Here is a 57671-nt window from a genome sequence, read left to right as displayed (position 1 = left end):
CTCCCCAATTGGAGAGCGTGTTTTTTTTACTGGTTTTCTTCTTTTTCGAGGCGTTCCAGTTCAGCATGTGTTTGCGGAAACCCATTGGCTTGCCAATCCGCACGATGAATGGAATCGAGTTGTGTTAATCCGACTTCCGTTTCATCTTTCTTTGCGTCGACGCTTTGCTGACGGTCGAGTTCAGTCGGATCACTGAATCCTTGCGACGAATTCCCTGCTTGCTTATAACGTTTGATGGCTAACGCAGATAAGGCTGCGAGTCCACCAATAACCAAACCTTGTTTAAATGACTTTTTCATGACGGCACCTCTGTTCGCTGAATTTTTAGACTTTATTGGTTTTCCCTGAAAAAGACTATTGTAATCAAATTTCCGCCGTCTTCAAAAAATTTTTCGAACTTTTTTTCCTGTTTTTCTGCCGTGTTCCTACATATTTAATAATTTATTCAAAAACCGCTTTCCTGCACTACCTCAAGAAGGTTCGGGTCATGCAGAGAGCCGAAATCTACGTTATACTTTTAACAGATGCTTCATGAGAATCGAATGATTGGATAAAAAGGACTCGTCACAAGCACGACTGCTCGCTTGCGTACTGCGTCCTTCTTTCATTTTTTCGATGAAATGAACGATATGAAAAGGAGGGAATCATGTGTCATTGCTTCATTTGGCAATCTTGTTGCCGCTACTCGTCAGTCTCTTCATTCCATTGCTGTATAAAAAAATTCGTTCGGTGCACACAGGCTGGTTCGTCCTGCTTGTTCCACTGACGCTCGTCGCTTACTTCAGTCAATTTCTCAGCCAGACGATGGCCGGAAAAACAGTCGTTGCGACGATGAAATGGATTCCTTCGCTCGATATCAATTTCGTGGCTTACGTCGACGGTCTTGGTTTACTGTTCGCGTTATTGATTACCGGAATCGGTTCGCTCGTCGTGCTGTATTCCATCTATTATCTCGATGCCAAAAAAGAAGCTCTTCATAATTTTTATGTGTACCTGCTCCTGTTCATGACGGCGATGCTCGGAATCGTCTTGTCCGACAATATGATCGTCATGTATCTGTTCTGGGAATTAACATCGATTTCGTCCTTCCTCTTAATCGGTTATTGGTACGAACGGGAACGCTCCCGTTACGGCGCCCAAAAGTCGATGCTCATCACCGTTTTCGGTGGTTTGTCGATGCTTGGCGGGATTTCCCTGCTGTCACTCCTGTCCGGATCATTCAGCATCCGCGAATCACTTGCGACGGTCGGAAGCTATTCCGGTGATCCGCTCTTCACCGTGTCGCTTGTTCTGTTTTTACTGGCGGCTTTTACGAAATCTGCTCAGTTTCCGTTTCATATCTGGTTACCGGATGCGATGGAAGCGCCGACCCCCGTCAGTGCCTATCTGCACTCGGCCACGATGGTCAAGGCCGGTCTCTACCTAGTAGCCCGGATGAGTCCGATCTTTGCGGAAACACCGCTCTGGTTTTACCTGGTGTCGTCTGTCGGAATGTTCACACTCTTCTGGGGATCATTGAACGCCGTCAAACAGGTTGATTTAAAAGCGATTTTAGCCTATTCAACGATTTCACAACTCGGTCTGATCATGTCATTGCTCGGACTTGGAGCAGCTGCATTGCAGGTCGACATCATACCGGACAGCCTCTATACGGTTGCGACCGTCGCTGCCGTCTTCCACTTGATTAACCATGCCACCTTCAAAGGAAGTCTGTTCATGATGGCAGGAATCGTCGATCATGAGACCGGCACACGGGATATTCGGAAACTCGGCGGTTTATCACAACTGATGCCGGTGACGTTCACAATTGCGACGATCGGTACGTTATCGATGGCGGGTGTACCGCCATTCAACGGCTTCTTAAGTAAGGAAATGTTTTTGACCGGTGTCCTTCAAGTATCAGAGTCCGGCTTATTTCATCTCGATACATTCGGTCTGTTGTTCCCGTTCTTTGCTGTCATCGGCAGTATCTTTACGTTTGTCTACAGCATCCTGATTGTTTATCGGACGTTCCTTGGACCAAAACAATTGGATCAACTTCCAAAAAAACCGCATGAAGCACCGATTGGCATGTTGATTCCGCCACTCTTCCTTGTTTCCTTGGTCGTTTTGATTGGTCTGTTCCCGAACATACTGTCAAACACCTTGATTCGTCCGGCGGCGGAAGCGATTTTACCGAAAGTCATCGCAAATGGCGGGACAATTCCGGTCGAGATCAAACTCTGGCACGGATTTAATCTGGAATTGTTCTTAACTGTCCTGATCATCTCAGCCGGAACCATTTTATTCCTGACCTTGCCGAAATGGCGGTCTTTGTACCACCGGATGCCGAAACAGGTTTCACTTAATCACCAATATGATGCCCTGTTGCGCCGTGGTGAACGGACCTCGACTGCTATCCATGATACGGTCATGACCGGCTATATGCGTTCATACCTCGTGTATATCTTTGGTTTTATCGTCATTCTGGTATTATCGAGTCTTTATTTCCTCGATGCCTTCCGGTTTGATGTGAACCCGCTCAGTACGGTTCATGCCTATGAAGTCGTCTTGGTCCTTGTCCTTGTCGGAAGTGCCTTATCAATTACCTTTGCCCGGTCGCGTTTGACATCGATCATCCTACTCGGTGTCGTCGGTTATACGGTCGCTCTGTTCTTCGTCTTATTCCGGGCACCTGACTTGGCGTTGACCCAGCTCGTCATCGAGACCGTCTCCGTCGCTTTGTTCCTGCTTGTGTTTTATCACATGCCGGAAATCAGCCGGAAAGAGGAACGGATTAAATTTAAACTCGGAAACGCGGCGATTTCCGCACTAGTCGGCCTAAGTGTCACACTGGTTGCGCTCGCTTCGCTCAGCCAACGGTCATTTGCTTCGATTGCCCAGTATTACATCGACAACGTGGCGGACCTTGCTGCCGGCGGAAACATGGTCAATGTCATTCTCGTCGACTTCCGTGGTTTTGATACGTTGTTTGAAATCAGTGTGCTTGCGATTGCCGGGCTCGGAATTTACGCGATGATTAATTTCCGAAAGACAGGAGGAATCGACAAATGAAAAATCCAATCAAAAAGCATACGAATGACGTCATATTGGAATCTTCGACGACATTCATCACCTTTATCATCTTTTTGTTTGCTGTCTACCTGTTTTTCGCCGGTCACTACACACCGGGCGGCGGATTTATCGGCGGTCTTGTGACCGCATCGGCACTGGTTCTCGTCCTATTGGCTTTTGACATCAAGACACTTCGGCAGATTCTTCCGATTGATTACAAACAGATGACGGCAGTCGGCATGTTGATTTCCGTGCTGACAGCGTCTGGTGCCCTGCTGTTCAACAAACCGTTTTTCACACATGCCCACGGTTACTTCAATTTACCGCTGTTTGGAAAAACATCTTTGCATACAGCGATGTTATTCGATTTAGGTGTTTATCTTGTGGTCGTTGGTGTGACAATGACAATTATTCAAACGATTGGGGAGAGTGATTAACGCATGGAAATCATCATGGCGATTGCAGCAGGCATCTTGACGATGTGTGCCGTCTATCTCATTCTTTCAAAAAGTGTCTTACGAATCATCATCGGAACCGGTTTACTCAGTCATGCTGCTCATCTGCTCGTCATGACGATGGGTGGTCTGAAGACCGGTGCCGCTCCTGTCATCAAGGACGGCATCACCCAGTATACGGATCCGCTGCCACAAGCCTTAGTCTTGACAGCGATCGTCATCAGCTTTGGTGTGACTGCATTTTTCCTTGTACTTGCTTATCGGGCTTATCAGGAACTGGGAACAGATAATCTGGAGGAAATGAAAGGAACCGATACGCATGATTAATTTACCATTACTACCGCTGTTAATTCCGCTGATTACCGGAGTCATCTTGATGCTGTTTCCAAACCGACTCCGCCTGCAACGATCGGTGTCGCTTGTTTCGACTTTCTTGACGATCGTTGCAACAATCTATCTCGTGTACAGTGTCCGAAAAGACGGCATTCTGACCGTGACACTCGGCAGCTGGCCGGCTCCGTTTGGTATTACGCTCGTGTCGGACATGTTGTCCGCCCTGCTTGTCTTAACGACCAGTCTGCTCGTCTTTTTTGTCATCTGGTATTCAATGTATTATTTGTCCGACTTGCACCAACGGTTTTATTATTACATCGCCGTCCAATTTTTATTGCTCGGTGTCAACGGTGCCTTCACGACAGGTGATATTTTCAACATGTTCGTCTTTTTCGAAGTATTTCTGATCTCGTCTTACGTCCTGATTGTTCTCGGCGGCAAGCCGGCTCAACTTCGGGAGTCGTTGAAGTATTTGTTGATTAACGTCATTTCGTCCGCCTTGTTCGTCATGACCGTCGCCTTTTTATACGGGGTCATCGGTTCACTCAGCATGGCTGATATTTCACAAAAGATCACTGAAATCAATCAACCCGGTATCCTAAGCGTCATCGCGGTTCTGTTTTTAATTGTCTTTGGCTTAAAGGGCGCCATCTTCCCGTTGTACTTTTGGCTTCCCGGTTCGTATCAAGTGCCGCCGACACCTGTTCTTGCCCTGTTTGGTGCCTTGCTGACAAAAGTTGGTGTCTACGGTATCTTACGGACATACAGTCTGTTCTTCTCACACCAGCAACAGTTCACGCATCAACTGCTCGGTTGGCTGGCGCTCGCAACGATCGTCATCGGTGTCATCGGGGCACTTGCGACACGTGATGTGAAACAGATTCTGATTTACAACATCATCGTTGCGGTGGGTGTCATCTTGTACGGCGTCTCTGTCATGACCCGGCAGTCGCTTGAAGGTGCCGTCTTCTACCTGATTCACGACATGCTGATCAAAGCTGCGTTATTCCTGTTGATTGGTGTGATGATTGGTATTGCCGGATCCAGCCGCTTAAAAGATATGGGTGGTATGATCAAGGACTATCCGTTGCTTGGCTGGACGTATTTCATTGCGGCATTATCACTTGCCGGCATTCCACCGCTCAGCGGATTCATCGGGAAACTGTTGATCGTCCGCGGTGGTTTTGAAGCCGGCGATCTCGTTGGTCCGTTCGTCGTCTTGATTTCGAGTCTGCTTGTGCTTTATTCCGTGATGCAGATTTTCATCCGCGGCTTCTGGGGGACACCGAAAACTTACAGCGGTCCAAAACGCCATCTGACCAAACAGTTGCTGGCTCCTGCACTCGCTTTAGTCGCAATGACCGTTTTATATGGAATCGGAACGGAAGCCGTCCGTCCGCTCATCTCGCAAGCTGTCGATCCGCTAGTTGATCCGACACTCTATATCCAAGCTGTACTGAAGGAGGATTAACCTATGCCGTTTCAGTTATTACTCAATATCTTGCTTGCATTCCTCTGGATGTTTCTTGCTAACTCCTTCTCCGCCTCATCGTTCATCATCGGCTACTTACTCGGTTTGATTGCGATGTTCGCGATGCGGCGAGGGTTCAGCACCCGGTTTTATATTGGACCGTTCATCGCCTTGATCCGATTGTTCATTCGGTTTTTGTATGAACTGGTCGTCGCGAATTTGGAAGTGTTGTCCATCATTTTAAAGCCACGCCTCGACATTAAACCGGGGATTTTCGCCTATGAGACAGAACTCGAACACAATTGGCAGATTACATTGCTGTCACTGTTGATTACGTTGACCCCCGGAACGTTGGTCGTCGATATCTCGGACGATAACAAGACATTGTACATCCATGCTCTGCACATGCCGGAAGCGGATGATGCAGTGGCCTCGATCCGAAACAGTTTTGAGAAATCCATCCTGGAGGTGAGCCGCTGATGTTAGAGACGATTTTATTCATTGCCTTAGGAGGCGTCTTCCTATCCATGCTCGGTTTATTTTACCGGGTCATTAAAGGACCGTCCGTAGCCGACCGGGTCATCGCCCTTGACTCGATCGGAATCAGCCTGATTTCCGTCGTCGGTCTCGTCTCAATTATTCTTCGGACGAGTAACTACCTCGAAGTCATTTTGTTGATCGGGATTTTAGCCTTTATCGGGACGGTCGCCTTCTCGAAATTCATCGAGAAAGGAGAGATCATCGAACGTGACCGCAATCAGTGATTTTTTTGTAGCTGCCTTTGCATTGATCGGAGCATTTTTTAGCCTCGTGACGGCACTTGGCCTTATCCGGTTACCTGACCTCTATACACGTGCGCATGCCGCCTCCAAGAGTGCAACACTCGGCGTCATGAGTATTCTTATCAGCGTCATCATCTATTTCGTCGCTGAAGACGGATTTTTCTCGTCCCGAGTCGTACTCGGCATCCTGTTTGTCTTAATCACAGCACCGATTGGCGGACATTTAATTGCCCGTGCCGCCTATTACAGTGATGTTCCGCTTTGGAAAGGTTCGGTTCAGGATGACCTTGCCAAAAATCCGGAGCATGTCACCCCTAAAAAACGACCTGCTCCTAAATTAAAATGAGCCAGTTCTTTTTCTCTACGAGCACAAAAAACGGATGCGACCGTTCACTTAACGTGAAGGGTTCGCATCCGTTTTTGCGAATAACAAATTCAGTTCATATGGATTTTTGAGTAATTCGGCTAATGTATGTTGTTCCAGTTCCCGAATGAAAGCACGCAAGGCACGGGCAAGAATCCCTTTGAGCTGACACTGGGGTTCAATGACACAATGACCATCTGCCGCAAAACATTCGACGATATCCATCGGCTCCATCTCGCGAACGACTTTTCCGATATTGATTTCTTTCGGATCACGGATCAGCCGAAGTCCCCCGGTCCGCCCGCGTGTCGACTCCACGTATCCGAGTTTCGTCAATTGTTGTGTCACTTTCATCAAGTGATTGGAAGAAATACCGTAGTGATTGGCAATCGCCGGCATCGGTGTTACTTCATCTCGGTGAAGACCTAAATAAATCAGGACGCGAAGTCCATAGTCTGTATATTGAGTGATTCGCATGTTTTTCCTCTCTTTCTGTTCATGGAACCCATTTAAATCCCACTTCACACTGCTGTTTCATCGTATCATGTTCGATCCTAATCGAAAATAAAGGATGTGCTTTTAACAGTATACGTAACGGAAAGAGATTTGGATGCCATCCGAACAAAAAAAGTCAGTTTCCGGATCCGGAAACTGACTTTTTAAGGAATCATTTCTTTTTTGTATGTTTCAGAACTTCATTGAACCGGTCGGCGAAGTTCGTAAAGACGCCGGTCACACCGTAATCGAGCATCCGTTGCATATCTACTTTTTCATTGACTGTATACGGATGAAGCAACAATCCAGCATTCCGGATTTGTTTCGTATTTTGTCGTGTCAACGATTTAAATGATGGTCCGACACCGACAGCATACGATTTAATCGTCTTTAATTCCTGGTTCGTAACATCCGTCATTTGCGGTGCCTCAAGAAGTTGAACGAGCGGAAGTTTCGGATCTAACTGCTTGACCTTCAGTAAACTGTCCCGGCTGAACGATTGAATCATGACTTGTCCCGGTTTAATCCGGTTGCTCGATAATCCGTGACGTCGTAACGTATCCAACAGTTTTTTCTCCATCCCCGGGTAAACTTCCGGAGATTTCGTTTCGATATAGTAGTTTGCCTGTTTGCCGTACCGGTCGAAAATTTCATTTAATGTCGGTACTTTCAGTCCTTTGTACTTCGCGTTGGCATATGCCGGATAGGTTTCGTTAAACCAGCTGCCCGCATCGAGACGCTTGATTTGCGCAAGCGTTTTATCCTTGACGGCTCCGGTACCATTCGTCGTCCGGTCAACCGTCTCGTCGTGCATCGCAATCAGTTGACCGTCCTTCGTCATTTGTAAATCAATTTCAATATAATCCGCTTTAAACTTTTTATGGCTCATATCGTAGGCAAGCATCGTATGTTCCGGTGCATAACCGGATGCTCCGCGGTGAGCGATGTTGACAACTCGATTTGGATCAAGCAACCCTTTCGCTTTCCCCGCTGCTTCAATACTCGTTGTACCGCTTGCGACGATCATTCCTGCGACTACCGTGACACCGATTTGTTTCAACATTTCTAGTTCCCCCTTCGAAGTAACGTACAGATGTATCTTATAGGCTGTTGATGAAGGATTTATGAACTCCATGTAATCTTCCGTATAGATTCCGTGACAAAGTTGTCACATCCACTTGAACAGATGCATAAAAACTCCCTGCTTCCGCGACGGAAACAGGGAGTAAAAATGATTGAATCAAGCTTCAAAAATCAATGACTCCGGATCTTCAAGCAAGTCTTTGATGTGCTTCAGGAACGTGACGGCTTCTTTCCCGTCAACGATTCGGTGGTCATAGGAAAGTGCAACGTACATCATTGGACGATTTTCCATCCGCTCGGCGTCGATGGCGACCGGACGCAGGTTAATCGCATGCATCCCGAGAATCGCGACTTGCGGTCCGTTCAGGATTGGTGTCGACATCAATGATCCAAACGTTCCGCCGTTTGTGATCGTAAATGTCCCACCTGTCAAATCAGATAAGCCGAGTTTGTTGTCCCGGGCTTTGACAGCCAGATTGATGATATCTTTTTCAATTTCACCGAAGTTCTTTTTGTCGGCGTCACGAACGACTGGTACAACCAAGCCGTCTGGAGCAGAAACTGCGATTCCGATATCGTAGAATTTCTTGAGAACGATTTCGTCCCCTTGAATTTCTGCGTTCAAATACGGCATTTTTTTCAATGCGGCAACAGCTGCTTTCGTGAAGAATGACATGAAGCCGAGCTTAACTTCATTGTCCTTGACGAACTTTTCCTGGCGGCGCTTCCGTAATGACATGACAGCCGACATATCGATTTCGTTGAACGTCGTCAACATCGCTGCCGTTTGTTGAACCTCTACTAAACGGTTGGCAATCGTTTTACGGCGACGTGACATTTTAATCCGTTCTTCCGGTTTACCCGGAGCTGCAGACGGTGCTGCTTGTGGTGCCGGCGCTTGCGGTGCTTTTGCTTGTTCACGTGGCGCGACTTCAAACGTCGCGACATCCTGTACACGAATCCGTCCGAGTGGATCTTGTGTCGCGACTTGTGCTAAATCGATTCCTTTTTCACGAGCCATTTTCCGAGCAGCCGGTGATGCGATCGGACGATCGGCAACCGACGTCGCTTCTGTCGCAGCAACTGGTGCCGGCTGTTCTTTTTTCGCTTCCTGTGCAACCGGTGCTTCTTTTTGCTCCGGTGCCGGCGTTGTTGCTGCCGGTTGTGCCGCTTCTCCGCCTGCCGTGATGACGGCAATCGTCTCTCCGACACGGACTGTATCCCCTTCGGCTGCCATTACTTCGGACAGGATGCCCGCTTCATCAGATGGGACTTCGATGTTAACTTTATCTGTCTCCAGCTCGACGATGGCTTCCCCTTTTTCTACCTGATCGCCGGGTTGTTTTAACCACGATGCGACCGTACCTTCTGTAATCGATTCTGCAAGTTCTGGCACTTTGATTTCCATGTTAATTCGTCCCCCTAAGACTTTTCGTGTTTGACCCCACTTAATTCTAGCTTAGACATTTGTTTCGGAAGTAGCTGATGTGCTCGGTTGATCGACTGTCGTCCGTGTTAAGGCATCTGTCAGAATCCGCGCCTGTTCGACTTTATGTCCTGTCGGATCACCTTCCGCCGTACTCGAACGTCGACGACGGCCGATATAACGGACCGTTGTAATGCCATTAACGGCAACCGATTCAAGACGCGGCTCGATGTATGTCCAAGCCCCCATGTTTTTCGGTTCTTCCTGAACCCAGACAAACTCACTGACATTCGGATAACGTTCAAGCAAAGCATTTAACTGTTTGGCCGGGAATGGATAAATTTCTTCAATCCGGACAATGTGCAACCAGTTGAAATCATCATCTGATTTCGAAACGGCTTCCGCCAAATCAATGGCCACTTTTCCGCTACAGAAGACGATTCGTTCCACTTGTTCCGGTGATTGCCCGAGACCGTCCTGTTCGACAATCCGTTTAAATGAACCGTCTGTCAGTTCCGACAAATCGGACGTCGCCAGTGGATGGCGGAGTAAACTTTTTGGTGTCATGACGACAAGCGGACGTACTTCTTCTTTTCCAAGAATCGCAGCTTGACGGCGTAGCAGATGGAAATACTGGGCCGCACTCGATACATTGGCGACCGTCCAGTTCTTTTCGCCTGACAGGGTCAGAAAACGTTCCAGGCGGGCACTCGAGTGCTCCGGTCCTTGTCCTTCATATCCGTGAGGTAACAGCATGACAAGTCCGGACGTCTGCCCCCATTTAGCACGGCTTGCCGAAATGAACTGGTCAAAGATGACTTGACCCGAGTTGGCAAAGTCGCCGTATTGGGCTTCCCACAGCACCAGTGTTTCCGGTGCGAAAACATTATAGCCGTATTCGAATCCGAGAACGCCTGCTTCCGACAACGGACTGTTGTAGACAGCAAATGATGCTGTTGCTGACTTCAAGCTGTGCATCGGTGAAAACGCTTTGCCTGTCTTCACGTCATTTAAATTGATGTTCCGCTGGGCAAATGTTCCCCGTTCTGAATCCTGACCACTGAGTCGAATCGGTGTACCGTCGGAAAGAATCGAGGCGAATGCCAACGTTTCCGCATGTCCCCAGTCGATGCCGTTTTTAGTCGTCAACGCGTCGGTCCGGCGTTTCAACACTTTTTCAAGTTTGTGGAAGACATTGAATCCGCTTGGCCATTCGAGCAACTGCTCATTGTAAGCCGTCAATTTTTCAACTGCGACACCGGTCTCGATGTGCGGGACACCTTTGAAGACAACATCCGGCATGATGCCGCCGTATTCTTTTTCGACATTCGGAACTTTCTCGCGAGCCGCTTTCATCATGTCATTGATGTCCGTTTCAATCGTCGTGACATCTTCTTTCGTGACATCATTTTGTTCCACCAGTTGCTTCGCATATAAGACACGGGCTGAGTCATGTTTATGGATCAAATCGTAAAGGACAGGATTCGTATTCATCGGCTCGTCCATCTCGTTATGTCCGAAACGACGGTATCCGATCAAATCAATCAAGACGTCTTTGTTGAATGTCGCGCGGTATTCGCTGGCAAGCAAGGCGACTGCCAAACAACTTTCCGGCTCATCTGCATTGACGTGGAAAATCGGAATCTCATACCCTTTTGCCAAGTCACTTGAATAACGGGTCGAACGGGAATCCGTCGGTTCCGTCGTAAAGCCGATTGTGTTATTGGCAATGATATGAATCGTTCCGCCTGTGTTATAACCTTTCAAATTCGTCAGGTTCAACGTTTCAGCAACAATTCCTTGTCCAGGGAAAGCAGCATCTCCATGAATGAGGATAGCGGCAGCCTTCCCTTGTTCCTGACGTGGTGCCCCTTTTTGTGAACGGTCATCTTGCGCTGCCCGTGTGAATCCTTCGACAACAGGATCGACGAACTCGAGGTGAGACGGATTGTTGGCAAGCGTCATCCGGACGTTACTTGACTGTTGTTCCATTTTTCGGTTTAACCCTAAATGATACTTCACATCACCCGTCCAACCGTACGTGATGCCGATTGATCCTTCGGAAGGGACAAGATCATGGTTCGGTGCATGCTGGAATTCCGCGAAAATCATTTCATACGGTTTGCCTAATACATGTGCCAAGACGTTTAATCGTCCCCGGTGCGCCATTCCGATATTGATTGTTTCCGACCCATTGGCAATCAGATGTCCAACGATCGTGTCGAGCAATGGAACCATCGCGTCAAGACCTTCAATCGAGAACCGCTTCTGTCCGACGTACGTTTTATGAAGATATTTTTCGAATAACTCCGTCTCGGCGAGCCGTTTGAATAACTGCTTTTTCTGTTCGACTGATAAACGTGCCGTCAATGCACCTTGTTCAATTTTTTGGCGTAACCATTTCTTTTCTTCCAAATCATCGACGTGTTGGAATTCAACGGCTGCGGCACCTGTATACTGTGCTTTTAAATGTTCGATCCCTTCATAGGCATCCTTCAGATGTCCCGGCGGTTCCGGACAAACAAGCGTGACCGGCATGCCGCGTAAATCGGCTTCCGTCAATCCGAACTGACGAAGCTCCAGCAATTCCGTTTCCCGCGGATGATCTTTCAGCGGATAGATGTCAGCCGCAAGGTGACCTTTCGCTCGAATTTGATCCGCTAAGCGACTCGCTGCCAAGTACTTTTCGAAATCTCCCGTTTCGATCGGTTGCTGAGTTACTGATTCTGCGACCGGAGCACCATTTTGTTCGAAATAGGCCCGTGTTTCTTCATCAACAGAAGAAGCATCTTCTAAAAAGCGTTCATACAATTCAATGATGTATCCAAGGTTTGGTCCATAAAATGTTTGCTGTTCCTGTTCCCGGCTTGCCATGTACGGTTCCCCCCGTTTCATTCATTCCACTCATTGTACTGAAAATCAGTACATTTCCAGCTCTCTACCTGTTAGCGCTTTCAAATCATATGACATAAAAATTCGATAATCGTCATGTTCCTTGCAACGAGGCCGAACATAACCCTTAACGATGGCCTGTATGTCAAAAGTGTTTGCCTTAGTTATTATATTACTACTTCTTTTAGGTCAGTGCGTTTCGAATTCCCAATTTCTCAGTCATAAATGTATAAGTTTTTCTTATGACTGTACCCTGTGTTGTTTATGAATGAAACCTCTCTAGGGGAAAACAGCTGTATTCGTCAAAAAAAGAGCAGAAACGACCTCCCTGAAGGCCATTCCTGCTCAATGTCTTGTGTTATAACACTTTACTTAAAAACGATTGTGTCCGTTCGTGTTGTGGAGAATCAAACAATAGACTCGGAATGTTTTCTTCGACGATGAAACCACCATCCATAAAAAGAACCCGATCCCCGACTTCACGCGCAAATCCCATCTCGTGCGTGACGACAATCATCGTCATCCCTTCAAGTGCCAACTGTTTCATGACAGCAAGCACATCGCCGACCATTTCCGGGTCGAGCGCGGATGTCGGCTCGTCGAACAACATGATTTTCGGATTCATGGCCAGGGCACGGGCAATGGCAACCCGTTGTTTTTGACCGCCGGACAGTTCCCCCGGATAGTTATCGGCTTTCTCCCGCAATCCGACTTTATCCAACAATTCGAGCGCCCGCTGTTTCGCTTGCGTTTTGTCCGTTTTCCGGACTTTCATCGGTGCAAGTGTGACGTTCTCAAGCACGGTCTTGTGGGGAAACAAGTTGAAATGTTGAAACACCATTCCGACTTCTTCACGGACTTTATTGATATCGACTTTCGGATCTGTGATGTCATGGGTATCGACGATTACTGTACCGCCCGTGATATCTTCGAGCCGGTTCAAGCAACGGAGAAACGTACTTTTCCCCGATCCCGAAGGTCCAATGACACACACGACTTCTTTTTCTTCAATCTCGACCGAAATATCCTTTAAGACTTCGTTCGAACCAAATGATTTTTTTAATTGTTTGACTTCAATGATACTCATCGCAGTGTAAACCTCCGCTCCAAGAATTTCCCTAATAGTGAAAGGAGATAGATGACGACGAAGTACATCAGACCGACGACCGTCCAGACGATGAACGGTTCAAATGTCGTTGCTTGTTGCACTTGTCCCTGTTGCGTCAAATCCGCGATACCGATGATCGATAGCAACGACGTATCTTTTAAACTGATGATCGATTGGTTCGTAATCGTCGGCAGCATACGGCGGAAGGCTTGCGGTAAAACGATTTGTGTCATCGTTTGACGCCCCGTCATACCGAGAGAACGTGCCGCTTCTGTCTGCCCTTTATCAATCGATTGAATCCCGGCCCGGATGATCTCGGCGAAATAGGCTCCGGCATTGATGGCGACAGTGAGAATCCCGGCATACATCCGGTCCATCGACAGCCACTCAAGTGAATTGAGTCCAAAATAAATGAAGAACAATTGGACGATAAAGGGCGTTCCCCGGATGACATCGATGTAGACGATGGCAATCCCGTTTAAAATCTTAAGTGGTGATAAACGCATCAAGGCGACGATCAAGCCGATTAAAAATCCGACGATGACCGCGATGATAAAGATATAGAGGGTGATCTGTAACCCTTCTAGAAAAAACGGAAACGCCGTTTTTGCGACTTCCATCAGTGACTCAACTCCCTTGTCATTCGTTCAAATGGCTTATTTTAAATACGTATCGACGATTTTGTCGTACTCCCCGTTTTCTTTCAGGTTTGCGAGTCCTTTGTTGATTTTTTTCATCAACTCTTCGTTTTCACCTTTGAGGACGGCAATTCCGTAATTATCACCATTCAAACGGTCTCCGACAAGTTTCAGACCAAGGTTTTGCTGTTTGTTTGCATAGGAGATGACCGGATAATCTTCAATCAATGCGGCAGCATTTCCGTTTTTGACTTCCTGGAACATGGCCGGGCTGTCATTGAATTGAGTGACGGTGATTCCGAGTTTGTCTGCATTGTCAGTTGCATATTTTGCACCTGTTGTTCCCTTTTTAACCGCAACTTTCTTGCCTTTCAAATCATCGACTGATTTGATTTTGTTTTCATCTTCTTTGACGACCAGGATCAGCCCGGCTTTAAAGTACGGGTCTGAGAACGTAACAACCTTTTTCCGTTCCGGTGTGATACTCATTCCGGCAATCGCTACATCCAGTTGGTTCGCTTGAAGAGCGGGAATGATTCCGCTGAAATCCATCGCTTCAAACTTGATTTTAAATCCTTGATCTTTGGCAATCGCTTTGATGAGGTCGATATCGATTCCCTTGTATGTGTCCCCGTCTTTATATTCGAACGGCGGATACGTAACATCGATGCCAACCTTGTACGTCTTGTCTTTTGAGACCTCGTCCTGTGAACCGATACTACATGCGCTTAATACCACGAGACAGCTGAGCAATAAAAATAATACCGATAAATGCTTTTTCATGTTGTTACTCCTCTCTTGAAGACAAATGCCTTCTTTCATGTATTTTCCTCAAAAACTTTTCCTTAACACATATTTTATCAGAAAAATTCAAATTTTACGAACAAACTTGTTAAGAGCATGAATCAAAATTTTTCAAAATAAAAAAAATAGGAGCACCCTTCTGACGAAGAGTACTCCTATTTTCACTTTAAAATGCCGCCGAGAGGACTTGAACCTCCACGGTGTTGCCACCACTAGATTCTGAGTCTAGCGCGTCTACCAGTTCCGCCACGACGACTTCTATTTATGTTATTAGAATACTAAATAGTTTTTTTCGTGTCAACGGTTTCATGCATTTTTTTATACTTTTTCTGTCGGTTCGTCTAAAATCCGCCGGACGAATCGTTCCACGACCGTATCGTATGTGTCCGGATCCTCGAAATAAGCCATCGCGTGGGCTGCATTCGGAATGACCACCAATTCTTTTTCCGTCGGACAGGCTTGATACAATTCATAGACCATTGAAGTCGGAACAAATGTATCGGCTCCGCCGTGAATAAACAGAATCGGAACCGTCGCCCGCTGGACTTGCTTAATGGCCGAGGCTTCACTGAAAAAATAGCCCGCTTTTAATTTCGTCAAGATACTTGTCATCGTCAGGAACGGGAAATGCGGCAGACGATACATCCGCTTCATTTGATAGGCGAGAACGGCGTTGACCGACGTATACGCACAATCGGAAATGATGCCTTTGATTTGCGGCGGCAACAGTTCCCCACTGGTCATCAGAACGGTTGCTCCTCCCATCGAAACACCGTGCAAAAAGATTGCACTTTCTGGGCCAAGACGAGCTACCAGATATTCGGTCCACCGGAGACAATCTTCCCGGTCATGCCATCCGAAACCAATATAGTTCCCGTCACTTTTTCCGTGTCCACGGTTATCCGGCATCATGACGTGGAAACCGGCTTGGTGATACAGATACGCAAATCCGGCCAAATCCGTTCCGACACCGCCGTATCCATGCACTAAAATCACAATCCGATCCGATGGTACAAGCGGCGGCAAGTAATGCCCGCGTAACATTAATCCGTCATGCGCCTTGACTTCAATCAATTCCAGCGGCTGTTCTTTAATCCACGTCTGCCCCGGTTGCATCAGACGGACCATTTCGTCACTTAAATCACGGTTATTGGATAAAAAGGGTTTCGGATTGGTTGCGATCGCCATTTCATAAAAGTAATAACTCGCTGCAAGCATCCCGGAACCGATTACACCTAAACCGATTTTCGTTCGTGTTCGCATTGCTCCCACTCCTCATCTGCTCTTAAAGATCAATTTGTAGTTGTGCTGAGGACTCGGCATCCTCTTCTTGTAAAATTTGTTGCCGCAGACGATGTTCGTGTTGTGCCTTTCGGTAAGCAAATTCCTGAACCAATTCTTGTCCCGTGAACCCTTCTTCGACGATGTCCGACAGCAAATCCGTTTCCGTCGTGACGATTTCCTGTGGGTTCCGAATAATCAGCACTTGACCGACCTGTGCTAACATCAGTTCATCTTTTACCTGTAACGCATCATAAAACGGTTCAGGCAGGGTCATCCGCCGTGTTTCCGGATTGATGTGCACCCGCTTGTACGCTGCTAACGATTGAAACTTCCGACTCGCCATATCTGTCCTCCTCTTCTAGATTACTGAAATGTCATGTCTAATCTAGAGTCTTTTCCTTGAATCATGATAGTTGCTGATGCTCCGTTGACGAGTGTCATTTGCGGCGGTTGGTGACCGATATCGAGATCGTAAAACACCGGAATGTCCAGCAGTTCATTAAACGTCTCATACACGTCGAGGATGGTATACTCCTCAACTGTCCGCCCGCCGGCTGTTCGTCCGAACACGATGCCCGATGCCCGCTCGAACCACCCCGCGAGATACATCTGCATCAGCGAACGGTGAACGTCGGTGGCACTCGCTTCCGATACTTCAAAGTACCAAAGAATCGGTTCTTCATTCAGCTGATCCGTCTGAAACGTGACCACATCTCCGTACGGTGTTCCGATGAGATGACGAATCGTTTCAAGACATCCGCCAAGCAACCGGCCGGATACCTGTTTTTGGGCCGGATCGATTGTTTTCCACTCTGTTGCCGCGTCGAGGTGGTACATATAACGTTCGGGCCGTTCCGCATGATTCCAATTCGTCTGATACAAATCAGATGTCCACTGCGTCACGGTTGCTCCGGCAGGCGTCGCGAGAACTCGTCGCCAAGCTGTCGTCGTTTCATCCCATTCTTCACTGCGCATGTCGACGAAGTTTGGTCCGTGCGCCGTCGCAATGCCGGTCTTGAGCGTAATCGCAAACAGTAATGTACTGATATCCGAATACCCGAGCAACCACTTTGCCGGAATTCGTTCAAAATCCAGGAATGGTAACACATCAATCGCCCGTTCCCCTCCAAATGGTGGAATGATTGCATCAATTTCCGGATTTTGCAGCATTGCATTCAGCTCGTCCGCCCGCGTTTGAACCGGCGCACTTGCCGCCTGCTGTTGTGTCCAAACGGTTTGTCCGACTTGAACAGTCATTTGCCGATCCCGTAATCGATTCGTCGCCTCTTCAATCATCGGATGCAGTTCTTCCGATAATCCGGAAGACGGAGCCGTCACACCGATTGTTTGTCCGGTCCAACCTAAATAAGGATAACGCATGTCTGTTTCCTCCTGACGATGTGATATTGTTAATCGAGTGATGCCACCAATCGGCTGAGCTGTTCGACTTTTTTAGTAAACGGTTCAATGGGAACGATTCGTACTTCCCGGTGAATTTCTTTCCCGTTCGCAAAAAACAGCAAAGCCGGAGCAGTAAACACGGAAAATTCTCCGGCAATTTCCGGGACGCTTCCTAAATCGACATGTCCCGACCGAAATTCGGGATGACTTGCTAATATCGGCTCAATCTGCGGAAACAACGAAGCGCAGACACCGCAGCCCGGACTAGAAACATAAATAAAACTCGCCCGCTGCACGAGATAAAAATCCCTTACGGCTTCAATGGACGTCAACTCTTGAAAAGTCGCCATGTTTCGTCCTCCTCTTTTTGTAAAATATCTTTTAATTATAACGTGATGCCACAAAAAAAACACCTTCCACCCGGTGTATCTAAGTCACAAGCACTTAAATACTCGGGCGAGGTATCTTCTTTTGATTGTTCTATGGTTTGGCAGTAGCTGCGAGCTCCGCATATTCTTCAGACGTAAAAGCACGAGAACGTGTTAAAAACCGTTTCCCCTCGACGCCTTCCAAGGAAAACATTCCGCCTCGACCATCAACGACATCAATGATCAGTTGCGTATGTTTCCAGTAGGCGTATTGATCCTCATGAATATAAAACGGACAGCCGCCGATTGTACCGATCAATAAATCTTGATCGCCTAAAAATAAATCGCCTTCCGCAAAACACATCGGGGAACTTCCGTCACAGCATCCACCTGATTGATGAAACATTAACGGTCCGTGTTTTGCTTTTAGCAGTTCAATCAATTCCAAGCCGGCATCGGTCGCAAGTACACGTTCAACCATGTCGCCACATCCTTTCTTCGATTAGAAGAAACCAAGTTTATCCGGGCTGTAGCTGACGAGAAGATTTTTTGTCCGCTGGTAATGGTTGAGCATCATTTTATGATTTTCACGGCCGATTCCCGACATTTTGTAACCGCCGAACGCAGCATGGGCCGGATATTGGTGGTAACAGTTTGTCCAGACGCGTCCTGCTTCAATCGCGCGTCCGAAGCGGTATGCCCGATTCATGTCACGCGTCCAGACACCGGCACCTAAGCCGTACAGCGTGTCATTGGCAATTTGCAGTGCTTCTTCTTCTGTTTTAAATGTCGTGACGGACAGGACTGGCCCAAAAATCTCTTCTTGGAAAATCCGCATCTTGTTGTTTCCTTTAAAAATCGTTGGTTGAATGTAATAACCACCCGCGAGGTCACCGTCAAGATGGTTCCGTTCGCCACCAATCAGACACTCCGCCCCTTCCGATTTTCCGATTTCGAGATACGACAAAATTTTCTCCATTTGTTCACTCGATGCTTGAGCACCCATCATGACATCAGCATCTAGCGGATTACCGAGTTTGATCGCTTTGACACGTTCGAGGACCCGTTCCATGAATGGCTCGTAGATGGATTCTTCAATCAAGGCACGTGATGGACACGTACAGACTTCCCCTTGGTTCAAGGCAAACATCAATAATCCTTCGATTGCTTTATCGAAAAAGGCATCATCGGCATCCATGATATCAGCAAAGAAGATGTTTGGTGATTTCCCGCCGAGCTCGAGTGTAACCGGAATGATGTTTTGCGACGCATACTGCATGATGAGTCGTCCCGTCGTTGTTTCACCCGTAAATGCGATTTTCGCAATCCGCTTGCTTGAGGCGAGCGGTTTTCCGGCTTCCAGTCCGAAACCGTTGACGATATTCAGGACACCAGGAGGTAATAAGTCTTCAATCAGTTCCGTCATCAGTAAAATACTTGCCGGTGTTTGTTCCGCCGGTTTCAAGACGACACAGTTTCCTGCCGCGAGTGCCGGTGCGAGTTTCCAGACAGCCATTAAAATCGGGAAGTTCCACGGGATGATCTGACCGACGACTCCAAGTGGCTCATGGAAATGATAAGCGACTGTATCGTTGTCGAGTTCCCCGATTGAACCTTCTTGGGCCCGGATGACACCTGCAAAGTACCGGAAGTGATCGATGGCAAGCGGAAGATCGGCATTCAGTGTCTCACGGACCGCCTTCCCGTTTTCGAGCGTTTCCGCATAGGCAAGCATCTCAAGATTTTCTTCCATCCGATTCGCAATTTTATTTAAGATGTTTGACCGCTCTGCGACTGACGTCTTGCCCCAGGCATCTTTTGCCGCATGTGCCGCGTCAAGGGCGAGTTCAATATCTTCTTTCCCTGAACGGGCGACTTGACATAATACTTTCCCAGTAATCGGCGTCACGTTATCAAAATATTCTCCACCGACCGGTGCCGTCCATTTTCCGTTAATGAAATTTTCATAACGATCCTTGTATTGTACCTTTGACCCTTGCGTGTTTGGAATCTCATAACTCATCTGATTGTTCCTCCCTCAAATAAAATGGTCAACCGACGAGAAGGTATCTCATGTATGCGCTTTCATTTTACCCCTATCGAAATGTCTTCTCGTTTCTATCGTACCAAATGTTTTATAAAAGTCAAAATTTTCCGATATTTTTTTTACGATTTTTTTCACAAAAAAAACACGTCATCTCCAAAAAATGGATTGACGTGTGGATTGGTCGAATTAGCGTGTCGGATCGATGCCGTCTTCTTTATCTGAAGGTGTATCCGAGTTCCCGAACTCACCGACTTTACTGAATCCGTCAGTTGCCCCGTCGATGTCTTTACCGGTTGCCGTAACGGATGGATCAAGGACCGCCTCTTCACTCGGGCGCGACATCGGATCGTTTCCAAGCTGCTCTTCTTCTTTTTTCGCGTCTTCAATACATAATAACGTTTCCGGAATGATGTCAAGACGTTCGATTTCAATCTCTTTGCCGCAGACTTTACAGATTCCGTACGTGCCATCTTCAATCGCTTTTAACGCGACATCGACATCCGATAACATTTCTTCCTGCATATCTGTCATTGCTTGATCGCGTTCCCGTAAAAACAATTCGTCTCCCGAATCGCCCGGGTGGTTGTCGTAGCTCGACAGTTCCCCTGTATCATAGTCGACTTCGCGATTTTCAATATTTGTTTCCGTTTTATCTTTTTCCTTTAACAAACGTGTTTTGAATGTCTCGATTTGCTTTTCTGATAACATAGCCTTCATCTCCAATTCTTTAGCTTCAGCTTCTTCTCTAAAGGATTTAACCGAAATGAAACCATGTTAAACGTCAAAGACTGTCTTAAGAGCATTTATAGGAGCGGATCGAGCCGTGTAAATCACAGATGACCGTCATGAATTCCTGACCATCCTTGAAGCAGATTTGATGACTTCTGCCATTTTTAGAAGTCGTAATATCATCGATCCACAGCCGGGTAGCGTCAGCGGAGGATAACATCGCTACTTTGTCACGAATCAAGAACAGATCAAACGGCAACAGATTTAAGGACTGGATGACTAAACCGTATTTCCGGAACAGCGGATCCAGCTGGTAATGCGAGAGGCTGTATAAACTCTTCTCCATCCCGCCGATCAACAATTGAATCGAGTGACACGGTTCCCGGCTGTCGATCCGCTCTTTTTGCAGGATGATTTGTCCTTGAACGCCGGATCCATCAAAGACATGTTGCATTTTCTCTTGATCGACGCGAAGAGCTCCCGGTTTGACATGTAAGACCAGATGCGCAAATTCGGCGTAATCCGGTTTTCCGATTTCAAGTGCCTGAATATGTCTCACTTCTTCCCGTTCAATCAATTCGATCAATCCGCGTTCCACTGTGTCCGACACGTTCCCTTCAGAGGAAAGACGGACATCAATCACGTATTGGTCGACGACAGTATTGACTTCGAGTGTATACATCAAGTGCGGGTTCTGTTCTTGTTCGAGGGTCAGGCGGTTCAACAGCAATTGATGAATCAGTTCGACCGGTGTATGAGATGAAAATTGACTCGTGTAAATCAAGTGTTTTGCTGCCATCGAATGGTTTGATTTTAATCGTGTTCCTTTAGCCATATATACGTTCACTTTATAATTCAGCATAATTCCACCTTCTCTTAACTAAGAATCGGATCGGAGAATAGTTCCGTTTCTATAGCGTACATTGCAAAAACCGTTAAAAATATTCGATAACGAATATTCTAAATCTGTTATACACAAGACTATGAATTTATGTTAAAGATTTGGAAATTAGAAAACTTGGGTGCTTTTCCTAAAATAATTGGATTTAAAGACAAAAAAACCAGTCTCCGGCAAACACCGGAACTGGTTCAGGTCAAACGGGATCAGGCAATGGAATCACTCATCGGGTGCATCTGTTCATACTGACTGACAATCAGTTGACTGAGACGTTCGTCTGCTTCCAGTCCCAGATAAGTCGCGACGGTTTTTCGGATGCCGTTTTGTTCAATAAAGGTATTTAATTCAGAAGATTCTGAATCATTTGGATCGGAGTAGGTTAAAGCCGCAGCAATCCCCAGAGCTAATCCATTCGCCTCGATACCACGGTCCATTAATTCGCGGGCCGGTTTGACCAACCGGTCGCGTGGCCCGAGCTTCCGGATCGGTGAACGGGCAACACGGACGATTTCATCATGGATCCGCGGATTTTCAAATCGTTTAATGTTTTTTTGAATATAGGCGCTGTGATCTTTCGGATCAAAGCCGTATTTTTCAAGCAGTAACCATCCGGTTTCATACAAGGCACTTTGTACGCCGCGCCGGACACGGACATCCTGCAGACTTTCAGCAATCGTCTCTTTTCCAAACAATGCACCGAGGTAAGAGGCGATCGCATGTCCGGTGTTGACGGTGAATAATTTCCGTTCGATGAACGGTGTGATGTCTGCCACGTATGTCACACCTTCGAACACCGGATAATCATCCGGTAACGCCTTTGTCTCAATAACCCACTCGAAAAACGGTTCGACTTCGACGTATAACGGATCGTCATGGTGTTGCAACGGGACAATCCGGTCGACGGCGGCATTCGGGAAAAAGACATTGCCTGGCGTTGACTCAAGATAATGCATCACTTCTTGCTGCAAATGACTGGATCCTTCGATCATGTTTTCACATGCGATCACAAAGACGTTTTGGGTTGTCGTCCGTTGTTTGAGTCCTTCCGCAAGCAAGGGAGCAATTCTCGCAAGCAACGTCGGTCCGACAGCTGTCGTCACGACATCGGCTGTCGCGATGGCTTCGACTACCCGCTCGGCTTCAGTCTGACTGTTCAATGCTGTGACGCGCGACACCTCTTCCACCGCTGCTTCTTCCGCCGCATAACCGACCGTATACGCCCCGCGCGTTTTCAACGCTTCGACGACTTCGGCATTCACGTCAATGAAACAGACATCATAACCTGATTTAACCAATTGTAAGCCGATGAAGCCCCGACCGATATTTCCTGCACCAAAATGAACGGCTTTCATAGCTTACACCTCCACAGATAACAGCTGAATAATGTCTTCGGCTGTTTGCGCTTTGACCAACTGCTCGACATTCTCTTCATCCGAACAAATAATGGCAATGTGCGACAGCAGTTCCAGGTGTTCGTCACCGATGCCGGCAATCCCGATGATCAGCTTTGCCTGTTCGGTTCCGAACGACACACCGTTCGGAACCTGTAGAATGGATAATCCTGTTTTTAAGACTTCTTCTTTTGACTCTTCCGTCCCATGAGGAATCGCGACATGGTTTCCGATGTAGACCGTCGATAACCGGTGACGGGTTTTCATCGATTCGATATAGTTCGGACGGACATATCCATGATCGACGAGCAATGTTCCTGCTGCTTCAATCGCTTCCTCGTCCGTATTAAACTGTTGATTCAGTAACACCATTTCTTTTTCCAGTTTCATCGCAGTTGCCATCCTTCATTCACTCCTGTCTATTTTTTAAGAAATTTTATTGCGTGCTGTTTCGATTTCGTGAACCAGTTGATCATAGTAACCTGCATTCAAGAAGTTTTCGACGGACCGATGTTCAGCTTGCGGTACTCGTTCCTTCGCCCGTTGCGTCAAATCCTGGTGCGTGATGATGAATTCGGCATCTGTCGGGAGTTGACTGATCGACGTGTTCGTTACTTTAATCGGCAGTCCGGCTTTATTAATTTTGTTGCGTAAGACGGATGCGCCCATTGCACTCGATCCCATTCCGGCGTCGCAGGCAAAAATGATGTGTTCGACTTCTGCTAATGAAGTTGCAGATTCCGCTGAAACAAGCGAGGAAGCAATCGAATTTTTACCTTTCATCGCGCTGACATTAGCCGTTGCTTCTTCAAGCGATGTCTCTTTTGCTTTACTCGTTTTGAGCAAGACAGACGAAACAACAAACGTAACGGATGCAGAAATCAGGATACCGGCAACAAGACCGACATATGAACCGCGAGATGCCATCGCAAGGACAGCAATGATACTTCCTGGTGAAGCCGGTGCGACCAGACCGACATCAAATAAGACGAAAGTGAGGATACCGCTCATACCGCCGGCAATCATGGCGAGCAAGAGAACCGGTTTCATCAGCACATACGGGAAGTAGATTTCATGAATCCCGCCGATGAACTGGATAAAGGCTGCCCCTGGTGCTGTCTTTTTCGCTGCACCTGAACCGAAGACCGAATAAGCGAGTAACAAGCCGAGACCCGGTCCCGGATTCGCTTCGAGTAAAAACAGAACCGATTTTCCGGCTTCACTAACTTGGTCCAAACCGAGCGGACTTAAGATGCCGTGGTTAATGGCATTGTTGAGGAACAAGATTTTAGCCGGTTCGATGAACAGACTCGCAAGTGGCAGCAAATGAGCACTGACGATCGCTCCAACAGCCGCTGCCATGATATCGTCCAGTCCCGTCATCAGCGGACCAAACAGTTTAAAGCCACCGATCATCAACAAACCACCGATAATCCCGACCGAGAAATTGTTAACGAGCATCTCAAGACCCGGTTTAACTTTGCCTTCAATTAGTTGATCAAATTTCTTGATGGTAAATCCGCCGAGTGGTCCCATGACCATTGCGCCGAGGAACATCGGAATTTCTGTTCCGACGATGACCCCCATCGTCGCCAGTGCCCCGACGACTCCCCCGCGAACGTCATGCATCAATTTCCCGCCGGTAAACCCAATCAGTAGCGGCAACAGATACGTAATCGTCGGACCGACTAACTCCGCCAGACTTTTATTCGGTGCCCACCCGGTCGGAATGAATAACGCCGTGATGATCCCCCAGGCGATGAATGCACCGATGTTCGGCATGACCATCCCGCTGAGGAAACTTCCAAACCGTTGTACCTGGACACGGAGTCCACGTTTTCCTTCTTGTGTTGTTGTCATTGGTGTACCCTCCATTTCGTTTGCATTGTATGATAAGTGCTTTGCTATGCCCTTATTGTATGCGCTATGGAAACGCTTACTCAACCTTTCCTAGTTCACGTTTTGTCAGATTACTTGGACAAGACCAAAAGAACCATCCGTATCAACGAATGGTTCTTTTGATTTGTTGTCCTCATGAGAAATTAATCGGTTGCTCGACCGCCTCGAGCTCTCTTTCGATGACCTTCCGGAATGTCCGGTTCAAAATCTGTTGCAGTTGATGAACATCCCCGTATTCAAATTGATGGGTTTGTTCATCATTTTCGATGATCGCACCACTGATTGAGCTGAGCAGTTGCAGCAGTTGATCCGTCGCTTCTTCTGGTGCCGCGAGTACTAAAATCCGTTCGACCGGTTGAATGAGCTGATCCATCCCCAAAAGATCAATCGGTTGATCCAGCTCATAGATGAAGAACCCTCCACGATGAATCGATTCGTCGCGACCATGGAATAAAGCCAACCGTGTCCCGGGAATGCCGAGTCCAGACATCTCGTGACGCCGTAACAATTGCGCCGATAATTGGACGGCCGACGAGGTGACGTTTTTTTCGACCAGTCCATTGCTGATTTCAAGAAGGATTTCTTCCAACCCTTCCGTTTGCGAAGCAATCGTTTCAATGGAAAACGCGTCACTCAATTGGCGGGCCGTCTTGACCAATTCTTCCAATCGAACTAAATCCAGCCATCCCGATGACTCCTGACGGACGGGAGATTGGAACGATTTCGGTAGGGAGACAAGTAATTTCCGGATTCGGTCAACTTCTTCTTTCGGCAGTAACGGATTGACGAGCAGATGCGGTTGACTAATGTCCGGCAACGGCACCGTCGATAACACAAAGTCATAATCCTTCAGTTGGAGACGTCCAATGCCAAAGAGAGACGAACTTTCGACTTGCTCGAGTTCGGTAAATTCCTGCCGTAACCGGTTCATCAGTAATTTCGACGATCCGAGTCCCGCCGAACAGACGACGAGTACACGGTAGGGTGTTTTCGGCAACGGTTTACTTAAAACAGCGCCAAAGTGCATCACCCAAAAGGCTAAGTCATAATCCGCAAACGTTTGATCGTTGAAGACGAATTCAGCGGCTTGTTTAACAGCGTCAAACAAACGCGGGTACTCCCGTTCGATCTGTTTAATGACATAAGACGGATTCACGATGTTTTGTTTCGTATACGACATGATGTGACTGACCAACCCGTGTTCGAGCGCCCGGTCCTCTGTGAAACCTTCTCCGTACAATAAGGAGACCTGTTCGATCAGTCGTTTGACACGCAGACGAATAACCAGTTCTTCGCCGGTCTCCAGCTGATCTTGTTGAAAATTCCGCAACTCTTCAGAAATCCATTGCCGCTCGGCAATCGATAAGGGGTACGGCAACCGTTGCTGTAGCGTATCGACGTGATGCAAGACTTCGAGCGGATATGCTTTTAATTCATAGACCATCGGAAACTGGTCCATCCGAATCGCTTGAACGGCTAAACTCAGCGTCGCCCGCATGAGAAGTCGATCACTGATATCCTGCTGTTTCGTCAAAGGAGCAATCACGGCATACGATTGGTTAATCGCTTCAATCCACTCCCGCTGCTGAATCTGAAGCAGATGCGGCAGTTGATCGACATGACCTTGCAGGAACCGGTAAAAGGACAAGACATCCCATTGCGTAAAAATCAACGAGACCAGCAACCGTCGTTTGTTGATTTCTTCGCCGATGACTTCAGCCCCTAACCCCTTTTTACGTTTTAATTCCAGTGCATACTGACAGAACCATTCATCAATCCGTTCTAAATCTTGACTGATCGTACTTGGCGCGATGTACATGGCATGTGCCAAAGCCTGCAGTTTGATCATTCCTTGTTCCTGCAAAAGGCGGTATGCGAGTTCGACTTGCCGGTCTTCCGCTGAGGGTAACTGACGATGGGATAACAATAGCGCTTCACGCAGTTCCCGCTTCTGTCCCTCATCCCCATTCAGCTGTAAACCGCGCCCCCGTACATAAACCAGTTCCAACTGAAACGGTGCTACGGTTTGCCCAAGCCGGTCTCGTTCCCGTTGAATCGTCCGTTCCGAAGTTTCGAGTGCTTCTGCGATTTCCTGAATCTGAACCGGTTCTGATTTCGTCAGTAAATAAAACAAGATTTCTCGCTCACGGGCCGTAAAATCAGTCACTTTGCATCAACTCATTTCTAATGGTCTCAATTAAAAAATCATAGGATGCCGTTGCCAACAAATGATCAATGGCAAATACCCGACACGAGGCATTAACCGGAAGATTTACAACGATTTGCCGGGGACCGACCAGAAAGCTGACATCTGCCGGAATTTCTTTGGCCCGGCACGTTTCAACCGTGACAGATAATCGCTCTTTTTGTAATCGATCCCGTAAGACTTTTGCCCCCATGACACTGCTGACTAGGCCCGAGTCGCAGACAAAGATAATGGTCATCATATCCATCCTATTCACCCCTTCCCTTTTATCCTATCTGAAAGCGCTTAAAAACGGGGCGATGATAAACCGGTTTATTTAATTTCTTTTTTTAATCTTGTCCAAAATTCCTGACAGATCAAAAAAACGTTCGAATCTCCCGCCTGAGGAGGTTCGAACGTTTTCCATGTCTAATCCGGGTCACCCGGTTTGTTTATGCACGGTTAAAAGATGTTGTTCGACTTTTTCAGCGACTTCCCGTCCTTCGCGGATCGCCCAAACAATCAAGGACTGACCACGACGGGCGTCGCCGGCGGCAAAGACCCCCGGTCGGTCGGTCGCATATGCCATCGTTTTAATCTTACCGTTTTGTGACGCAACCGGTAGGTGCCGCAGAACATCCTGCTCGACGCCGCTGAAGCCGATGGCAATCAACATTGTATCAACCGGATAATATTTTTCGGTTCCGGGAAGCTTCTGAAACTCCACCCGTCCGTCGGCATGACGGATTTTGTCATTATAAATCGTCCAGACACCGGTCAATCGGCCTGCTTCATCCGTCGTATAACGCTCGATCGCAATCAAGTATTCCCGGGGATCGCGACCAAACTGCACGTGTGCTTCCTCATACCCGTAATCGAGAGTGAACAGGTTCGGTGTATCCGGCCACATATTGTCCGCTGTCCGTGTTGAGCCCGGCATCTCGTGTTTGCCGAACTGAACGACGGAGCGGCAACCTTGCCGCAGTGCCGTCGCCACACAGTCGGCGCCTGTATCTCCGCCTCCGATGACAAGGACATCTTTCCCCCGTGTATCATGCAGGTCAATCAAAGATTGTCCGGTCAGGAGTTGCCGTGTCACACTCGTCAAATAGTCCATCGCGTATCCGACGCCCTGACCCGGTGCGTCCGGTATTTTGCGGGGCTCGGTTGCACCGACACAGAGGATGACGGCATCGTAATCGGCTTCCAGTTGATCCAGTGAGACGTCGAGACCAATCGTGACGCCGGTTTTAAATGTGATGCCTTCCGTTTCAAGCAACCGGACACGGCGGGCGACGATATCTTTTGAAAGCTTCATCGCCGGAATCCCGTACGTCAACAGACCGCCGACTTGATCTTCCCGTTCAAAGACGGTCACGTGATGCCCTGCTTGATTCAATTGATCGGCTGCCGCTAAGCCTGCCGGACCAGAACCGACAATCGCAATCCGGTGCTGGCTTCTGACTGACGGAATACGCGGTTGGACCCACCCGTTCTCAAAACCGATATCGATAATGGTCCGTTCGATCTGTTTAATGGTGACAGCAGGTTCATTGATGGACAGCGTACACGATCCTTCACAGGGCGCGGGACAGACCCGGCCCGTGAATTCAGGAAAATTATTCGTTTCCTGCAGCCGTTCAAGGGCTTCCTGGAAGTTGCCCTGTTCGACCAGTACGTTCCACTCGGGAATTAAGTTGTAGACCGGACAACCGATTTTGACTTGACCATACGTCTCACCGACATGGCAAAACGGTGTCCCGCAATCCATACAACGGCTCGCCTGTTCCGAAGCTTCCGTTTCAGAAAAACGTTCTTTATACTCGTTAAAATCACCAATTCGTTCACTGCTGTCACGTTCCTTGCCTGCCTGGCGGGGAACGTTCATGAATTGATCCCGTCTCTTCATTGTTTCCCTCCTGTTCCGCGTCCGATATGCGTTTCAAATGCCAACAGCATCGCTTCTTCCGTATTGTGTCCCTGTTGCGCATATCCCGCCATTAAAGTCGTCACCGCTTGATATGTCGACGGAATGACACGAATGAATGAGCTGAGGACATGATCCCAGTTTGCTAAAATCGCATGACCTTGTTCACTGTTCGTCCGGGCGACATGCCGCTCGATGAATGTTTTTAAGCGGGTTGCCTCTTCAGGGTCCGAAACGGCTCCCGTTACGACAAGCTCCCGGTTGATCCGGGCCTCAAAACGGGTGACATCTTTCGGTAAGACGTACGCGACGCCGCCGGACATTCCGGCGGCAAAGTTCAGTCCGACATCTCCTAATATGACGACACTTCCGCCCGTCATATACTCGAGACCGTGGTTGCCGATTCCTTCGACGACTGCCGTCGCTCCGCTGTTCCGGACAGCGAATCGTTCCCCGGCCTGACCGTTGACGTAAAGCTCTCCACTCGTTGCCCCGTACAGTGCCACATTTCCGATGATGACCTGATCCGAGGAGACGAAACTGGATTTTGCCTGCGGGCGCACGGCAATGACCCCGCCGGATAATCCTTTACCGACATAATCGTTGGCATCTCCCGACACATTTAATGTCATACCACGCGGGATATATGCACCAAGACTTTGACCGGCTGAACCCGTCAGATTGAGCGTTAACCGATCCGTCGGAAGCCCCATCGCTCCATACAGCCGTGTCAAACGGGATCCGGTATTCGTTCCGATTGCCCGGTCCGTATTGGTGACCGGGAAGGTAAAGGTTTGTTGTTCTGTAAACGATTGATCCGTGATGAGCGTTTCCAGTTCACGCCCGTCAAAAGAAGCTGAGACGTGATGCTCCTGGTACTGCCGGTTTTCGGGTGAATATCCCGGCATGACGAACAGGCGGGATAAATCGAGACTGGCTGCTTTCCAGTGCGTCTTTAACCGGTCCGATGATTGCAACAGATCCGTCCGGCCGACTAAATCGGCTAACCGTCTTACACCGAGTTGCGCTAAATATTCGCGGACTTCTTCGGCGACAAATTCCATGAAGTGAACGACATGATCCGCTGACCCTGTAAATTTCTCACGAAGCTTCGGATCTTGTGTTGCCACGCCGACCGGACATGTATCGAGATGGCAGGCCCGCATCATGATGCAACCGACGGCAATTAACGGTGCCGTTGCAAAGCCGTATTCATTGGCACCGAGCATCGCAGCGATGACGACATCGCGTCCCGTCAATAACTTTCCGTCCGTTTCCAAAACGACACGGTCCCGTAATCCGTTTAAGGCCAGTGTTTGATGGGTTTCGGCCAAACCCAGTTCCCACGGTAATCCCGTATGCTGAATGCTGGTCTTCGGTGAAGCACCGGTTCCCCCATCATGACCGCTGATGACGATGACATCGGCCAGTCCTTTGGCGACGCCGGCAGCAATCGTTCCGACACCGCCTTTTGCGACCAGTTTGACACTGATCCGCGCCCGGTCATTCGCGCGTTTCAAGTCATGAATCAGCTGCGCCAAATCCTCGATTGAATAAATATCATGGTGCGGCGGAGGTGAAATCAATCCGACACCCGGTGTCGAGGCACGGACACGCGCAATCCACGGATAAACTTTTTCACCCGGCAGCTGTCCGCCTTCTCCCGGCTTCGCCCCTTGCGCCACCTTAATCTGCAGTTCGTCGGCATGGACAAGATAATCACTCGTGACACCGAATCGTCCGGATGCAATCTGTTTGATCCGGCTCATCCGCGAATCCCCGTTTTCATCTAACTGGTATCGTTCCTCTTCTTCGCCGCCTTCCCCGCTGTTGCTTTTACCGCCGAGCCGGTTCATCGCGACGGCTAACGTTTCGTGTGCTTCTTTCGACAGCGAACCGTAAGACATCGCTCCTGTCTTGAAATATTTGACGATTTCACTGACCGGTTCCACTTCGGCAAGCGGAATCGGAGTCGTTTCCCGGAAAGACATCAGGTGACGTAAAAACGTCGCCGGTTCTTCCTGGATCCGCGAAGAATAGGTTTTAAACAAATCATACCGTCCGGTCCGGCAGGCATGTTGCAACAGATGAATCGTTGCCGGGTTGAAGGCATGATGTTCGCCGTCATGGCGATAGCGGAAAACGCTGCCGGACTCAAGCCGTGTCCGCTTGACTCCTTCTTCATGTTGACGAAGTGCTTCTTGTTCAATCAATGCCAAGGTCAAACCGTCGAGTTGCGAGACGGTTCCCGTGAAGTACCGGTCGATGACCTCTTCGGAAATACCGACCGCTTCGAAAATTTGAGCCCCGCGGTAACTGAAGACCGTCGAAATGCCCATCTTTGACATGACTTTGACCACACCCTCCGTCACTGCCGACCGGTATCGTTCGGCATAATCCGGCATCGTTTCGTCAACCGCATCCTGTAACGTCGCATAGACGAGATACGGATGAATGGCATCGGCTCCGTATCCGACTAAGGCGGCAAAATGATGGACTTCCCGGACTTCGCCGCCTTCGATGATCAAACTGGCTTTCGTCCGTAACCCTTCCCGGATCAAATGGTGATGAATGGCGCTCGTGACAAGTAGAATCGGCATTGGTACAGCACCCGGCCGGACATTCCGGTCAGAAAGAATCAACAGTTCACAGCCTCCCCGGACCGCATGGACAGCTTGCTCGAGTAACGCTTCGAGTGCTTCCTCCAGTTGACCGTCAAACACTGTCGAAAGTGTCTTGTGGGCAAGTTTCGTCTGTTTGAGCGCCGCTGCTTCCGCTGGCGTAAGAACCGGTGAGGCGAGACGAATTCGACGGCAATTCTGCCGGTTCGGTGTCAACAATTCCCCTTGCTGACCAAGCCAGGTCATCGTCGACGTGACAATTTGTTCCCGCAATGCATCAATCGGCGGATTCGTCACTTGTGCGAATAACTGTTTGAAGTAGCGGAATAAGGATTGCGGCCGCTCACTGAGGACAGCAAGCGGGATATCCGTTCCCATCGCCCCTAACGGATCTTTTTTCTCTTCCACGAGCGGAATCAAATACTGATCGATGTCTTCCCGTGTATAACCAAACAACCGTTGTAACGTTCCGAGGTTCGCGACCGGCTCCGTTTTGACGTTTGTCGGTAAGGTAATCATCTCTTCCGCCAGCCACTCGGCATACGGATGGCGCATTGCCAGCTCACGCTTGACCTCCTCATCCGAAATCAATTGACCGGATGCAAAATCAAGGAGCAACAGCTCTCCCGGAACAAGCCGTTTCTTAAACAAAATATCGTGTTCCGCGATCGGTAAGACACCGGATTCCGACGATAACATGAAGTGCCCGTCCCGCATCATCATATAGCGTGCCGGTCGCAGACCATTCCGGTCGAGTGTCGCACCGATCTGTTTGCCGTTTGTAAAGACGATCGCCGACGGTCCATCCCACGGTTCCATCATGCTGCTGTGGTATTCGTAATAGGCTCGTTTTGCCGGTCGCACCTCTGCGTGTTCAAACGGTTCCGGTACTAGCATCAAGGCGGTTTCCGCAAGCGTCAATCCGGACAGATACAAAAACTCGAACGCATTATCAAGCATCGAGGAATCGCTGCCCGATTCATCCAGAATCGGCAGGACATCTTTCGCCCGACGCCCGTAAGTCGTTTTAGCCAAACCGGTTTCCCGGCTCCGCATCGCCCGGACGTTTCCTTGTAGCGTATTGATTTCACCGTTATGGATTAAATAACGGTTTGGATGGGCACGTTTCCAGCTTGGAAACGTGTTCGTACTGAATCTCGAGTGAACGATCGCAAAGCCAGACTGATACCGTTCATCCTGTAAATCATCAAAATACAAACCAAGCTGATCGGTTGTCACAAGTCCTTTGTAGACGATCGTTTCGCTTGAGCTGCTTAAGACGTATTGTTCAATGCCAAGCTGCTCCGCTTCCCGTTCAAATAAGCGGCGAATCAGGAACAATGCCCGTTCGAACGCCAGTCCTTCCACTTTGTTTGCTTCAATGAAGCATTGCCGGATAACAGGTTCCGTTTGACGGGCTTTTTCTCCAATCACAGTGTTCGTGACCGGGACCGTCCGCCATTCGATCAAGCGTTGTCCTTCTGATAAAATGATGGATTCCAAAGCCCGTTCCAACCGTTGACGCAACCGGTCTTCCCGCGGTAAAAACATCATCATGACCCCGTAGTCCCCACTGCGCGGCAGATGGACATTTCGTAAGGCTTGACGGAAGAGACGATCTGGTATTTGCGTGAGGATGCCGGCTCCGTCGCCGGTTTTCGCATCACTTCCTTGTCCTCCCCGATGTTCCATCTGACACAACATATTCAAGGCGTTTTGAACGATTTCATGACTGGCTCGTCCCGTCCGATGAGCATAAACCCCGATTCCACACGCATCGTGTTCTTGTCTCGGATCATAAAGTCCTTGCCGTTGCGGTATTTGATGAAATGACATGTTACCACGCTCCTAACCGTTCTAAATTTTCTGTATATTCTGTTAAAATATACTTTACACTCTTTTATGTTTATTCGCTACCATGTATATTTCCAAAATTTGAGTTCTCCCATCCCTTGATAGACCGTCTCATCGTGATGATAACGCTTACATATAGATGAATAATTTTTTTGAATAAAATATTTTTTGAGAGGCTGTTCATTTTTGCCGTAATTCCTTTTTCCGTGGTATTTTTAAATAGAAAATAAATTATCAGTGCTTGTTTGGAAAAGGAGAATATTAAAATGAAAAACTCTGTAAAATGGACGGGTCTCTTGATTGCAGGAACGGCCCTGGTCCTTAGTGCATGTGGTCAGGAAGAAAAACAAATGACCGCATACGATAAAATTAAAAAAGAAGGAACCTTGACCGTTGCAACAGCAGGTACCCTTTATCCGACATCTTTCCACGAAGAAAAAAGTAACAAATTGACCGGGTTTGATGTCGAAGTCGTCAAAGAAATCGCAAAACGTCTTGATTTAAAAGTCGCCTTCAAAGAAATGTCTTTCGACGGAATGCTGACAAGCGTGAACACCGGTCAAGTGGATTTAGCGGCCAACGATATTACGATTACGGAAGAACGTAAAGGAAAGTTTGCCTTCTCTAAACCTTACAAATATACGTACGGGACAGCGATCGTCCGTAAAAGTGATTTATCCGGCATCAAGTCCCTCGAAGATTTAAAAGGGAAAAAAGCAGCTGGAGAAGCGACGACAACGTACATGCAAGTGGCCAAGAAATACGGTGCCAAGGAAGTCACATATGATAATGCCACGAATGATCAATATTTACGTGATGTCTCTAACGGACGGACGGACGTCATCTTAAACGATTATTATCTCCAGAGCCTTGCCGTCGACTTCTTCAAAGATTTCGACATCACGATTCACCCTGATATTGCCTATAATCCAAGCCAAGTCGGACTCATCATGGACTTGGACAACAAAGAGTTACAGTCGAACATCAATGCTGAAATCGATGAAATGAAAGAAGACGGCACGCTCGCCAAATTGTCGAAGACATTTTATGCCAACAAAGACGTCTCGAAAATGCCTGATGTCAAGACGACGCTCGTCGACGTGAATTGAACAGTTTCTCTGAGATTGAATGGCGGTCTGTCTTTAACCCGGAATTAGCAAAAGAAGCGTTTCCCTACATCTTAGGAGGGCTCGGTCATACGCTTTGGATTTCGATACTCAGCATGTTGATTGGTCTTGGACTTGGCTTATTGCTTGCTTTGGCACGCTTATCTGCATCACGTTTGTTACGGACAGTCGCCACTCTCTACATCTCCTTCATGCGCGGTGTACCGATTCTCGTCTTATTATTCATGTTTTACTTTGGTTTACCGGTCATCAACATTCAACTCGATGCCTTAACCGCTGCCATTGCCGGTTTCAGTCTGAACAGTGCTGCCTATATGGCTGAAATCATTCGTTCGTCACTTTTGTCCGTTGATCGCGGGCAACAAGAAGCGGCACAATCGCTCGGGCTTTCCAGATACCGTGTGTTCGTCGGCATTATCTTGCCGCAGGCCGTCCGCCTGGCAATCCCCCCGTTATCAAATGTCCTTCTTGATTTGGTAAAAGCCTCTTCGCTCGCTGCCATGATTACGGTGCCGGAGATTTTTCAACGGGCAAAAATCGTCGGCGGACGGGAGTTTGACTACATGACAGTTTATTTTGTCATCGCCTTCATCTACTGGGGAATCTGTGCCGTCATCGCCGCCGGACAAGAAATGCTCGAACGGCGTTTCGCCCGCTATCTATAACGTAAAAAAGCTCAACCGTTTTTCACTTTCGTCACGAGGACGTCTGTAGAAAACAGGTTGAGCTTTTTTTATCAAAATTAGGCGAGAATACTCTCACCTCTAAGTGTCTCGGACAAAGCCCAGCGTAGGTGGGAGATGAATCGCCTTCGGGCAAGGCGTGTCTTACGACACGTCAATTGCCCGACGTTTTCGGTTTGAAAACACTTAAAACCAGGAAAAAAACAATACGTCGTGTTCTTTGAAAACTGAAGGTATAGGGTTGTGACTGGAAGTTCGTCTGTCACGTAAAATCTTCAACGTTCACCTTGCAGATGACCGAAGTAGCGAAAACCAAGCAGAGTAAGCGTCCGCACAAAAGAAACTGACAAGATTAAAATCCAACCGTCGGGACGACGGGGTTAGCTTGATAAATTTCAGACCAATAGGTCGGATAACTCAGGAATCCTTCACCTCTTAGCATAGCGTTGGTGGAGGTAGTTCAAGCTTTTTGGTCGAGCAATGGTTCGACGGATAGTGCTTCCAATGGTTTATGGAACAAATAGCCTTGAAGCGTCTGGCACCCTAACCCTGTCAAAAGTTCCGCTTCCACCATCGCTTCGATTCCTTCCGCGACAATCGTCATCTTCAACCGATCTCCTAATTGAATGATCATCTTGACGATGGCTCGTTTTTCTTCCGAGTCAATCGCCGCCCGGACAATCTCTTTCGGAATTTTCAACTGATCAAAAGGTAATTCGACGAGCGTCTGCATCGAAGAAAAGCCGGTTCCAAAATCGTCAAGCGCAATCCGGATCCCGTGGAGATGCAATTCATTTAATGTCTCGATTATTTGTGCCATTCCTTCGATAAAAATATGTTCTGTCATTTCGATTTCCAATAAGTAAGGCGGAAAACCGGTTGATCGTAAAATCTCCAATACCTTTTCGGTAAAGTCTTCTTGACGCAACTGCGAAGGCGAGACATTAACGGCAATCGTGATTGGTTTTCGTCCTTGTTCCAACCATTGCTGACCTTGCAGGCAGGCTTTACGCATTACCCATCCTCCAAGTGTTTCGATGAATCGTGTCCGTTCTGCCAACGGAATGAATTCCAGCGGAGAAATCAACCCGTATTTCGGATGATTCCACCGGACTAGTGCTTCTGCACCCGTGATGCAGTGATTAGTTGCGCTGACTTGCGGTTGAAACAATACGAAAAAGTCCCGGTCAAGATCAGCATCATACAGATCACGTGTCAGTTGCATGGCTCGTTTGCGTTCATTTTGAGTCACCTGATCCGTGATCGCAAACGTATTTTTACGATTTGACTTTGCTGTAAATAAAGCAATCTCGGCATCATTGATGACATGATCAATCGATTCCCCGTTAACGAATGACACCCCGATGCTTGCCGTTACATTGATTTGCTTAAAATCGATTTGGACACGTTCAGAAATACTGGCTAAAATCTCATCGCATAACTGATCCGGTTGCGCGGACGTCGCATGTAATAAAAAGGCACTTCCACTCGCTTTAGCGACGATACAATCGGAAAAACGCGTCATCAACCGTTTTCCGATGATATGCAACGTCCGGTCTCCCGTTCGGTAACCGAATGCATCATTGACTGTCTTGAAATCATCCAAATCAATCAGACAGATGATATCTCCCGCGACCGCTTTTTTTTCCGTTTCAATCACAAAAAAAGACCGGTTCGCCAGTTCCGTGACCGAATCAAAAAATGCTTGTTCCTTCAATCGAGCTAAGTAGTCGATGTTTCGTTCCAGCCGTGAAACATACTGTCTATGAATCAACAGACTGATCAGTGTAGCAATCAAAATCAGTCCGATCCGTGCGATATGATCCGTTGAACTGAAGTTTGACATGCCTGCCGGTGCTTTTAACCAGACGTACAGGAGTGATAAAACGCTGATTGCCGTCGCATACAGTAACATCGTCCGGTTAATGACGATCAGGGAGGCCAATACAAATAACAACGATGCGGCCCACACAGTCTGTGCCCCATTGTTTATATACGGATAGTTGATGAACGGGATCAATAAGAAGACACTCGACATCATATGCGGTTTCCATCGGTCGCTAAGACTGCTTTTCCCAATCAGAAACTGTACACCACCCACAATAAAAATCAAAAAAGCACGCCACACTTCAGACCACTGCAATCCAGACGAACTGATGTTGCTCGAGAAGATATATAAAATGGAACCACAGCTAGTCAGCACAAAAATAATCATTCCGAACAGCTGGTAATTGGCGTTTACTTCGCGATGGTAGTGAAAATTCGTCGATGAAGGACGTTCATGTGCCTTCATAATCTTCTCTCCTTCCCGTGACTTCGTCCTCTTCTTTTCCTTATCGAGTTGGAATTAAAACCTAATTCCTCCATTGATTTGGTTTTAATTCCTCACGTCTAAAGAAGTCTTCATTCGGGTAATTGACTAGTAAAGGTTGAAAGGAGTGTTAAGTCATGAGTCGTCTTTTATTTATCGAAGCCAATGACAGTACCCATCAAAAGAAAGGAATCAGCTCCCATATGAATGAAGCCTTTCTTTCAAGCTACCGGACACATCATCAGGAAGACGAAATCGTCGTTCTTAATTTATTTGAGGAACGGTTGCCGTTTTTTGATTTACGTCTCGCATCCGCTGCCGCTAAACTGTTTCGCGGGGAATCGGTAGATGCCGATGACGATGTTCCGATCGGAAAATTACAAGAATACCTGACCGGATTTCTCGACTCGGACAAAATCGTCTTCTCTTTCCCGATGTGGAACTTGACCGTTCCGGCTCCCCTCCATAACTATATGGACTATCTGGCGCAAGCCGGTCAGACATTCCGTTATACGGCAGAAGGATCGATCGGATTGGTGAAAGGAAAACAAGTATTGTTGCTGCATTCACGCGGCGGTGACTATTCGACATCCGATAAAGCGGACTCCGAACATGCCGTTCGTTACATGCTCGACATACTCCGTTTCTTCGGCATTGAAGATGTTCAAACGATCATTTTGGAAGGCCACCAACAATATCCAGACCGCGCGGATGAACTCACCAAAAAAGCCCTCTCCGCATGTGAGAAGGCCGGGGAAACATTTTAAAATCTGTAGAGTAAAAACTTTTCGTGGCTATCTATGACAAGCTGTTCATAGCTTGGCATCTCAAAGGCTTTAAACAGACTATAGGAAAGTGTAAAATCTCGCTTAACATCATTTATATTACCATTTGTTTTTTTAGTGAAATAGCCGCGCTGAAAATAAAAATGTCCTAAAAATGAAGCATCATCCAATGCAAGACTTTCCTGGATTCCAGTCGCTACTACTTGAAGACCTTTTTCATAATTCTTTTGAAATGACAGTTGCTGAGCATGGTTGTAAATGATTTTAATTCTAGCTTTCTTTAATTCAATCGTATCAAATTTCAGACTTAAGACGTCTTCAAAAACACTTTCCGAGTGAACAAATTGTTTGTTTTCAAAGTAAAAATTAGCAATTGCCATCTTGATTCGCAGATACATTTGAGGTGATTCGAACCAAACTTCTTCTGTATCCGTTAAATGCACTAATCGAGAAATGCTTGATCGAAAATCTATTTTTTGAGTTCTCTCACTACAAATAATTTCAAAATACTCCAACAACAGTAATATTTCCTTGTTTGTTGACTGACTTTTTATTTTCTCAGTTTGATTTATTAACTCATCAAACTGCTGGCTTCGAAACAAGCCGGTAAGGAGTCGGTCACATTCACGGAATTCTTCACTTTTGTATTGATCACGAAATAACATTGACAGGGGTACACGTAATCGTTTCGCAATTTGTTGTAATAAATCAATCGTTGGCGAGTTACGCCCATTTTCAATCTTACTGATTTCTGCCTGGCTACATATCCCGTCGCACAATTCTTTTTGTGTCATTCTTTTTTCTTTACGAATCTGTTTGATTTCATTTCCAATCGATACCGGTAGTGAATTCATTAATTGTCTCCCTTGATTAAACCTCATAAGAACTTAAACAATAAATACTCATTTCTTCCTTTTTCTACAATCTCAACGTAACGATCCAAATTAAGTGCAGTGAACAAAGTATACGACATGGAATAGTCCTCTTTTACTGTTTGAAGATCAAAATTTAATTTTTCTTTGAAATTTGCACGTTGATAATAAAAGTGTCCTAAAAAAGAAGAATTTTTTCGTTCTATACTCTCAGAAATTCCTGATTCTGTGACTATCATTCCGTCTCGATAGTATCCTTGAAAAAATAATTGTTGCGCATGATTATACAGTATTTTAATTCGTAAGCTTTTTAATTCTTCCGTATTATAGTCCATCGCTAGTAATGTTTCGTAAATTTTTCTTGAGTGCACAAACTGATCATTCAAATAATAATAGTTTGCGATAGCTAATTTAATTCTTACATACATTAGAGGTGACTCATACCATACTTCTTCCTGGTCTGTTAAAAAGGATAATTCTGAAATACACGATCGGTAATCTATTGATTTTCTGCCTTCTAATCCAATCAGTTCAAAATATTTAGCAAGTAGATATATCGACGTATTTATCTTTGTATTAAAAATTTCTTTAACAGAACCAATAAGGTCATCAAATTTTTGACTACGATAGAGTTTTGTCCATTCATAATCATATTCTTGGAATAACATCATTTGCGTGTCTTCCTCAAATAATTGTAGAATCGAAATATTTAATCGATTTGCGATTTTTTGAATCGTTTCGATTGTTGGAGATACTTTTCCTTGCTCAATTTTACTTAATTCCGCTTGGCTACAAATATTTTGACAAACTTCTTGTTGAGTAAATCGTTGTTCAAGCCGGATTCGTCTTAATTGATTTCCAATCAAGTTAGAGAGTGAAGTCATGTAATAAACAGCCCTTTTAGTCAGTATTCATCATAGTTTATTTCGTCACAAAAATTTTGTTTTACTTTTTTTAACGGTATTAGCATATCGATTCATATGAAATGCTTTAAATAATTCATATGCAATGACATAGCTTTGACACGTTTCCTTATTATCCCCGTACATTTCTTCTAAAACTTCACCCAGTTGATAATAAAAGTGTGCAATGTAAGAAGTATCTGTTAGCAGTACACTATAACGAATACCTTTTAATGTAACAGTTAAACTTTTTTCTAAGTCTCCCATTTTAAACAACAGTTTCGCATGATTATAAGTGATTTTCAATTGCTGACCTACTACTTTTTCATTACTAAAATCAAAGTGAGTCTCTTCTAACTCTTTATATAGTTTTTCAGATTGTTTATACTCCTGATTTTCTGCGTATAGAATTGCTATTCCCATTTTTGTTCTTAAATATAAATCCGGATAACTATATTTAATGTCATTCTGTTCAATTAATCGAGAAAGTTGGACGGATGTTGTCCTATGATCAAAATTGTTTAAGCGATAGTCACTGATGATTTGATAATATTTCAACAACAAAATTGTCTCTTCAAATCTATCTTCAGTAATCATTTTGTACGATCGAATCTGCTCATAATTTCCTTCTCTAGTCAATCGAAGCAATGTATGGTCTAATTTTTTTACACTTTCTTCTTGCTTCTGATTTTCGAACAAGAAAGAGATTGGTATTTTAAGACGTTCTGCAATTTGTTGCAACAAATCAACCGTGGGTGAGTTGCGTCCATTCTCGATTTTACTGATTTCTGCCTGACTGCAAATTCCCTGACATAGTTCGGATTGTGTCCAATTCCGCTCTTGCCGGATCCGTTTGATTTCGCTACCAATCGAAACATTTAATTGATTCATGGATGTCTCCTTCACAATCTGTTCCTGTTCTGGACAAAAAAACAGGCCTCCCGTTCAAGTGATTGACTTGTGACGGAAGACCTGTTTATTTTGATGCTTCCGGCGAGAATCGAACTCGCACTGCAGCATTACCATTGCTGAGGTCTGCCATTAACCTACGGAAGCCTGTTTTTTCTAATATTAGTATAACGTAATCCAATATGAAATTCAACTTTTTCACAAATATAGAAAAAAAGCGGTTAGAGGAACCCTTTCCCCTAACCGTTTTGATGATACATTAAAGGACTGTTTTAGTTAATGAGTTATCAAAGACAATCAGCACAGAATAATGTTCATCCGCTTTCGATGCGACGAATGTCGAGAATTTGAGTGTGATGATTGAATTTGAACCGACACCGTTTTCCTCAAAGAATTGGTTAAGTCGTTCTTCGAGTTCTTCTGGTGATCGTCCTACTAACACTTTTGAATGTAACATAAAATCCACCCCGTCCTTTTTTTTGTGTACGATATTGAGTTTTCCCATGGGCTCATTTTTTAAAACCTCTATTTTTCCAGCTTGCCGAAATAAGAGGCATTCGGTACTGTGAAGATATGGTAACTTTTTTAGAGAAAGGACTGATCAGAATGAATGAGCATATGTTCGATGAAATTTTGGAAAAAAGACAAACCGGTTCCGTCAAATGGGATGGTTTAAAACAGTTGTTCGGATCGGATGAACTAATTCCGATGTGGGTTGCGGATATGGACGTCCGCCCAGCCGACTCCATTACGAAAGCCTTGACGAAACGGGCTGCAAGCGGCAACTTCGGCTACTCTCTGTTCGAAGAAGAAGCAAAACACGCGATTCAGCATTGGTTTGAAAAACGTTACAATCAATCGGTTGATCCGGCGACGATTCTTTATTCGAACGGTGTTGTGCCCGCCCTCGCACACAGTGTATTGGCCTTGACTGAAGAAAACGACGAAATCATCATCCAGACTCCGGTCTATCCGCCTTTCCATTATGTGATTGAAGCAAACGGACGACGTTTAATTGAAAATCCGCTCCGCTTGCAAAATGACCGGTATGAGATCGACTTTTCCATGCTGGAACAACAAATGAAGACCGCCCGCATGATTATTTTATGTAATCCGCATAATCCGACCGGTCGTGTATTCAGTTATGATGAATTGCAACGGTTGGTTGCACTCGCTAAACAATACGGCGTCTATGTGTTATCGGATGAAATCCACGCTGACCTGCTGTTTTCCGAAGCGATCCATCACCCGATCATTGCCTTTGATTATGATCAGGTGATATTAGTCAGTGCACCTTCTAAAACATTTAACATCCCGGGATTGTATGCATCTTATCTGATTGTACCGAATGTCGACTTGCGACTCAAAATCGAGCAGGTACAGCAGGCAAACTTTGTCCATCCTAATGCTTTTGCAGCGACAGCCATCATTGCTGCTTATACTGACCCCGAAAGTGAAGCGTGGTTACGGGAATTGCTGCTTTATCTTGAGAACAACCGGAACTATGCCGTCAAGCGGATTCAAACAGAAATGCCACGTCTCACCGTCGTTGCGCCGGACGCGACCTTCCTGCTTTGGATTGACTGCCGAGCACTTCCGTTTGATTCGAAGGAACGGGCGGAATGGTTAGTGGAACAGGCCGGTCTCGCCTTGACGCACGGACAACCATTTGGAAAAAATGCTTCAGCCTTTGAGCGATTGAACTTCGGATGTCCGCGCAGTCAATTGGATGAAGCACTCAATCGTCTTCGAACGGCTTATGAAGCGATTGTCTTTACGGATTAAGAGTGATGAACCCCGCGATTCAAGTGACTTTCACGTCATTTGAATCGTTTTTTCATGCAAACAAAGTTCCTATTGTATCGTTTTTTACACTGTTATTTATTTCAACGGTTTTTCTTTCATGTTACGTTCATAAGACTGAATTCAGAAAGTTTAAACTTTAACAGGGACGAAAACCGTCCCAACCCCTTGATGGACGAGGGCTGACGCCGCTTTTAACGACTTTGTGAAGACTTGCGTTGTTGTTTTAGACCTTGTAACGTGGGGAACGAATCGATTGTGCTTATTTTGACGAAGATATGAACAGCGCAAAAAAAGTTGAAATTGGAGGATTTATTGTTATGACGCAAGAATGGATTTCTATCAGCTTGTATCTGGTCATGATGCTTGCTATCGGTTACATTGCCTACAAGCGAACGACAAACACAGAAGATTATATGTTAGGCGGTCGGGATTTAGGACCCGGTGTTACGGCTCTATCCGCCGGAGCATCCGACATGAGTGGTTGGATGTTGATGGGATTACCTGGTGCCATGTATGCCACTGGCGTATCCGCTTTATGGCTTGCTTTAGGATTACTGATCGGATGTTACGTGAACTACCTGATTTTAGCGCCACGTTTTCGTCTCTACACGGAAATGGCAAATGACTCGATTACGATTCCCGATTTCTTAGAAAATCGTTTCAAAGATACATCACGTGTCTTACGGACGGTTTCAGCAGTCGTCATTATCGTATTCTTCACGTTCTACACATCAGCTGGTATCGTATCCGGCGGGAAATTGTTTGAAAGCTCATTCGGCTTTGATTACCACTATGGTATGCTCTTGACGATTGCGGTCGTTGTCGCCTACACATTGTTTGGCGGTTTTCTCGCAGTCAGTTGGACCGACTTCGTCCAGGGTTGTATCATGTTCATCGCGCTTGTTCTAGTACCAGTCGTCGCGTTGACAGATGTCGGCGGGATTGACGGGGCCTACAGCTACGCTGAAAACTTAGACCCTACTTTGTTTGATCCATTGAAAGGAACGACATTCCTCGGAATCATCGGATTCCTCGCATGGGGACTTGGTTACTTCGGACAACCGCACATCATTGTTCGTTTTATGGCCATTCGTTCAGTCAAAGACTTGAAAAATGCACGTCGGATCGGCATCAGTTGGATGTTTATCTCGATTCTTGGTGCCATGATGACAGGACTTGTCGGAATTGCTTATTTTGAAGGACAAGGCAACGGTCTAGGTGATCCGGAGACGGTCTTTATCCGCTTCTCTGACGTCCTGTTCCACCCGTATATCACTGGATTCCTGATGGCAGCGATTCTTGCTGCAATCATGTCGACGATTTCGTCCCAGTTGCTCGTCACATCAAGTGCCTTAACAGAAGATTTTTATAAAACGTTCTTAAACAAAAAAGCGACGGATAAACAGTTAGTCTTAACAGGACGTATTGCCGTCTTAGTCATCGCTGTCATCGGTTCTGTATTAGCCTGGAACCCGTCAGCTACGATTTTATCACTCGTCGGTTATGCCTGGGCCGGTTTTGGTTCGGCCTTTGGTCCAATCATCCTGCTTTCGCTCTACTGGAAGCGGATGACCAAGCAAGGTGCCTTAGCCGGTATGCTGTCAGGTGCCATTACGGTTATCGTCTGGGTCCAACTCGGTCTCAGTACGACACTGTATGAAATGGTACCCGGTTTCTTTACCAGCTTACTCTTTACTGTCGTTGTCAGTCTCTTGACGAAGCAACCGGTTGAATCGGTTCAAGATAAATTTGACGATATGGAAGAAGAATTAAAAGAAGCCATCGAATAATTTGAAGCAACAGATAAAACCCCTTTGAGTCTGACTCAGAGGGGTTTCTTGCTGTCATAATTCAAGAACACCATAGTGCAGCTTGGATGACTTTCGTTTCGTACGCTCAAATCCGTACCGTTCAAAGAGATCACTCTCAAAATGAGCTTTTAAGACGATTCTTTGTCGCGCGACACGCTTCGCTTCAGCTAACACATGTTCTGTCAACGGTTCATAGTTTGCCAATTGCCGTAATCCGTCTAGATGTGTGGATTCCGAAATCGTTTTTTCAAACATCGGATCAAAATAAATCACATCCACCGAATTACTCGTGCATTGTTTGAGGTATGTGAAGTGTTCCGTCAGTTGAACGTTAATCCGACGCATCGCCTCAACGATTGGCGAATATCCTTCAATCCACTGCCGCAACCCTTCCCGGACGATCAGTGCCGTGACCGGATTACTCTCTATACCGGTGACCTGACCTGACCGGCCGACCGCATGACTCATGATGATTGCATCCGCTCCTAAACCTAACGTACAATCAAGGACTGTCATCCCCTCTTGCAATCGGGCAATCGCAATCAAGGGGTCATGACCGTCGCGGTCGAATTGTTTGATCCGAAAAACCGCACTGGACGGATGAAAGAAAAAGGAACTGTCCGTTCCTGACGGATAGTACTCCAAACGGTTTTTATCCACGACAAGAACGGGTAGCTGATGTTGCTCGTGAAGTGCCGGCAGACTCATTTTTTTTCGTTCTACGACAGCAAAGTCGATGTTTTGTTCTGTTTCAAAAAGTTGTTGTCTTCTGATCTTCACATCCTCTGTCGGTCTTAAGCATGTCGTCAAGATCACTTTTTGTTTATCCAATCCGTTTCACTCCCAGAAAAAAATAAGCTAGCCTGCGCCAGCTTATTTCTTTTTCTTCAATAACCCTTCGATGTCTTCGATGAGTGCTTTTTTAGAAATCAAATCTTCTTGTTTTTCTTGTTCGACTTTAGCATCGACAGTCGTCCGTTGTAATAACGCCTGCAACGTCTCGTCAATACTTGATTTCAAATGATCGCGATCTTCTTTATTTAAGGCAAGATCGTGACGGACTTCGTCCCCTTGTTCGTCAAGTTGGCGTAACCGCTCCGTCAATTGTTTCGCTTCCCGATTCAAATCAGAATATAAGCGTTCGATTTGTTCTAAGCGTAATTTGATTCCATCGCGTTCTGTAAACACATTTTCCAACCCCTTCCAGCATACAGTTGTCTACATCATTACTTTACCATATTCATCATGAAATGAAACAATCACAATCCGTTTACAACTTGCTTTTTCGCTCTTCCCGGTTTCTTCCGGGTGCGTGATTCCTTCCGGCTATCTTTTGCAATTTGTTTCCTCAAGTCGCTATAATAAATGAGCAGAGTGAAATGCGATCAGAGGAGGACACCGTCATGGATTTAAAACGTCGAACACTACGTCATGTAGATCAGACTGAATTCGAACATTTTTTAAAGTACGGCGAACAGGCTTACGGATTATCTCGTCAGGAAATTCAAGGATACGACCATGAGCTAGGAACCGAACGTGCCTTCGATTCTGTCGAACACAGTTATGCCGAAGATTTCTACTATGATATTCTCGTCGACGAACAGTTGATCGGTCGCGTACTCTTATTAAAGATGGGGCATTATTTCCAACTTGATTTGATGGTATTCGATCCTTACAGTAGACAAGGTTTTGGAACAAAGGCGGTAAAACAGGCACTCGAGCAGTCAAACGTATTGGCTCTTTACGAAGTGCGTGCCCGTATCCTGCCGACCTCTCCCCATCAAGAGATCGCTTCTCAGATTTTGAAGACGAACGGATTCGTCAAACAGGACGATTACTTCAGTAAGGGTCGCCGTAAACGTTACGCCCTACAACGCCCTTGAAATTCGACCGACGCAATCCGGCGTCGGTTTTTTTTGACATCAAATCAAAAACAGCGTAGAATTTTGGTTTGTATGATTCAGAAAGGAGTTCTCACATGAACGAATGGTTATGGTTTCCTTCCATTTTAATTACGATGGGATTATTATTACTCAGTTATCGTCTGTTTGGCAAAACCGGTCTGATGATGTGGATTGCCATCGCAACGATCATTGCCAATATCCAAGTCACACAACAAGTCGAACTTTATTCTTATATTTTCACATTAGGTAACGTCGTGTACGGAAGCTGTTACTTGGCGACCGACATCTTAAATGAAAAGTACGGGAAGAAAGTCGCGCGTCAAGGCGTCTATATGGGCTTTTTCTCATTGATTACGACAACGTTATTGATGCAATACAGTTTACTGTATACGCCGCTCAATGACACACTCGCAAAAGACATGTCAAACTCATTGAACCTTCTATTCGGGTTACTTCCTTGGATTGCGCTCGGCAGTTTGTCTGCCTACCTTGTCTCACAATTGTTTGATGTCTTTATCTATTCGAAAATCCGTCAGAAGACGGGGGAAAAGAAACTTTGGTTACGTACAACCGGTTCGACCGTCCTCAGTCAATTAATTGATACATTGACGTTTTGTGCGATCGCCTTTCACAATTTACCGTTTGATATCTGGTGGCAGATTTTCATCACCACTTATCTCGCTAAATTCGTCATTGCCTGGGTCGCGACTCCCTTCATGTATATTGCCAAACGGATTCATCCGACTGCTCCTTCGAAAGATTTGGCCGCATAATGCAAACACCTTCCTGATTTTCTACATTTCGCTAGAAGATTGTTCTTTTTTAACGGATAATGGAAGTCAGGAGGTGTTCATTTGAAAATCAAACGCAACGAATCGTTCCGGTATCAGTTTGATCAACCGGTTTCCGGTGAATTCTATCTCGTCAAAGAGGGACGGCGGACACCGGTCGGATCGATGAAAATTCATAATCTCTCCCCGAGTGGTATGGCGATTGCAACACCACTGAAACTGCCGATTGATCGTTCGATGTCAATCGTCGTTGAATTTTCTCTTTTACCCGGCCTTGAACCTTTGAAGCTGAACGGACGAATCTTACATGAAAAATGGCTTGATGACCAACGTTTGTACGGCATATTGCTCGAAACGATGAAAGAGGAACAACAACAGATTATCGATATGATCAAACAATTCGTCAAAACGACGTCTTGAATGACTCGTGTTTTACTTAGAACGAGAAGGATCTGTTCTCTCTTTTGAGAAAGAACGGCCTTCAACGATTAAAAATCAGGGTGACGGACATAATGTCCGTCACCCTGATTTTTAGTACTTGCATTTCATTTTTACCGCGTCGTCTGGTAGACGATTGCTTCATACGGTCGAAGAACCAATTCTTCTTTTGATCCTGCCGGTGATTCACTGTAATTTCCGATGACCGGATCAGAAGTATCGTGAGACAGCGGAACCGTTACTTCTTCCTGACTGAAGGAGCAGTAAATGTACCATGTTTCATTTTCATATGTTCTTGTGTACGCATAGATGTCCGTTTCCTCTTCTAAAATCAAGGCATATTCACCGTATACGATTACATCGTGCTGATGACGTAACGCAATCAGCTGTTTGTAGTAATAGAAGATGGAATCCGGATCCTCCAAGGCCTGTTCGACATTGATGGTCGGATAGTTCGGATTAACTTTTAACCAGGGTGTACCCGTCGTAAATCCGGCATGCTCCGTCGCATCCCATTGAATTGGTGTCCGGGCATTGTCCCGTCCCTTCACATGGACAGCACGCAATAACTCTGCCGGTGAAGCCCCTTGCTCGGTCCGTTCTTTCCACATATTACGGATTTCGATATCCTCATAGTCCTCAATCGATTCAAAGGCAACGTTCGTCATGCCGATTTCTTCCCCTTGATAAATGTAGGGAGTTCCTTTTAACAAGTGGAGTAAGGTCGCTAACATTTTAGCGGATTCGACGCGATACGTCGTATCATTTCCGAATCGGCTGACAACGCGTGGTTGGTCGTGATTATTCCAGTACAGCGAGTTCCACCCTTTTTCGTGTAAGGCGACTTGCCACTTCGTGAAGTTTTCTTTCAGTTTCTGAAGGTCAAAGGGTTTTACATCCCATTTTCCGCCCGGACCGGAATCCAAGTCCATATGTTCGAACGTAAAGACCATGTTGACTTCTTTGCGTTCCGGATCTGTATAAAGAATGGCGTCGTCAGTCGTCGCCCCCGGCATTTCACCAACCGTCAAGACATCGTAATTACCGAAAGAAGCGTCATTCATTTCTTTTAAAAACTCATGAATTCTTGGTCCGTTAATATAATGTTGTCCGCCGTCCCCGTATAGAGCACCGGGAGGAACCGTCGCATCCGGAAGACCGGGTGTCTTCGAAATTAAGTTGATGACGTCCATTCGGAAGCCGTCAATCCCGCGATCCAACCAGCGCGTAATCATCTGATAGACTTCTTGACGCAACTTTTCGTTTTCCCAGTTCAGATCAGGTTGCTTTTTAGAAAACAGGTGCAAGTAATATTCGTTTGTCGCCTCATCCAGTTCCCAAGCCGGTCCGGAAAAAATCGAGCCCCAGTTGTTCGGGAGCGTCCCGTCTTCATTGGCGCTTCTCCAAATGTAATAGTCCCGGTATGGATTGTCCTTACTCTTTCGTGACTCTGCAAACCAGGCGTGCTCGTCCGACGAATGGTTGATGACCAAATCCATTACGATTTTGATTCCCCGCTCATGCGCCTGATCGAGCAGAAGATCAAAGTCCGCCATCGTTCCGAATTCGCTCATGATGGCTTCATAATCCCTAATATCATATCCGTTATCATCATTTGGTGAGTCATAGACCGGACTCAGCCAAATAACATCAATTCCAAGTTCTTTTAAGTAATCCAGTTTTTCAATGATACCGACGAGATCCCCGATTCCGTCTCCGTTTGAATCATTGAAACTCCGCGGATAAATTTGATAGACCACACTGTCATGCCACCATTTACGTTCCATGTGATTGATCGACTCCTCTTGTGAACAATTTGCGCAATCGATTGCGCATTTAATAAAAGCGCTTCCATTTATTTCATCGTTAGCGTATCACGAATCTTGTAACCAGGACAAGAAGATTCCCTTGTACGGAATCAGGTATACTGAACCTATCGTTTCACGTTTGAATTTTTCCGATTGAGGAAAATGATTTAAGAGAGGAGGCGTACCAACATGTATCGTCGTTACTTATTGTTTCTAGTTTGGGCTATCGCCATTGTCTTCATCTTACTGTTTGGGAATAACAGAGTCTTTCCTTCCGGTTTTCTCCTATCCTTTTTACGGTTTGATCAAAGCCAGTTTGATACGTCTGCACTCAGTTTATTCACATTACTTGGTATCTATCCAGCAGCCTTTTTCATGCTCTTTTTAGATGAAAAACGCTTCTTGAAACCTTCCCCGATGTTAGCAAGTTTTGGCGCCTTTGCGTTAGGATCATTTATCCTCATGCCGTATCTAGCACTCGCCATCCCGCGTCAAACGTTTTTGCCGTTTCGACGTCGGAAGTTCATCCCTTACGTTGTCGCACTGCTGGCTGTTCTTTCAGCCGTCATCATCTGGTTAGCTTTAGCACGTTCAGACTGGTCTATTTTCCAAGTCTATTTCATGACAAATCAATTCGTTCGGACGATGACTGTCGATTTGGTGATGTTTTATATTTTACAGTTGTTTATGTTACACCGTATTCGGGCGCGCGAGAATACTCGGCTCGGTTGGCGAGACCTCGTGCCATTGTTCGGACTGTTCAGTTATTTGTTCCGCCGTCATCTTCCGACTTCCTCCAACGGTTGATTCGACCGAACGGATTCGGCTACAATAGGAAGATAGCTTTCATAGGGGGACATTATTCATGAAACAGTATCATCAACTTTGTCAGGAAATTTTAACGAACGGCGTAAAAAAAGAAGATCGGACGGGAACCGGAACCATCAGTATTTTTGGTCATCAAATGCGGTTCTCGTTGCAGGATGGTTTTCCGATGGTGACGACAAAAAAGTTACATATGAAGTCGATCATTCATGAATTGATCTGGTTTATCTCCGGTGAAACGAACATCTCTTATTTACAAGAGAACGGTGTCCGCATTTGGAACGAGTGGGCGGACGAAAACGGTAATCTCGGACCGGTTTATGGTGCCCAGTGGCGTTCTTTTCCGAAACCGGATGGAACGACCGTCGATCAATTAGCGGATGTGATTGAACAGATCAAAGTCAATCCGGACTCCCGTCGTTTGATTGTCAGTGCCTGGAATCCCGGACAACTGGAGGAGATGGCCTTACCGCCCTGCCATTTGTTGTTCCAGTTTTACGTAGCAGACGGAAAACTGTCTTGTCAGCTCTATCAGCGGTCGGCGGACGTCTTCCTTGGAGTCCCGTTCAATATTGCTTCCTATGCTTTGTTGACGCACATGATTGCTCATGTCTGTAAACTTGAAGTCGGCGATTTTGTTCATACTTTAGGAGATGCCCATATTTATTCGAACCATCTGGATCAAGTGAATCTCCAGTTGAGCCGGAATCCGAAACCTTTGCCGACGATTCGATTTGCCCGTGAAGTCGAGCGCATTGAAGACTTTACGTTTGACGATATCATCATCGAAGGCTACGACCCTGATCCGCATATTAAAGGAGTCGTCGCCGTATGATTTCGCATATCGTTGCCTATACAAAAAACCGGGTCATTGGACGGGATAACGAGATGCCTTGGCACTTGCCGGCTGATTTAGCCCATTTCAAGAAAACGACTTACGGCAAACCGGTCATCATGGGTCGAAAAACCTTCCTCTCAATCGGACGCCCATTACCGGGACGCGAGAATATCGTCATCACACGTGATCCGGACTTTCATGCGGAAGACATCACCATCTGGCATGACTTAGACAGACTGGCGGATTACGCGGAGTCGGACGAGGAAGTCTTTTTAATTGGCGGCGGCGAATTGTTCCAGCAGACACTGCCTCTTATCGAGCGGATTTATGCGACTGAAATCGATGCCCACATCGAAGGGGATGTTTACTATCCCGTTCTTCCCGATCATTTCGTTTGTTCCTCCGAGACGTACCACCCTGTGGATACGCAACATGCAGAAGCTTTTACGATTAAGCAATTTGATCGTGTTCCTGAATAAACATCATTCGATTGACGTTTCAAGCAAAAAGCATCCCGACTTCCAAGAAGTCAGGATGCTTTTTTAATTCGGTCTTTTTAAGGCAGGCGAATCACCCATTGGCGAATCTGCTCTTCCAACTGATGTGGATCAAGCGGAGATAAACAATAATCCGTAACGCCGCGTTCCAGCGCCTGTCCCAGCAGTTGATTTTCTTCATCGGCAATCGCAATCACGTCAATGAAGGCCTCACGCGCCTGCTTCCACTGCTTAACCAGCTTAAAATCTGACGTTGCCAGCCGTTCGAGCGGCATCACGTAAAGCTGAATCGATCCGGTTGTTTTTTGATCGTCAGCTACAAGATTAAAATCGTATTTCGGATGAAACGGTAGCTCAATCCGTGAAAGAGATGGCAGTAACGTCTTTTCGACCTTAATGACGACCTCTAGCTTCTCCTTGGCAGTTGCCGTCGCGTACAGGATGACCTGGTTCCGTCCGTTTCGCTTGGCTTGATAGAGAGCTTCGTCTGCTTCAGACGTCATCTCTTCTAAATCCATCAGAATATCATCGATGATCGTTAATCCGATTGAAACCGTTACTTTCAACCCGTTCGGAAAGGTATGACGTTCAATTCGTGACCGAACCCTTTCCATCATCTCTGCGGCATGTTTCGAATTGTCTGCACTAAACAGCACCATAAATTCTTCGCCTCCGAAGCGGATCAACTCGTCGTCTTGTCGGAGAGCTTGTTTCGTCAAAGCTGCCAGTTCGGTCAACACAAGATCCCCTGTTGGATGTCCATGCAAATCATTAATTCGTTTGAAGTGGTCTAAATCGAAAATGGCCAGAGCAAACAGCTGATGATCGCGTTCCAACCGCGATGTCCGTCTCCGGTAGGCATTTTGAAGGTATTTCCGGTTGAAGGCACCCGTTAACTCATCAACTAATATCGATGAAGACACGGCACGTAATTTCCGTAGCAGCCGTTGAAGGCGAATCTTACGTTCGTCAATCCCTACCGTCTCATCCCAGTAATCATCTGCTCCAAGTGCATAACACACCTGACGGACCGTCGGGTCATTCGGACCAATCAAAATCAGCGGAATGAACGCGGTTTCCAATTTTCTAATCAGCTTCTTCAGTAATGTATCTTCTGTCATGCGAATGATTTCGTAATCAATCAGCATCGCATCGACATGCAAATCGTATCCGACTTCCAGTGTATCTTCGATTGAACCAAAAAAACGTGTCATGTAACGTTCATGCTCCAGTGCTTTTTTCCATTGAATGTTATCCAAAAACCGTTTCGTGACCGAAAGAATCATTTCCTTGCGTACGACTTTCTTCCGTCCCCGTTCTGACAAATGATCGATGACCGGTGCGAGCAGCTTCACGATCTGTTCATGCGTGACTTCTTCCGCTGCCCCGTTCAATTCACTTCCCCAGCCTGCTGTCTGCCGCTCAAAGAAATTTGCTTGATCATATTCGCTGAATCGGTTCAGCCATTGTGCGAAAACAAGCAACTCCGATTTCGGAACCGTATCCATCCGGAGTAAACGTTCGACCATCAGAATCGTCTGATCGATTTGTTTTTCAATTTGTTGTTTGGTTGTTTCCACGAGTCTTCCCTCTCTTTCTATACAGCCGAAATCATCCGTTCGACTGAAAAGAAAACGAGGGAAGGCCCTCGTTTTCGATTATGCTTTTAAGTTCGGATGGACCATGTCCGCCGGAACGATCCATTGATCGTATTGTTCTTCTGTCAATAAACCGGTGGCAAGTGCCGCCTCTTTTAAAGTTGTACCCTCTTTGTGCGCAGCTTTAGCAATCCGAGCTGCATTTTCATACCCGATATGCGGATTGAGTGCCGTGACAAGCATTAAGGAACGTTCGACGTTCTCAGCGATGACAGTCCGCTCCGGCTCGATTCCGATGGCACAGTGATCATTAAACGACTGAAGGGAATCCGTCAATAACCGAACCGACTGGATGTAGTTATACATAATCACCGGCTTAAAGACATTGAGTTCAAAGTTCCCTTGACTTGCAGCAAATCCGATTGTCGCATCATTTCCAAGGACTTGAGCAGCGACCATCGTCAACGCCTCGCTTTGAGTCGGATTAACTTTTCCCGGCATGATGGAGCTTCCCGGTTCATTTTCCGGAATCGTAATCTCACCGATTCCGGCACGCGGACCGGATGCGAGCCAGCGGACGTCATTGGCGATTTTCATCGCATCCATCGCGAGTGCCTTGATGGCTCCATGGGAAAAGACGAGTTGATCATGGCTCGTCAGGGCATGGAATTTATTTTCTGCGCTGACAAACGATTTTCCGGTTTCTTCACTCATTTTTTCAGCTGCCCGGTCTCCGAATTCCGGATGGGCATTGATGCCGGTACCGACAGCCGTTCCGCCGATTGCCAGTTCCTTCAACGGTTCTAATGTCAATTCAATCATTTTTTTCGAAAGTTGTAACATACGGACCCAGCCGCTGATTTCCTGACCCAGTGTAATCGGTGTGGCGTCCTGTAGATGGGTCCGGCCGATTTTGACGATGTCTGAGAAGGCTTTGGCTTTCTCGTCAAGCGTTGCGTGGATCGCATCGATTGCCGGCAACAATTGATCGATGACAATCGTCTTCGCTGCAATATGCATCGCAGTCGGATATGTATCGTTTGAACTTTGTGATTTATTGACATCATCATTCGGATGGATGACCTTGTCACTTCCCCGCTCGGCAAGTTTCCGTGTTGCGACCCGGGCAACCACTTCGTTAACGTTCATGTTCGATTGTGTACCGGAACCCGTCTGCCAAACGACCAGTGGAAATTCTGCATCGAACTGTCCGGCGATGATTTCGTCACAGACTTCCGCAATCACTTCCGCTTTTTCTTGATCCAAGACCCCTAGATCACGATTGGCTAGTGCTGCGCACTTTTTCAGAACGGCGAATGCCCGAATGATTTCAATCGGCATCTTTTCCGTGCCAATCTTAAAGTTTTCCAGACTGCGTTGTGTTTGTGCTCCCCATTCCTGTGCTTCCGGGACACGAATTTCCCCCATCGTGTCATGTTCTAAACGGTATTCCATAATCATTTCCCCCTTTATCTGCTGATACATTAATAGTTTAACGGAAACCGACTCGAATGGGAATGATAGAGGCCGGTTTGGGGAATAGTTTGTTATCGAAAAGGAGTGAATGCTTGATGTGGTTGATTAACTTAACAATCGTTTTACTTTTAATTCTGGCGAATGGGATCTTTGCGATGACGGAACTGGCTTTACTGTCCTCCAAAAAATCCAAGTTGCAACAATATGCGGACGATGGAAAAAAATCCGCTCAAGTCGCCCTCGACTTTTTGGAACGTCCGACGGATTTGCTGTCGACGGTTCAAGTCGGCATTACCTTGATTGGCATCATCAACGGAGCCTTTGGCGGTGCTGCTTTATCCGCTCCGTTAATTGACTGGCTCGCCGGTTTTGAGTGGCTGGCACCTTACGCCAGTACGATCGGCTATGTCGTCGTCGTCACGATCATTACTTATTTATCGCTTGTCGTCGGTGAACTGGTCCCAAAACGAATTGCCCTCGTCAGTCCGGAGCGTGTCACGATGATTCTGGCACAACCGATGCGGATATTCTCAAGTGTCTTAAAGCCGTTCATCTTCATCTTGAGTAAGTCAACAAGCGTTATTTTCCGGATGATCGGACTTGACCGGCTTCAAACGGAAGACGAGACGGAAGATGAAGTCAAACAGTTGTTGATTCGCGGGACAAAAGAAGGAACGTTCGCAACGTCAGAAGCAGAACAAGTCTCGCGTGTATTCGCTTTTCACGATCAGTTGGCGTATGAATTGATGGAACCGCGTACGGTGACGGAATGGATTGATTTGACGGATTCTCCCGATGAGATTTTAGCTGATTTACGAAGCGCAAAACACCGGAATCTTCCTGTCGGTCACGGTGATTTGGATCACTTCGTCGGATACGTCGATGCCAAGGAAATTCTAGCTTCCGAGCAGCCGATCGCTGTCATCGAGTCCATGATTCACACTCCGCTCATCGTCCCGAAACAGTTGCAAGCAACTGTCCTGCTCGAACGGATGCGCAAGGAAACGGTTTCCATTGCCTTTGTGCTCGATGAATATGGCGGCTTTTTGGGAATGATTACATTATTTGATATCTTGGAAGCATTTGTCGGTGAAATCTCGACGGTCGAAGAGGAACCGGAACTTGTCCAGCGGACGGACGGGTCTTATTTAGCAGACGGCTTACTGCATATCGATGATTTAAAACGGGTGCTCGGTATTAAAACAGACTTACCTGGCGAAGCAAAAAATAGTTATCATACCGTCGCCGGGCTCGTCTTATATCTGCTCGGCGAGTTTCCGGTTCGCGGAAGTCACGTGACAAGCGACGGTTATCGTTTTGAAGTCGTTGACTTGGATGGTCGGCGGATCGATCAAATCTTAATCGAACGACTGGAAGATCCGGTCGATGAGACGTCTCTATGAAAAAACTGACCGGATCTGTGCGATCCGGTCAGTTTTTTTGATTAATGTTCATTTAAAGCATCTTTTGCCACTCGATCGGCTTTATTTTCCGACCGTGGAATCCATTTGACGAATGCCAGCGGTAAACGGGAAAACCGTTCGAATGCCGGATCAAAATAAATCTGAATCCGCTTATTTTTGGCAAACTCGCGTTCGACTGCCAACGAAACAGCTTCCGAATCCGTCCGGAAAGAAAACACACTTTCTCCTTGCGTGACTAATTCTTCGGCTAATTCGACCGCTTTTAAAAATGCCTGGAATTCAGCTTCGTGATTATTTTCAGCCGTAATCCGAAATGTCCGTTCAATAACCTGACCTTCTGAGTTTTTGCAGAAAATACCGACTGCCGCATCATCATTTGAGGGACGGACCGCTCCGTCAAAATACAACTCAACCATGTTCTCTCGCCGCCTTTACACCTTTTCGAATCGCTTGTTCATCTAGATTTTTTCCGATGAAGACCAGCGTTGTTTGTTTAGGTCCTTCAAATTCACCGCGTGTTGCCGTTCCGTAAATCATGCCCGTTCCTTGTAAAATGGTCTTCCGATCCGTATCCGAGAAATGAAGAATACCTTTATAACGGTATAAATCTTCCGCATACGCCTCAAGAATTTCTCGCAGGACAGCACCGAAACGTTGCCGATGCAACGGGACTGGTTCTGTAATCGTTAACGCGGTAAAGGAATCAGCCGCCTTCTGCAAACCATCCGTTTGTTGGGCCAACCGTTCTTCTTCCTGTTTCGGAAAATGGAACGTTTCAAATAACTGTTCGATCGGCGTGTCAGACTCGACCGTCGGCAAAATTAATGCCGTTGGATTCAGTTCGGATAAACGTTTAATGGCAACCGTCACATCATTCACCGAAATCAAATCGGTTTTGTTCAGCAACAAAGTATCAGCAAATCCGATTTGGCGGACGTTTTCTTCAAATGTTAACTGCCGCTCCAGTTGATAAGCATCGACGACCGTAATGACACTTGATATTTGATACTGCTGTTCGACTACCGGTTCAAAATAGAACGTCTGTAGGATTGGGCCCGGATCGGCAATCCCTGTCGTTTCCACAATCAAACGATCAAAAATCATTTCACCATGCCGTCTTTTTTTCGCAATCCGAAGTAACGCCTCCCGTAAGTCCCCGCGAATGGAGCAGCAAATGCAACCGTTCGTCAGTTCGATGACTTCTTCGTCACTTCGCTCGATCAAGGCTTCATCAATGTTTACCGCACCGACTTCGTTGACGAGTAGTGCTACTTTTTCAATCGGATTCGAAACAATCCGGTTTAATAATGTCGTTTTCCCTGCGCCTAAAAAGCCGGTGACGAGGGTCGTTTGAATA

General features: G+C 46.5%; 54 protein-coding genes and 2 tRNA genes (1 of these 56 cut by a window edge). 19 read left to right on the top strand and 37 right to left on the bottom strand.

The features are described 5' to 3' along the window. Positions 1-26: 26 nt before the first annotated feature. Positions 27-299 carry a hypothetical protein gene (locus KNP91_RS05895; RefSeq protein ID WP_214849099.1) on the bottom strand — a complete coding sequence of 91 codons (273 nt, stop codon included), beginning with the start codon at positions 297-299 and terminating at the stop codon, positions 27-29. Positions 300-648: 349 nt separating this feature from the next. Between KNP91_RS05895 and KNP91_RS05890 the strand changes: the two genes are divergently transcribed. Genes KNP91_RS05890 through mnhG form a run of 7 tightly spaced genes read left to right on the top strand, consistent with a single transcriptional unit; the run spans position 649 to position 6441 of the window. Then, positions 649-3054: a Na+/H+ antiporter subunit A gene (locus KNP91_RS05890; RefSeq protein ID WP_214764712.1), complete on the top strand. Its 2406-nt coding sequence runs from the start codon at positions 649-651 to the stop codon at positions 3052-3054. Beyond that, on the top strand, positions 3051-3491 hold the full coding sequence (locus KNP91_RS05885) for a Na(+)/H(+) antiporter subunit B (protein WP_012370568.1): 441 nt from the start codon (positions 3051-3053) through the stop codon (positions 3489-3491). Before KNP91_RS05890 ends, KNP91_RS05885 begins: the two co-directional genes overlap by 4 nt. Positions 3492-3494: 3 nt before the next feature. After that, positions 3495-3836 carry a Na(+)/H(+) antiporter subunit C gene (locus KNP91_RS05880; protein ID WP_012370569.1) on the top strand — a complete coding sequence of 114 codons (342 nt, stop codon included), beginning with the start codon at positions 3495-3497 and terminating at the stop codon, positions 3834-3836. Continuing rightward, on the top strand, positions 3829-5313 hold the full coding sequence (locus KNP91_RS05875) for a Na+/H+ antiporter subunit D (RefSeq protein ID WP_214764711.1): 1485 nt from the start codon (positions 3829-3831) through the stop codon (positions 5311-5313). The genes KNP91_RS05880 and KNP91_RS05875 overlap by 8 nt, the downstream gene beginning before the upstream one ends. 3 nt (positions 5314-5316) lie before the next feature. After that, positions 5317-5793, top strand: a complete 477-nt coding sequence (locus tag KNP91_RS05870) for a Na+/H+ antiporter subunit E (protein ID WP_214849096.1) — start codon at positions 5317-5319, stop codon at positions 5791-5793. Further along, positions 5793-6077 carry a Na(+)/H(+) antiporter subunit F1 gene (locus KNP91_RS05865; protein ID WP_012370572.1) on the top strand — a complete coding sequence of 95 codons (285 nt, stop codon included), beginning with the start codon at positions 5793-5795 and terminating at the stop codon, positions 6075-6077. The genes KNP91_RS05870 and KNP91_RS05865 overlap by 1 nt, the downstream gene beginning before the upstream one ends. Further along, positions 6061-6441, top strand: coding sequence for a monovalent cation/H(+) antiporter subunit G (mnhG, locus tag KNP91_RS05860; RefSeq protein ID WP_012370573.1), 381 nt, complete (start codon positions 6061-6063; stop codon positions 6439-6441). The genes KNP91_RS05865 and mnhG overlap by 17 nt, the downstream gene beginning before the upstream one ends. Positions 6442-6489: 48 nt before the next feature. On the opposite strand, the gene KNP91_RS05855 is transcribed toward mnhG, so the two are convergent. From KNP91_RS05855 to gltB, 23 genes are all read right to left on the bottom strand, one after another. Beyond that, complete coding sequence (locus KNP91_RS05855) at positions 6490-6936, bottom strand: Rrf2 family transcriptional regulator (RefSeq protein WP_214849093.1); 447 nt, start codon at positions 6934-6936, stop codon at positions 6490-6492. 190 nt (positions 6937-7126) lie between these two features. Beyond that, positions 7127-8017 carry a glycerophosphodiester phosphodiesterase gene (locus tag KNP91_RS05850; RefSeq protein WP_012370575.1) on the bottom strand — a complete coding sequence of 297 codons (891 nt, stop codon included), beginning with the start codon at positions 8015-8017 and terminating at the stop codon, positions 7127-7129. 177 nt (positions 8018-8194) lie between these two features. Then, on the bottom strand, positions 8195-9445 hold the full coding sequence (gene odhB / locus KNP91_RS05845; protein WP_214849089.1) for a 2-oxoglutarate dehydrogenase complex dihydrolipoyllysine-residue succinyltransferase: 1251 nt from the start codon (positions 9443-9445) through the stop codon (positions 8195-8197). Positions 9446-9496: 51 nt separating this feature from the next. Further along, the gene (locus tag KNP91_RS05840) at positions 9497-12358 is read right to left on the bottom strand and encodes a 2-oxoglutarate dehydrogenase E1 component (protein WP_012370577.1); all 2862 of its coding nucleotides are present in this window, start codon (positions 12356-12358) and stop codon (positions 9497-9499) included. A gap of 355 nt (positions 12359-12713) precedes the next feature. Continuing rightward, complete coding sequence (locus KNP91_RS05835) at positions 12714-13442, bottom strand: amino acid ABC transporter ATP-binding protein (RefSeq protein WP_012370578.1); 729 nt, start codon at positions 13440-13442, stop codon at positions 12714-12716. Then, positions 13439-14083 carry an amino acid ABC transporter permease gene (locus KNP91_RS05830; RefSeq protein ID WP_012370579.1) on the bottom strand — a complete coding sequence of 215 codons (645 nt, stop codon included), beginning with the start codon at positions 14081-14083 and terminating at the stop codon, positions 13439-13441. The genes KNP91_RS05835 and KNP91_RS05830 overlap by 4 nt, the downstream gene beginning before the upstream one ends. Before the next feature lie 36 nt (positions 14084-14119). Beyond that, positions 14120-14884 carry a transporter substrate-binding domain-containing protein gene (locus KNP91_RS05825; RefSeq protein WP_214764691.1) on the bottom strand — a complete coding sequence of 255 codons (765 nt, stop codon included), beginning with the start codon at positions 14882-14884 and terminating at the stop codon, positions 14120-14122. A gap of 193 nt (positions 14885-15077) precedes the next feature. Then, positions 15078-15161 (bottom strand) — tRNA-Leu (locus KNP91_RS05820). 62 nt (positions 15162-15223) lie between these two features. After that, on the bottom strand, positions 15224-16168 hold the full coding sequence (locus KNP91_RS05815) for an alpha/beta hydrolase (RefSeq protein ID WP_214849087.1): 945 nt from the start codon (positions 16166-16168) through the stop codon (positions 15224-15226). A 22-nt stretch (positions 16169-16190) separates the two neighbouring features. Next, positions 16191-16532, bottom strand: a complete 342-nt coding sequence (locus KNP91_RS05810; protein ID WP_114595634.1) for a hypothetical protein — start codon at positions 16530-16532, stop codon at positions 16191-16193. Positions 16533-16552: 20 nt separating this feature from the next. Next, a complete protein-coding gene (locus KNP91_RS05805) occupies positions 16553-17569 on the bottom strand; it encodes a S66 family peptidase (RefSeq protein WP_012370583.1) in 1017 nt (338 codons plus the stop codon). Positions 17570-17598: 29 nt separating this feature from the next. Next, positions 17599-17940 (bottom strand): thioredoxin family protein, encoded by a 342-nt coding sequence (locus KNP91_RS05800; protein ID WP_214764675.1) that lies wholly within the window; start codon positions 17938-17940, stop codon positions 17599-17601. 130 nt (positions 17941-18070) lie between these two features. Beyond that, entirely contained in the window at positions 18071-18439 is a 369-nt protein-coding gene (locus tag KNP91_RS05795) for a DUF779 domain-containing protein (RefSeq protein WP_214764668.1), read from the bottom strand. Positions 18440-18460: 21 nt separating this feature from the next. Further along, positions 18461-19981, bottom strand: coding sequence for an aldehyde dehydrogenase (gene adh, locus KNP91_RS05790; protein ID WP_214849085.1), 1521 nt, complete (start codon positions 19979-19981; stop codon positions 18461-18463). Positions 19982-20191: 210 nt separating this feature from the next. Further along, positions 20192-20713 carry a TraR/DksA C4-type zinc finger protein gene (locus KNP91_RS05785; protein ID WP_214764657.1) on the bottom strand — a complete coding sequence of 174 codons (522 nt, stop codon included), beginning with the start codon at positions 20711-20713 and terminating at the stop codon, positions 20192-20194. Between the two features lie 85 nt (positions 20714-20798). Then, complete coding sequence (locus tag KNP91_RS05780; protein ID WP_214849083.1) at positions 20799-21596, bottom strand: hypothetical protein; 798 nt, start codon at positions 21594-21596, stop codon at positions 20799-20801. A 242-nt stretch (positions 21597-21838) separates the two neighbouring features. After that, entirely contained in the window at positions 21839-22984 is a 1146-nt protein-coding gene (locus KNP91_RS05775) for a mannitol-1-phosphate 5-dehydrogenase (RefSeq protein ID WP_214849081.1), read from the bottom strand. A 3-nt stretch (positions 22985-22987) separates the two neighbouring features. After that, on the bottom strand, positions 22988-23425 hold the full coding sequence (locus tag KNP91_RS05770; protein ID WP_012370590.1) for a PTS mannitol transporter subunit IIA: 438 nt from the start codon (positions 23423-23425) through the stop codon (positions 22988-22990). Positions 23426-23449: 24 nt separating this feature from the next. Continuing rightward, positions 23450-24883 (bottom strand): PTS mannitol transporter subunit IIBC, encoded by a 1434-nt coding sequence (locus KNP91_RS05765; RefSeq protein WP_214764630.1) that lies wholly within the window; start codon positions 24881-24883, stop codon positions 23450-23452. Positions 24884-25055: 172 nt separating this feature from the next. Then, positions 25056-27089, bottom strand: coding sequence for a BglG family transcription antiterminator (locus KNP91_RS15860; protein ID WP_214849079.1), 2034 nt, complete (start codon positions 27087-27089; stop codon positions 25056-25058). After that, on the bottom strand, positions 27082-27375 hold the full coding sequence (locus KNP91_RS05755; RefSeq protein WP_041261636.1) for a PTS sugar transporter subunit IIB: 294 nt from the start codon (positions 27373-27375) through the stop codon (positions 27082-27084). The genes KNP91_RS15860 and KNP91_RS05755 overlap by 8 nt, the downstream gene beginning before the upstream one ends. A gap of 171 nt (positions 27376-27546) precedes the next feature. Further along, on the bottom strand, positions 27547-29016 hold the full coding sequence (locus tag KNP91_RS05750; protein ID WP_214849077.1) for a glutamate synthase subunit beta: 1470 nt from the start codon (positions 29014-29016) through the stop codon (positions 27547-27549). Beyond that, positions 29013-33491 carry a glutamate synthase large subunit gene (gltB, locus tag KNP91_RS05745; RefSeq protein WP_214849074.1) on the bottom strand — a complete coding sequence of 1493 codons (4479 nt, stop codon included), beginning with the start codon at positions 33489-33491 and terminating at the stop codon, positions 29013-29015. The genes KNP91_RS05750 and gltB overlap by 4 nt, the downstream gene beginning before the upstream one ends. Before the next feature lie 284 nt (positions 33492-33775). Here gltB and KNP91_RS05740 point away from each other — a divergent pair, with 284 nt between their 5' ends. Next, positions 33776-34618, top strand: coding sequence for a transporter substrate-binding domain-containing protein (locus KNP91_RS05740; RefSeq protein ID WP_012370595.1), 843 nt, complete (start codon positions 33776-33778; stop codon positions 34616-34618). Continuing rightward, a complete protein-coding gene (locus tag KNP91_RS05735) occupies positions 34615-35301 on the top strand; it encodes an amino acid ABC transporter permease (protein WP_012370596.1) in 687 nt (228 codons plus the stop codon). Before KNP91_RS05740 ends, KNP91_RS05735 begins: the two co-directional genes overlap by 4 nt. A gap of 478 nt (positions 35302-35779) precedes the next feature. Here the strand turns inward: KNP91_RS05735 and KNP91_RS05730 are convergent, their stop codons facing one another. Continuing rightward, the gene (locus KNP91_RS05730) at positions 35780-37612 is read right to left on the bottom strand and encodes a putative bifunctional diguanylate cyclase/phosphodiesterase (protein WP_214849071.1); all 1833 of its coding nucleotides are present in this window, start codon (positions 37610-37612) and stop codon (positions 35780-35782) included. Positions 37613-37767: 155 nt separating this feature from the next. On the opposite strand from KNP91_RS05730, the gene KNP91_RS05725 reads away from it, so the two are divergent. Continuing rightward, positions 37768-38397, top strand: coding sequence for an FMN-dependent NADH-azoreductase (locus KNP91_RS05725; protein ID WP_214849068.1), 630 nt, complete (start codon positions 37768-37770; stop codon positions 38395-38397). On the opposite strand, the gene KNP91_RS05720 is transcribed toward KNP91_RS05725, so the two are convergent. From KNP91_RS05720 to KNP91_RS05700, 5 genes are all read right to left on the bottom strand, one after another. Then, positions 38394-39269, bottom strand: coding sequence for a helix-turn-helix domain-containing protein (locus KNP91_RS05720; RefSeq protein ID WP_214764569.1), 876 nt, complete (start codon positions 39267-39269; stop codon positions 38394-38396). The two genes, KNP91_RS05725 and KNP91_RS05720, sit on opposite strands and share 4 nt — an antisense overlap. 23 nt (positions 39270-39292) lie before the next feature. Next, positions 39293-40171: a helix-turn-helix domain-containing protein gene (locus KNP91_RS05715; protein WP_214764563.1), complete on the bottom strand. Its 879-nt coding sequence runs from the start codon at positions 40169-40171 to the stop codon at positions 39293-39295. Positions 40172-40216: 45 nt separating this feature from the next. Beyond that, positions 40217-41080, bottom strand: coding sequence for a helix-turn-helix domain-containing protein (locus KNP91_RS05710; RefSeq protein ID WP_214849065.1), 864 nt, complete (start codon positions 41078-41080; stop codon positions 40217-40219). 94 nt (positions 41081-41174) lie between these two features. Then, positions 41175-41245, bottom strand: a tRNA-Thr gene (locus KNP91_RS05705). 112 nt (positions 41246-41357) lie between these two features. Continuing rightward, positions 41358-41555, bottom strand: a complete 198-nt coding sequence (locus KNP91_RS05700) for a hypothetical protein (protein ID WP_012370601.1) — start codon at positions 41553-41555, stop codon at positions 41358-41360. A gap of 149 nt (positions 41556-41704) precedes the next feature. Here KNP91_RS05700 and KNP91_RS05695 point away from each other — a divergent pair, with 149 nt between their 5' ends. Both KNP91_RS05695 and putP read left to right on the top strand, forming a co-directional pair. Next, positions 41705-42883, top strand: coding sequence for a MalY/PatB family protein (locus KNP91_RS05695; protein ID WP_214849061.1), 1179 nt, complete (start codon positions 41705-41707; stop codon positions 42881-42883). A gap of 338 nt (positions 42884-43221) precedes the next feature. Beyond that, positions 43222-44694, top strand: coding sequence for a sodium/proline symporter PutP (gene putP, locus KNP91_RS05690; protein WP_214764539.1), 1473 nt, complete (start codon positions 43222-43224; stop codon positions 44692-44694). 54 nt (positions 44695-44748) lie between these two features. Here putP and KNP91_RS05685 read toward each other — a convergent pair whose 3' ends face one another. Next, entirely contained in the window at positions 44749-45531 is a 783-nt protein-coding gene (locus KNP91_RS05685; protein ID WP_041261962.1) for a class I SAM-dependent methyltransferase, read from the bottom strand. 57 nt (positions 45532-45588) lie between these two features. After that, entirely contained in the window at positions 45589-45903 is a 315-nt protein-coding gene (locus KNP91_RS05680; RefSeq protein ID WP_012370605.1) for a hypothetical protein, read from the bottom strand. A gap of 215 nt (positions 45904-46118) precedes the next feature. Here KNP91_RS05680 and KNP91_RS05675 point away from each other — a divergent pair, with 215 nt between their 5' ends. The 3 genes from KNP91_RS05675 (at position 46119) to KNP91_RS05665 (ending at position 47830) form a co-directional block, all read left to right on the top strand. Then, complete coding sequence (locus KNP91_RS05675) at positions 46119-46598, top strand: GNAT family N-acetyltransferase (protein WP_012370606.1); 480 nt, start codon at positions 46119-46121, stop codon at positions 46596-46598. Between the two features lie 95 nt (positions 46599-46693). Continuing rightward, on the top strand, positions 46694-47392 hold the full coding sequence (locus KNP91_RS05670; RefSeq protein ID WP_012370607.1) for a queuosine precursor transporter: 699 nt from the start codon (positions 46694-46696) through the stop codon (positions 47390-47392). A gap of 81 nt (positions 47393-47473) precedes the next feature. After that, complete coding sequence (locus tag KNP91_RS05665) at positions 47474-47830, top strand: PilZ domain-containing protein (protein ID WP_012370608.1); 357 nt, start codon at positions 47474-47476, stop codon at positions 47828-47830. Positions 47831-47961: 131 nt separating this feature from the next. Here KNP91_RS05665 and KNP91_RS05660 read toward each other — a convergent pair whose 3' ends face one another. Then, positions 47962-49635 (bottom strand): glycoside hydrolase family 13 protein, encoded by a 1674-nt coding sequence (locus tag KNP91_RS05660; RefSeq protein ID WP_214849056.1) that lies wholly within the window; start codon positions 49633-49635, stop codon positions 47962-47964. Between the two features lie 210 nt (positions 49636-49845). On the opposite strand from KNP91_RS05660, the gene KNP91_RS05655 reads away from it, so the two are divergent. The 3 genes from KNP91_RS05655 to KNP91_RS05645 are packed head-to-tail and all read left to right on the top strand — an operon-like array spanning position 49846 to position 51798. Beyond that, positions 49846-50463, top strand: a complete 618-nt coding sequence (locus KNP91_RS05655) for a hypothetical protein (protein WP_214849053.1) — start codon at positions 49846-49848, stop codon at positions 50461-50463. Positions 50464-50521: 58 nt separating this feature from the next. Beyond that, a complete protein-coding gene (locus KNP91_RS05650) occupies positions 50522-51316 on the top strand; it encodes a thymidylate synthase (protein ID WP_214849050.1) in 795 nt (264 codons plus the stop codon). Beyond that, positions 51313-51798 carry a dihydrofolate reductase gene (locus KNP91_RS05645; RefSeq protein ID WP_214849048.1) on the top strand — a complete coding sequence of 162 codons (486 nt, stop codon included), beginning with the start codon at positions 51313-51315 and terminating at the stop codon, positions 51796-51798. Before KNP91_RS05650 ends, KNP91_RS05645 begins: the two co-directional genes overlap by 4 nt. Positions 51799-51875: 77 nt before the next feature. Here the strand turns inward: KNP91_RS05645 and KNP91_RS05640 are convergent, their stop codons facing one another. Continuing rightward, on the bottom strand, positions 51876-53396 hold the full coding sequence (locus tag KNP91_RS05640) for a diguanylate cyclase (RefSeq protein ID WP_214764501.1): 1521 nt from the start codon (positions 53394-53396) through the stop codon (positions 51876-51878). 78 nt (positions 53397-53474) lie between these two features. Then, on the bottom strand, positions 53475-54869 hold the full coding sequence (fumC, locus tag KNP91_RS05635; protein WP_214849045.1) for a class II fumarate hydratase: 1395 nt from the start codon (positions 54867-54869) through the stop codon (positions 53475-53477). A 116-nt stretch (positions 54870-54985) separates the two neighbouring features. Here fumC and KNP91_RS05630 point away from each other — a divergent pair, with 116 nt between their 5' ends. Further along, positions 54986-56293, top strand: coding sequence for a hemolysin family protein (locus tag KNP91_RS05630; protein ID WP_214764493.1), 1308 nt, complete (start codon positions 54986-54988; stop codon positions 56291-56293). Between the two features lie 41 nt (positions 56294-56334). Here the strand turns inward: KNP91_RS05630 and KNP91_RS05625 are convergent, their stop codons facing one another. Both KNP91_RS05625 and KNP91_RS05620 read right to left on the bottom strand, forming a co-directional pair. Beyond that, positions 56335-56730, bottom strand: coding sequence for a ribonuclease HI family protein (locus KNP91_RS05625; RefSeq protein WP_214764487.1), 396 nt, complete (start codon positions 56728-56730; stop codon positions 56335-56337). After that, positions 56723-57671, bottom strand: the 3' portion of a protein-coding gene (locus KNP91_RS05620) for a CobW family GTP-binding protein (protein ID WP_214764479.1). 11 nt of this gene lie beyond the right edge of the window; 949 of the gene's 960 nt are visible here — the last part of the coding sequence; the start codon falls outside the window, past its right edge; it ends in the stop codon at positions 56723-56725. Before KNP91_RS05620 ends, KNP91_RS05625 begins: the two co-directional genes overlap by 8 nt.

This window comes from Exiguobacterium sp. s138, from assembly GCF_018618775.1.
Classification (GTDB): domain Bacteria; phylum Bacillota; class Bacilli; order Exiguobacteriales; family Exiguobacteriaceae; genus Exiguobacterium_A; species Exiguobacterium_A artemiae.
The sequence above is the reverse complement of the archived record's forward strand: the minus strand, read 5'-3'. Positions and strand labels throughout refer to the sequence as shown.

Coding starts and splice junctions, on each gene's coding strand:
- KNP91_RS05895 (WP_214849099.1), bottom strand. CDS start 299: ATGAAAAAGTCATTTAAACAAGGTTTGGTTATTGGTGGACTCGCAGCC.
- KNP91_RS05885 (WP_012370568.1), top strand. CDS start 3,051: ATGAAAAATCCAATCAAAAAGCATACGAATGACGTCATATTGGAATCT.
- KNP91_RS05880 (WP_012370569.1), top strand. CDS start 3,495: ATGGAAATCATCATGGCGATTGCAGCAGGCATCTTGACGATGTGTGCC.
- KNP91_RS05875 (WP_214764711.1), top strand. CDS start 3,829: ATGATTAATTTACCATTACTACCGCTGTTAATTCCGCTGATTACCGGA.
- KNP91_RS05870 (WP_214849096.1), top strand. CDS start 5,317: ATGCCGTTTCAGTTATTACTCAATATCTTGCTTGCATTCCTCTGGATG.
- KNP91_RS05865 (WP_012370572.1), top strand. CDS start 5,793: ATGTTAGAGACGATTTTATTCATTGCCTTAGGAGGCGTCTTCCTATCC.
- KNP91_RS05855 (WP_214849093.1), bottom strand. CDS start 6,936: ATGCGAATCACTCAATATACAGACTATGGACTTCGCGTCCTGATTTAT.
- KNP91_RS05850 (WP_012370575.1), bottom strand. CDS start 8,017: ATGTTGAAACAAATCGGTGTCACGGTAGTCGCAGGAATGATCGTCGCA.
- odhB (WP_214849089.1), bottom strand. CDS start 9,445: ATGGAAATCAAAGTGCCAGAACTTGCAGAATCGATTACAGAAGGTACG.
- KNP91_RS05840 (WP_012370577.1), bottom strand. CDS start 12,358: ATGAAACGGGGGGAACCGTACATGGCAAGCCGGGAACAGGAACAGCAA.
- KNP91_RS05835 (WP_012370578.1), bottom strand. CDS start 13,442: ATGAGTATCATTGAAGTCAAACAATTAAAAAAATCATTTGGTTCGAAC.
- KNP91_RS05830 (WP_012370579.1), bottom strand. CDS start 14,083: ATGGAAGTCGCAAAAACGGCGTTTCCGTTTTTTCTAGAAGGGTTACAG.
- KNP91_RS05825 (WP_214764691.1), bottom strand. CDS start 14,884: ATGAAAAAGCATTTATCGGTATTATTTTTATTGCTCAGCTGTCTCGTG.
- KNP91_RS05815 (WP_214849087.1), bottom strand. CDS start 16,168: ATGCGAACACGAACGAAAATCGGTTTAGGTGTAATCGGTTCCGGGATG.
- KNP91_RS05810 (WP_114595634.1), bottom strand. CDS start 16,532: ATGGCGAGTCGGAAGTTTCAATCGTTAGCAGCGTACAAGCGGGTGCAC.
- KNP91_RS05805 (WP_012370583.1), bottom strand. CDS start 17,569: ATGCGTTATCCTTATTTAGGTTGGACCGGACAAACAATCGGTGTGACG.
- KNP91_RS05800 (WP_214764675.1), bottom strand. CDS start 17,940: ATGGCGACTTTTCAAGAGTTGACGTCCATTGAAGCCGTAAGGGATTTT.
- KNP91_RS05795 (WP_214764668.1), bottom strand. CDS start 18,439: ATGGTTGAACGTGTACTTGCGACCGATGCCGGCTTGGAATTGATTGAA.
- adh (WP_214849085.1), bottom strand. CDS start 19,981: ATGAGTTATGAGATTCCAAACACGCAAGGGTCAAAGGTACAATACAAG.
- KNP91_RS05785 (WP_214764657.1), bottom strand. CDS start 20,713: ATGTTATCAGAAAAGCAAATCGAGACATTCAAAACACGTTTGTTAAAG.
- KNP91_RS05780 (WP_214849083.1), bottom strand. CDS start 21,596: ATGCTGAATTATAAAGTGAACGTATATATGGCTAAAGGAACACGATTA.
- KNP91_RS05775 (WP_214849081.1), bottom strand. CDS start 22,984: ATGAAAGCCGTTCATTTTGGTGCAGGAAATATCGGTCGGGGCTTCATC.
- KNP91_RS05770 (WP_012370590.1), bottom strand. CDS start 23,425: ATGGCAACTGCGATGAAACTGGAAAAAGAAATGGTGTTACTGAATCAA.
- KNP91_RS05765 (WP_214764630.1), bottom strand. CDS start 24,883: ATGACAACAACACAAGAAGGAAAACGTGGACTCCGTGTCCAGGTACAA.
- KNP91_RS05755 (WP_041261636.1), bottom strand. CDS start 27,375: ATGGATATGATGACCATTATCTTTGTCTGCGACTCGGGCCTAGTCAGC.
- KNP91_RS05750 (WP_214849077.1), bottom strand. CDS start 29,016: ATGAAGAGACGGGATCAATTCATGAACGTTCCCCGCCAGGCAGGCAAG.
- gltB (WP_214849074.1), bottom strand. CDS start 33,491: ATGTCATTTCATCAAATACCGCAACGGCAAGGACTTTATGATCCGAGA.
- KNP91_RS05740 (WP_012370595.1), top strand. CDS start 33,776: ATGAAAAACTCTGTAAAATGGACGGGTCTCTTGATTGCAGGAACGGCC.
- KNP91_RS05730 (WP_214849071.1), bottom strand. CDS start 37,612: ATGAAGGCACATGAACGTCCTTCATCGACGAATTTTCACTACCATCGC.
- KNP91_RS05725 (WP_214849068.1), top strand. CDS start 37,768: ATGAGTCGTCTTTTATTTATCGAAGCCAATGACAGTACCCATCAAAAG.
- KNP91_RS05720 (WP_214764569.1), bottom strand. CDS start 39,269: ATGAATTCACTACCGGTATCGATTGGAAATGAAATCAAACAGATTCGT.
- KNP91_RS05715 (WP_214764563.1), bottom strand. CDS start 40,171: ATGACTTCACTCTCTAACTTGATTGGAAATCAATTAAGACGAATCCGG.
- KNP91_RS05710 (WP_214849065.1), bottom strand. CDS start 41,080: ATGAATCAATTAAATGTTTCGATTGGTAGCGAAATCAAACGGATCCGG.
- KNP91_RS05700 (WP_012370601.1), bottom strand. CDS start 41,555: ATGTTACATTCAAAAGTGTTAGTAGGACGATCACCAGAAGAACTCGAA.
- KNP91_RS05695 (WP_214849061.1), top strand. CDS start 41,705: ATGAATGAGCATATGTTCGATGAAATTTTGGAAAAAAGACAAACCGGT.
- putP (WP_214764539.1), top strand. CDS start 43,222: ATGACGCAAGAATGGATTTCTATCAGCTTGTATCTGGTCATGATGCTT.
- KNP91_RS05675 (WP_012370606.1), top strand. CDS start 46,119: ATGGATTTAAAACGTCGAACACTACGTCATGTAGATCAGACTGAATTC.
- KNP91_RS05670 (WP_012370607.1), top strand. CDS start 46,694: ATGAACGAATGGTTATGGTTTCCTTCCATTTTAATTACGATGGGATTA.
- KNP91_RS05660 (WP_214849056.1), bottom strand. CDS start 49,635: ATGGAACGTAAATGGTGGCATGACAGTGTGGTCTATCAAATTTATCCG.
- KNP91_RS05655 (WP_214849053.1), top strand. CDS start 49,846: ATGTATCGTCGTTACTTATTGTTTCTAGTTTGGGCTATCGCCATTGTC.
- KNP91_RS05650 (WP_214849050.1), top strand. CDS start 50,522: ATGAAACAGTATCATCAACTTTGTCAGGAAATTTTAACGAACGGCGTA.
- KNP91_RS05645 (WP_214849048.1), top strand. CDS start 51,313: ATGATTTCGCATATCGTTGCCTATACAAAAAACCGGGTCATTGGACGG.
- fumC (WP_214849045.1), bottom strand. CDS start 54,869: ATGGAATACCGTTTAGAACATGACACGATGGGGGAAATTCGTGTCCCG.
- KNP91_RS05630 (WP_214764493.1), top strand. CDS start 54,986: ATGTGGTTGATTAACTTAACAATCGTTTTACTTTTAATTCTGGCGAAT.
- KNP91_RS05625 (WP_214764487.1), bottom strand. CDS start 56,730: ATGGTTGAGTTGTATTTTGACGGAGCGGTCCGTCCCTCAAATGATGAT.